41 protein-coding genes (1 of these 41 running past the window's edge) are annotated in these 57,671 nt (G+C 39.6%); 22 read left to right on the forward strand and 19 right to left on the reverse strand.

Annotation, left to right across the window (positions count from 1 at the left end; translation table 11 throughout):
* Window positions 1-381: 381 nt before the first annotated feature.
* Entirely contained in the window at window positions 382-1,323 is a 942-nt protein-coding gene (locus tag H5200_RS04425) for a DUF4238 domain-containing protein (protein ID WP_182761021.1), read from the forward strand.
* Window positions 1,324-1,456: 133 nt separating this feature from the next.
* On the opposite strand, the gene H5200_RS04430 is transcribed toward H5200_RS04425, so the two are convergent.
* Window positions 1,457-2,503, reverse strand: coding sequence for a patatin-like phospholipase family protein (locus tag H5200_RS04430; RefSeq protein ID WP_182761022.1), 1,047 nt, complete (start codon window positions 2,501-2,503; stop codon window positions 1,457-1,459).
* Between the two features lie 73 nt (window positions 2,504-2,576).
* On the reverse strand, window positions 2,577-3,983 hold the full coding sequence (locus H5200_RS04435) for a sodium:alanine symporter family protein (RefSeq protein WP_182717275.1): 1,407 nt from the start codon (window positions 3,981-3,983) through the stop codon (window positions 2,577-2,579).
* A gap of 193 nt (window positions 3,984-4,176) precedes the next feature.
* On the opposite strand from H5200_RS04435, the gene H5200_RS04440 reads away from it, so the two are divergent.
* Both H5200_RS04440 and H5200_RS04445 read left to right on the forward strand, forming a co-directional pair.
* Entirely contained in the window at window positions 4,177-4,887 is a 711-nt protein-coding gene (locus H5200_RS04440; protein WP_145239052.1) for an AraC family transcriptional regulator, read from the forward strand.
* Between the two features lie 88 nt (window positions 4,888-4,975).
* The gene (locus tag H5200_RS04445; protein ID WP_182757804.1) at window positions 4,976-5,842 is read left to right on the forward strand and encodes a DMT family transporter; all 867 of its coding nucleotides are present in this window, start codon (window positions 4,976-4,978) and stop codon (window positions 5,840-5,842) included.
* An 83-nt stretch (window positions 5,843-5,925) separates the two neighbouring features.
* On the opposite strand, the gene H5200_RS04450 is transcribed toward H5200_RS04445, so the two are convergent.
* The 3 genes from H5200_RS04450 to H5200_RS04460 form a co-directional block, all read right to left on the reverse strand.
* Window positions 5,926-6,906: a patatin family protein gene (locus tag H5200_RS04450; RefSeq protein ID WP_145239058.1), complete on the reverse strand. Its 981-nt coding sequence runs from the start codon at window positions 6,904-6,906 to the stop codon at window positions 5,926-5,928.
* 239 nt (window positions 6,907-7,145) lie between these two features.
* Window positions 7,146-8,141: an LLM class flavin-dependent oxidoreductase gene (locus H5200_RS04455; protein WP_182761023.1), complete on the reverse strand. Its 996-nt coding sequence runs from the start codon at window positions 8,139-8,141 to the stop codon at window positions 7,146-7,148.
* Window positions 8,142-8,398: 257 nt separating this feature from the next.
* Entirely contained in the window at window positions 8,399-9,157 is a 759-nt protein-coding gene (locus H5200_RS04460) for a rhamnogalacturonan acetylesterase (RefSeq protein ID WP_182761024.1), read from the reverse strand.
* A 423-nt stretch (window positions 9,158-9,580) separates the two neighbouring features.
* Here H5200_RS04460 and H5200_RS04465 point away from each other — a divergent pair, with 423 nt between their 5' ends.
* From H5200_RS04465 to H5200_RS04505, 9 genes are all read left to right on the forward strand, one after another.
* Window positions 9,581-12,295, forward strand: a complete 2,715-nt coding sequence (locus tag H5200_RS04465) for a TonB-dependent receptor (RefSeq protein ID WP_182761025.1) — start codon at window positions 9,581-9,583, stop codon at window positions 12,293-12,295.
* 533 nt (window positions 12,296-12,828) lie between these two features.
* A complete protein-coding gene (locus H5200_RS04470; RefSeq protein ID WP_182761026.1) occupies window positions 12,829-15,852 on the forward strand; it encodes a TonB-dependent receptor in 3,024 nt (1,007 codons plus the stop codon).
* 241 nt (window positions 15,853-16,093) lie between these two features.
* A complete protein-coding gene (locus H5200_RS04475) occupies window positions 16,094-17,563 on the forward strand; it encodes a glycoside hydrolase family 28 protein (RefSeq protein WP_182731219.1) in 1,470 nt (489 codons plus the stop codon).
* Window positions 17,564-17,585: 22 nt separating this feature from the next.
* Window positions 17,586-18,209 carry a bifunctional 4-hydroxy-2-oxoglutarate aldolase/2-dehydro-3-deoxy-phosphogluconate aldolase gene (gene eda / locus H5200_RS04480; protein ID WP_145239081.1) on the forward strand — a complete coding sequence of 208 codons (624 nt, stop codon included), beginning with the start codon at window positions 17,586-17,588 and terminating at the stop codon, window positions 18,207-18,209.
* 91 nt (window positions 18,210-18,300) lie between these two features.
* Window positions 18,301-19,749 (forward strand): glucuronate isomerase, encoded by a 1,449-nt coding sequence (gene uxaC / locus H5200_RS04485; RefSeq protein ID WP_182761027.1) that lies wholly within the window; start codon window positions 18,301-18,303, stop codon window positions 19,747-19,749.
* Window positions 19,750-19,798: 49 nt separating this feature from the next.
* Window positions 19,799-22,348: a glycoside hydrolase family 88 protein gene (locus tag H5200_RS04490; RefSeq protein ID WP_182761028.1), complete on the forward strand. Its 2,550-nt coding sequence runs from the start codon at window positions 19,799-19,801 to the stop codon at window positions 22,346-22,348.
* A 107-nt stretch (window positions 22,349-22,455) separates the two neighbouring features.
* Window positions 22,456-23,670, forward strand: coding sequence for a glycoside hydrolase family 105 protein (locus tag H5200_RS04495; RefSeq protein ID WP_259398740.1), 1,215 nt, complete (start codon window positions 22,456-22,458; stop codon window positions 23,668-23,670).
* Window positions 23,671-23,673: 3 nt separating this feature from the next.
* Complete coding sequence (locus H5200_RS04500) at window positions 23,674-25,341, forward strand: glycoside hydrolase 43 family protein (protein ID WP_182761029.1); 1,668 nt, start codon at window positions 23,674-23,676, stop codon at window positions 25,339-25,341.
* Between the two features lie 6 nt (window positions 25,342-25,347).
* A complete protein-coding gene (locus H5200_RS04505; RefSeq protein WP_182761030.1) occupies window positions 25,348-26,304 on the forward strand; it encodes an alpha/beta hydrolase in 957 nt (318 codons plus the stop codon).
* 69 nt (window positions 26,305-26,373) lie between these two features.
* Here H5200_RS04505 and H5200_RS04510 read toward each other — a convergent pair whose 3' ends face one another.
* Window positions 26,374-27,801, reverse strand: a complete 1,428-nt coding sequence (locus tag H5200_RS04510; RefSeq protein WP_182761031.1) for a polysaccharide lyase family 1 protein — start codon at window positions 27,799-27,801, stop codon at window positions 26,374-26,376.
* A 190-nt stretch (window positions 27,802-27,991) separates the two neighbouring features.
* On the opposite strand from H5200_RS04510, the gene H5200_RS04515 reads away from it, so the two are divergent.
* Entirely contained in the window at window positions 27,992-30,955 is a 2,964-nt protein-coding gene (locus H5200_RS04515) for a TonB-dependent receptor (protein ID WP_182761032.1), read from the forward strand.
* Window positions 30,956-31,033: 78 nt separating this feature from the next.
* Window positions 31,034-37,204: a pectinesterase family protein gene (locus tag H5200_RS04520; protein ID WP_182761033.1), complete on the forward strand. Its 6,171-nt coding sequence runs from the start codon at window positions 31,034-31,036 to the stop codon at window positions 37,202-37,204.
* 640 nt (window positions 37,205-37,844) lie between these two features.
* Here H5200_RS04520 and H5200_RS04525 read toward each other — a convergent pair.
* The 6 genes from H5200_RS04525 to H5200_RS04550 form a co-directional block, all read right to left on the reverse strand.
* Window positions 37,845-38,864, reverse strand: a complete 1,020-nt coding sequence (locus tag H5200_RS04525; protein ID WP_145239108.1) for a LacI family DNA-binding transcriptional regulator — start codon at window positions 38,862-38,864, stop codon at window positions 37,845-37,847.
* 190 nt (window positions 38,865-39,054) lie between these two features.
* On the reverse strand, window positions 39,055-40,356 hold the full coding sequence (locus H5200_RS04530; RefSeq protein ID WP_182761034.1) for a TRAP transporter large permease: 1,302 nt from the start codon (window positions 40,354-40,356) through the stop codon (window positions 39,055-39,057).
* The gene (locus H5200_RS04535) at window positions 40,356-40,844 is read right to left on the reverse strand and encodes a TRAP transporter small permease (protein WP_145239113.1); all 489 of its coding nucleotides are present in this window, start codon (window positions 40,842-40,844) and stop codon (window positions 40,356-40,358) included. Before H5200_RS04535 ends, H5200_RS04530 begins: the two co-directional genes overlap by 1 nt.
* A gap of 9 nt (window positions 40,845-40,853) precedes the next feature.
* Window positions 40,854-41,831, reverse strand: a complete 978-nt coding sequence (locus H5200_RS04540; protein ID WP_259397119.1) for a TRAP transporter substrate-binding protein — start codon at window positions 41,829-41,831, stop codon at window positions 40,854-40,856.
* A 41-nt stretch (window positions 41,832-41,872) separates the two neighbouring features.
* Complete coding sequence (kduI, locus tag H5200_RS04545; RefSeq protein ID WP_182761035.1) at window positions 41,873-42,715, reverse strand: 5-dehydro-4-deoxy-D-glucuronate isomerase; 843 nt, start codon at window positions 42,713-42,715, stop codon at window positions 41,873-41,875.
* A 23-nt stretch (window positions 42,716-42,738) separates the two neighbouring features.
* Window positions 42,739-43,503 carry an SDR family oxidoreductase gene (locus H5200_RS04550; protein WP_145239119.1) on the reverse strand — a complete coding sequence of 255 codons (765 nt, stop codon included), beginning with the start codon at window positions 43,501-43,503 and terminating at the stop codon, window positions 42,739-42,741.
* 185 nt (window positions 43,504-43,688) lie between these two features.
* Between H5200_RS04550 and H5200_RS04555 the strand changes: the two genes are divergently transcribed.
* The 3 genes from H5200_RS04555 to H5200_RS04565 are packed head-to-tail and all read left to right on the forward strand — an operon-like array spanning window position 43,689 to window position 47,592.
* Window positions 43,689-45,146 (forward strand): tagaturonate reductase, encoded by a 1,458-nt coding sequence (locus H5200_RS04555; RefSeq protein WP_149980267.1) that lies wholly within the window; start codon window positions 43,689-43,691, stop codon window positions 45,144-45,146.
* A gap of 1 nt (window position 45,147) precedes the next feature.
* Complete coding sequence (locus H5200_RS04560) at window positions 45,148-46,635, forward strand: UxaA family hydrolase (protein WP_182761036.1); 1,488 nt, start codon at window positions 45,148-45,150, stop codon at window positions 46,633-46,635.
* Window positions 46,636-47,592 (forward strand): sugar kinase, encoded by a 957-nt coding sequence (locus tag H5200_RS04565; RefSeq protein ID WP_182761037.1) that lies wholly within the window; start codon window positions 46,636-46,638, stop codon window positions 47,590-47,592.
* Window positions 47,593-47,832: 240 nt separating this feature from the next.
* On the opposite strand, the gene H5200_RS04570 is transcribed toward H5200_RS04565, so the two are convergent.
* Window positions 47,833-48,585, reverse strand: coding sequence for a siderophore-interacting protein (locus tag H5200_RS04570; protein WP_182761038.1), 753 nt, complete (start codon window positions 48,583-48,585; stop codon window positions 47,833-47,835).
* 110 nt (window positions 48,586-48,695) lie between these two features.
* Here H5200_RS04570 and H5200_RS04575 point away from each other — a divergent pair, with 110 nt between their 5' ends.
* The 3 genes from H5200_RS04575 to H5200_RS04585 all read left to right on the forward strand — a co-directional run bounded on the left by H5200_RS04575 (window position 48,696) and on the right by H5200_RS04585 (window position 50,861).
* Window positions 48,696-49,115: a MarR family winged helix-turn-helix transcriptional regulator gene (locus H5200_RS04575; RefSeq protein ID WP_182717256.1), complete on the forward strand. Its 420-nt coding sequence runs from the start codon at window positions 48,696-48,698 to the stop codon at window positions 49,113-49,115.
* 82 nt (window positions 49,116-49,197) lie between these two features.
* Window positions 49,198-49,611: a LexA family transcriptional regulator gene (locus H5200_RS04580; protein WP_145239137.1), complete on the forward strand. Its 414-nt coding sequence runs from the start codon at window positions 49,198-49,200 to the stop codon at window positions 49,609-49,611.
* Window positions 49,599-50,861: a Y-family DNA polymerase gene (locus H5200_RS04585; RefSeq protein WP_182717255.1), complete on the forward strand. Its 1,263-nt coding sequence runs from the start codon at window positions 49,599-49,601 to the stop codon at window positions 50,859-50,861. The genes H5200_RS04580 and H5200_RS04585 overlap by 13 nt, the downstream gene beginning before the upstream one ends.
* A 22-nt stretch (window positions 50,862-50,883) precedes the next feature.
* Here H5200_RS04585 and H5200_RS04590 read toward each other — a convergent pair whose 3' ends face one another.
* The 6 genes from H5200_RS04590 to H5200_RS04615 all read right to left on the reverse strand — a co-directional run bounded on the left by H5200_RS04590 (window position 50,884) and on the right by H5200_RS04615 (window position 55,013).
* Window positions 50,884-51,348, reverse strand: a complete 465-nt coding sequence (locus H5200_RS04590; RefSeq protein ID WP_145239144.1) for a hypothetical protein — start codon at window positions 51,346-51,348, stop codon at window positions 50,884-50,886.
* Between the two features lie 106 nt (window positions 51,349-51,454).
* Window positions 51,455-51,973, reverse strand: coding sequence for a DUF4240 domain-containing protein (locus H5200_RS04595; RefSeq protein ID WP_145239146.1), 519 nt, complete (start codon window positions 51,971-51,973; stop codon window positions 51,455-51,457).
* On the reverse strand, window positions 51,970-52,164 hold the full coding sequence (locus H5200_RS04600) for a YwbE family protein (RefSeq protein WP_145239148.1): 195 nt from the start codon (window positions 52,162-52,164) through the stop codon (window positions 51,970-51,972). Before H5200_RS04600 ends, H5200_RS04595 begins: the two co-directional genes overlap by 4 nt.
* 155 nt (window positions 52,165-52,319) lie before the next feature.
* Window positions 52,320-54,209 (reverse strand): bifunctional diguanylate cyclase/phosphodiesterase, encoded by a 1,890-nt coding sequence (locus H5200_RS04605; protein ID WP_182739294.1) that lies wholly within the window; start codon window positions 54,207-54,209, stop codon window positions 52,320-52,322.
* A gap of 287 nt (window positions 54,210-54,496) precedes the next feature.
* Window positions 54,497-54,775 carry a hypothetical protein gene (locus tag H5200_RS04610; RefSeq protein WP_182739293.1) on the reverse strand — a complete coding sequence of 93 codons (279 nt, stop codon included), beginning with the start codon at window positions 54,773-54,775 and terminating at the stop codon, window positions 54,497-54,499.
* Window positions 54,768-55,013 (reverse strand): hypothetical protein, encoded by a 246-nt coding sequence (locus H5200_RS04615; protein WP_182717251.1) that lies wholly within the window; start codon window positions 55,011-55,013, stop codon window positions 54,768-54,770. Before H5200_RS04615 ends, H5200_RS04610 begins: the two co-directional genes overlap by 8 nt.
* A 102-nt stretch (window positions 55,014-55,115) precedes the next feature.
* On the opposite strand from H5200_RS04615, the gene H5200_RS04620 reads away from it, so the two are divergent.
* Together H5200_RS04620 and H5200_RS04625 are read left to right on the forward strand one after the other, a co-directional pair.
* Window positions 55,116-55,922 (forward strand): ion transporter, encoded by an 807-nt coding sequence (locus H5200_RS04620; RefSeq protein ID WP_182717347.1) that lies wholly within the window; start codon window positions 55,116-55,118, stop codon window positions 55,920-55,922.
* Between the two features lie 186 nt (window positions 55,923-56,108).
* Window positions 56,109-57,671, forward strand: the 5' portion of a protein-coding gene (locus tag H5200_RS04625) for a bifunctional diguanylate cyclase/phosphodiesterase (protein ID WP_182761039.1). It continues 687 nt past the right edge of the window; only the first 1,563 of its 2,250 coding nucleotides appear in the window; its start codon is at window positions 56,109-56,111; its stop codon lies beyond the right edge, outside the window.

Below are 57,671 nucleotides of genomic sequence, written 5' to 3' on the forward strand. Positions count from 1 at the left end.
CAGCTATCAGCTATCAGCCAAAAATAACTTATAGCTTAAATTTTTCAATTAGTTTTAATTCAAATTTTTTATAGCTATACTTTTATCAAACGCGTCAGCTAAAGCAAATTTAAATAATTTATCTAGGCTATTTTCTCCTACTCGCCCATGGGCAGATTATAGAATTTGATATCACGACAACAAAATGACTACGCCTTGGGGTATAGTAAAACCATCTCATTTACAGTTAGTACACCGATATAAATGTTCTGCTAAGAAATCAGAGCAAATGTACCAAAACCTCAAAAGACAGACATCTACACAAGATAAGTATTTATTTGAATTACAGAACCAATTACTAGATATTGTTGGTGATATTTCAGAAAAGACAGGAAGTTAATTTTGCTAGAATCTAAAAAATTAGTACCCAAAAAAAATCATCATTTTGTTTGGCGGCGTTATCTAGAAAATTGGCAGGTTGATAATAAATTAGCTTACTTTGCTACTAAAAAACATATTGCAGCAACTGAAACCGCGCTTGGAGTAGCTAAGCAAGATTTTTTTTATAAATTGGAACATATTGAAAATTATGAAGATCTATATATTAAGATCATTCTTAAGTTTATATCTGATTCTAATTACGAGATAAACCTTCATTACTACAATTCGTTTAAAGCTGCTTTAAAACAATCCGATAGTGTTAATAACTGGAAAATTAACCTTTTAGAGAATTATCATTCTAAAATAGAGGGTAAAATGCTTAAAGTTTTGCCTCAACTAAGTAATGGTGATTTTAATATCCTTGAAAACTCAGATTACTTTAAAGATTTTATGAATTTTCTTGGTCATCAGGCAACTAGGACTAAGGATTTAAAAGATAGTATTTTTTCTAAGTTAAATTTGTGGCCTAGATTTTCTTTAAATGAGAATTTTAGAGATGAAAAAGATATTGACATTCTATTGAGTGTATTTAGAAAACACTGGTGGTTTTTTAGTTTTGTCTTTGGGCAAAATTACGCTCTTAATCTCTTAACAAATTGTAATATCGATATTCATATCCCATTAATTAACTCTTCAGACATTTCATTTATTACTTCTGATTCACCAGTAGTAAGTCTTAAAAGTATTACTGGTAATGGTAAAGATCTCTATTTTCCAATCTCACCAAAGTTTGGGTATGTAATCTTACGTGATATAAAAACTAAATTTTTTAATGAGTTATGTACAACAGAAGATGTAAAATTATTTAACTCATTAATTGTTCAAAATTCACATCAAACTTATTTTGCAGATTCAGAATCTTCTATAAATGAATACAGAAAGTTATTTATGAAAACTCACTAGTGTCATTATATCTTATTGCTAACATTGTAAATAATTGATAAAAAGGGCTTTCGCCCTTTCCTTTAATATTACGTACGATAATTTATGGATTATTAACTACGACTCATAAAACTACATTACTTGATAGATTAGATCATTCAATTATTTTCAGCTCAATATTTTCGCTATTGAGTTTTTTATCAAAATCATCGGCTAGTTTTTCAGTCTCGCTAAATACTGTTCGCCAATATTTTATACGTGTATCCGCATCGAGATCTGTAAAGTCGTTTCTGTCGGGGATTTTTCCGTAAGGTAAGCTGGCGATGAATTTTTTAGAGGGTGTGATCATAACCACGTTATCATAATTTTCAGCGGCGACTTTACGTTTTAAGCTTTTATCAAACCACCCTGCTTTTGGATCTGAATTGAAATGTGGATATAGAATAAGTCCAGGATTGTTAATTTTAAAATCAAAGTGGTAATCAACAATACCACCATCGCGATACATACCAGGCGGCGATCCAGCTATATTTTTAATGCCTTGCATAACAAGTGGTATTGAGCCCGATGCGAGTAACGCATCCTTTAAGTTATCCGTTGTTAAGTCTAGTTGGGTGGTTTTAAATTTATAATTATCTTCAAGTTGAAAGTTACTGTTTGGAGCTTGATATATAAACCGCTCATATTGCTTTGTCAAAAATCGACGGTTAACTCGATTACTTAAATAGCTTTTTGTCAGCCCAAGCAGTTGCAACGCTTTTTGCTCACTGGCTACTAAGCCATTTGATTTAGCAACAATAAAATGTGATTTGAAAACTGGATTATTAATTATTTCAGCAACACCATTGTCGCCAAATACATCTTCTAGTAACGCACGGGCTTTAGTGGTTATTTCTTGCGGTGTTGGTTTATTACTCGAGTAACGAGTTTCACTGTATGATTTTGCTAACCGCGTAATGGCGGCAACGGGATCATTTTGTGAAAAACACGCAGCGCGAAAAGCGCCAGCCGATGATCCAATTAAATTGAGTTGCGATGATCGGTTTTTAAAAAACTCACCAAAAATATACTTATCTAAACCAAATAAAGTAAACCATTTAGGGCCACCGGATGCACCTAAAAAGGCATTAAAAAGGTCGGGCTTAAAACCTTGTTCTGTAATTATTTTTGCCGCAGTTTTACCTGCATATATATCAATCATAAAAATACTTAATCATTTTCAACAACCAGCAAGGTGAATACTTATGCAAAAAACCTCGCGACAATAGTCATGTTTAGTGCCAAATACCCTGCTCGGTTTTACCTTGAATGAGCACATTTTTTGCATTAAATTCAGGCTCAATACCTTCAGCTCGTTGCCTATTATAATCGTCTGTGACATTTAAAATAGTCGGGGTGAGCAGTATTATGGCAATTACATTGACAACTGTCATCAAGCCAAGAGCAATATCGGCTAAATCCCATACTTCTTTTAATGTGGCAGACGCCCCCCACATCATCATTGATAGATATAAAAATGTGTAAATGCCGCGCCCTACTTTATTATCGAGCTTAAATAAATGTAGGTTACTTTCGGCGTAAGCGTAATTAGCCACTACCGAGGTAAAGGCAAATAAAGTAATGGCTGCTGCTACAAAGTACACGCCCCCTTGTGCTAAATGTGCGGTCATTGCCGCTTGTGTTAAGCGAATGCCTGCCATCTCACCACTGATATCAATATCAGCCAGTAAGATGATCACTGCGGTACAACTACACAACACAATAGTATCAAAAAACACCCCGAGCATTTGAATATACCCTTGCGTTACTGGGTGATTTGGAATAGGCGACGCACTTGCTGATGCATGCGGCACACTACCTGCACCGGCCTCATTAGAATATAAACCACGTTGAATACCGTTTTTGATTGCCGCGCCCATTGCGCCTGCACCGGCTTCTTGCAGCCCAAAAGCAGATAAGAATATATCCTTCAACATAGCAGGCACTTGGGTGAAGTTAATCAAGGTAATAATCACAGCTGCCAGTACAAATACAATGCCCATCACCGGCACTACTCGCTCAGCAAAGCGGGCAATAGCTTTAAAGCCACCGAGTATAATAGAGCCTGCAAGTAGGGTTATGACTATGCCTGAATATAAGGTTGGAATTTCAAAAGCGAAATTAAGCGCATCAGTAATGGTGTTGGTTTGCATCGCGCTAAAAGTAAAGCCATAACCTAAGAATAAACACAACGCAAACGCGATAGCGAGACTACGACTGCCTATTCCTTGTTGAATATAATAAGCGGGGCCACCTCTAAATTCGCCTTGGCTATCGCGTACTTTATACACTTGGCCAAGTACGCTTTCTGCAAAACCAGTCGCCATGCCCAGTATGGCAATCACCCACATCCAAAATATGGCGCCACTGCCACCTAATGATATCGCAACAGCAACACCGGCTAAATTACCAGTTCCAACCCGCGCACTTAATCCTGTGCACAGTGCTTGAAACGAACTAATGTCGTTTTTATTGCATTTGCTACTGCCTTTGAGAAGGCTGAACATGTGTTTAAATTTTAAAATTTGAATCAGTTTTAAGCGTACTGAAAACCAAATACCTGTAAACAGTAAAATGTAGATCAGTATTTGTCCTTCACCCCAAAGCAGGTTATTTATACTGCCTACGATTAAATCAAACATGTTTGCCCTTGTTATTATTTTTCAACCTGCAATAGAATACATATGCTGAATTCAAGAATATTTAGTTGGCAATACTTTATCTTGCTGATATAAATTAGCAAGTATTGAGTGTATTAAAATAACAAAAAGTTATTTACAACACCCTACAATTCCCTTCATGATTGTTTGTCATAGCAATTATTAAATTTAATAGATGAATAGCTTATCGATTCGATACTACACACGAAAAATCCACAGCCACCAGCATCACTATCACCAACTTGTTTTACCACTTAGTGGCTATATAGAACTTGAAATGAATAATTTCGCGGCGCCTGTTGGTGTTGGTCAATGTGTTGTGATCCCTAAAAATACTCTACATGCGTTTAAATCAGATGAAAATGCGCGTTTTATAGTGGCCGATTTATTAGAGCTCCCTAATAACTTAACGACGATGAATGCCCCCTGTTTTAGTATTGACGATAAATTAATGAGCTATCTAAGTTTTACCCAAAAGCAGTTGCAAGGTGTAACTAACATAGATGAAGCAGCGTTATGTTTTAATTTATTTTTGGTGTTACTCAGGCAACAAACTACCAATGCGACTATTGATCCGCGGATAAATAACGTACTGTTATTAATAAAAAAAGATTTATCGATAGACTATACATTGAATGATATGGCTGCGGTTGCATGTTTAAGTGTTACTCAATTCAAAGCGGTTTTTAAGCAATGTATGCACACCAGCCCGGTTAAACATCACACGCAATTAAGAATGGAACATGCGCGTTCCTTACTTTGTTACTCTGATTTACCTATAGCAGTAATTGGTGAACAGGTTGGTTATAACGACCCATCAGCTTTTAGTCGCGCCTTCACTTGCTACTTCAAACAATCCCCACGAGACTTAAAAAAGCAGCTTTAGCGTCAACAATATCGCCTTTTAAGCACAGTGTTAGATAGTAAAATTGATAAACTACCTTTATCAATTAATTTTTAATTAAATGTTTGCTATGTCTACAATTTTCGGCGTATTAGCTATTTTTTTATGGGGCGCATTAGCATTGTTAGGTAATTTAACTAAAGCATTACCGGCTTTTCAATTACTATTTATGTGCTTCTTTGTGTCGTTCTTATTGCTGTTTATTAAACGGCTTGTTACCAAGCAGCCTTTGTTAACTCTGCCTACACTTGGTAAGGCGCAAACAATTATTGGCATAGTTGGTTTATTTGGTTTTCATTTTTGTTATTTTATGGCACTTAAATATGCACCATTGATCGAAATTAGCCTGATTGTATATTTATGGCCATTGTTATTGGGTGTTTTTGTCGCGCGGTCTGAAAACAAAATAAATGCGATTATAGGCGGGCTGGTTGGTTTTATAGGGATCGTGTTTTTAATTAGTGATGGCAGTGGTTTTACTATCAATAGCCAGTACTTTTTAGGCTACCTATTTGCTGCGAGTTGTGCGCTATTATGGTCGAGTTATTCATTGTTCATGACTCGCTTTGATAATCACGTTGATGATATTGGTTGGCTTTCTCTTTATGTAGCTATTTTGGCCTTATTGGCACATATATATTTTGAACAAACAGTCACACGTTTTTCATTAACGCAGACTGTAGGTATTTTTTTGTTAGGGTTAGGACCTGTCGGTGGCGCATTTTACTTATGGGACATCGCTTTAAAAAGAGGTAATAAAACGTTACTCGCCTCTTTGAGTTTTTTAACACCGCTACTATCTACCGTGTTACTGGTTATGGCTCAACAAATACATTTTTCATGGTCAGTTTTAATTGCATTGGCATTTGTTTTAATTGGCGCAGCGATCAGTAATTATAAATGCAGGCCTCGGGTCGTTAATGCGAGCCATTTATGACTCGCTTATTAATTACAAACTAACAACACCGGATACTTATCCAACTCACACGCAACTGATCGGAATAAATTTATCAATACTAATTAGTTAGCTACAGCAACAGGATGGGTATTGTTTGCTGGGTATTGCTCAGTAAAATAGTTATTACCTGCCAATAAACCTAATTTATAATCACGACGTAGATCATTGGTTGAACTACCAAGTAATTTGCTCGAAAGCTTTTGGTTTGCAAAAATTTGTATTATTTCTACATCTTTAGGAGGATTGGCAATAAATGCTAACTCATCCTCATACGCTTGTTCGTGTTGTAATAAGTAATCTAAGGTTTTTGGGCAATATCCTGATGCACAAACAAACGCTTTTAACTTGTTTACCCATGCCGACTGCGCTTGAAAGTCTTGATCAACTGTGCGGATCACCACAATTTTACGTGCACCACGATTGTAGGCCTCGCGCACTGGTAGTGGCGCAGCAAGGCCACCATCTAGGTAAAAGTCTGACTCAGCGTGTACGTCGGTTTTATCTATTTCATTAGCAGCTAATGCATTTAACCATGGCGTGAGTTTTACACCTTGTTTATATAAAAATGGCAGTGCACTTGACGCTTTTAATAGATCTCGCCATTGCTGGCCTTCACCGGTTGGTGATAAAAAATAAGGTTTTCGATCACGGGCATTAGTGGCGGTAATAAGTAACTCCCGTTCACCCAAACTGGCTTTTGCAGTTTTAAAATCAAGTGCTCTGTTAACTTCGGTAGTTTTATCAAAGTACCAGTCTAAGTCGACTATATGTTTACCTACTAAACCACGGCCTAATTGAAAAAATCGTTTGTGACGCGAAAGCCCTCTTATTAAGCGTTTGGCATACCCTTTTTGGCGAGCTAAATAGCTAGTAAGATTTTGTGAACCTGCTGAAGTACCAATAAATAAATCGAATGGGTCATATTCATGTTCAAGCCATGCATCGAGTACACCTGCGGTGAAGATCCCTCGTTGCCCACCACCTTCCGCGATCAATGCTGTTTTATCGAAAGTATTTGTGATTTTGGGGTCTTGAGGTTTCAAAATATGCCTTCCTTTGTAATTACTTTACTGGTTTATACCTTCATTTTAATGTGTTTAAATCAAACGTTAAAATTGATTATATAAATCGAATTGATTATAAAAACAGAACGCAAGCTTAAATAAGATTAGTGCTGTGTTTTGCACTTTTAAGTAGAGTTCAGAAACTAGTAAACTTTGTGTATTAGCTAGTTTCTGTATTGTAACGGGAGTTAAGTGTACCTTAGCTTAATTTTCAGTGGTTATGCTTTTATTGACCGTAAAATCTCCAACGCGTGATGACGGTCGCTACTTTGGTAAAGATCATTGGTAAAAATGAATTCATCGACACCAAGCTCTTTGACTATCATATTTAGCTTATGAGCAATGGTCACAGGACTCCCTACCACAGATAATCCTAAAAAGTTTTCAACTTGAGCCTCCTCTTGCTCATTCCATAATCCAGCCATGCTTTTAACGGGAGCTTTTAGCCATAAAGGATCACCACGTAACAGTGCTAAGATACGCTGTTTTGACGTGGTTGCTAAAAACTGTGCATGTTCATCGCTATCTGCTGCAACAATCGGTAAGCCAAGCATTACATAAGGTTTGTCTAACACATCAGAAGGTTGAAATTCACGGCGGTATAAAGCGATTGCATCATAAACAAAACGCGGTGCAAAGTGGCCAGCAAACACATAAGGGAGGCCTTTTTTAGCTGCTAGTTGCGCACTATATAAACTGGAACCAAGTAACCAAATAGGTACATTGGTATTCTCGCCAGGAATAGCGCGAACAGGGTGACTACCATCGTAAGGGCCCAATAAAGTTTGCAGTTCAGTGACTTCATCGGCAAAGTTTTCAGCGCGTCGTTCATCTCGGCGCAGAGCACGACTGGTTATATGATCGCTACCTGGTGCGCGACCTAAACCTAAATCAATACGCCCAGGGTATAAACTCTCTAACGTGCCGTATTGCTCTGCAACAATCAGTGGCGGGTGATTTGGTAACATAACGCCACCAGCACCTACTCGTATAGTTTTAGTTTGCCCTGCTATGTGGCCAATTAATACAGAGGTTGCCGCGCAGACAATTCCCGGCATATTATGATGTTCAGCCATCCAAAATCGGTTAAAACCGAGTTCATCAGCTTTTTGTGCATAAGCGACACTATTTGCAAGAGTACTTGAGACGGTGGCATCTTCTTTCATTGGGCTAAGCTCAAGTAAAGAAAACGGTATTGCAGATAACCCAGACATGCGTACTCCTCATTGCCTTTAATAAGTGATAAAGATAGTCAAAATAATTTAACCATCATTACATTAATGGGTCTGCTGGGTGGTTAATTCAATCATTGATTTTAACTACTCAATTGATCCTGTCGATTAAGCTAAGTGCAGAGTGATTATTGCATTAAATGCACTTACACTCATTCAATGCAATTACAATACACTAAATAAACTACACACGTTATTAGCTGTATCAAACATAACAATATGATTTATAAATATTATTTTTATTTTAAATGTTTTGGATCAGGTATGCGTAATTGTTTAACGAGTGGGTGATTTATTTTTTTCATTTCTATTAATACTAATTGAGCAACTTCTCGAGCACCAAGTTCATTGAAATGGGTATTGTCTTCTACGCCCATAGGGTAATTTGGATGTAAGTTAGGTGCTATATGCATAAAACGTAGGCGTGAGTTGATCCCACCAAGCTTTTGAAAATACTGTTGGGTCACCCGTTCCATGTCAATAAAATCGACCCCTGTCTGTTTAGCTACATCTCTTACTATATCAGCGTAAATAGGATGGGTGTCCTTGATCTGACCTTTTTCATCAAAATAACGACGCGTTACCGGGGTCATCAGTAATGGCTGTGCCTGCTTTGCTCTTACTTCAGCAATAAAATTAACTAGGTTTTGCTTATATTGCTCTGGTGTAGTGTAGCGGTCTACTTTCTGTTTTGACTGATCGTTATGACCAAATTGAATGATCACAAAATCATCTTTATTAAGTTCATTTATAATGCCCGCCCACAAGCCTTCACTGATAAAGGTGCGTGTACTACGACCATTTTTAGCACGATTTTTAACGTCGATGCTGTCATTAAAAAAGATACTAAAGGGCATTCCCCAACCTGTTTCAGGGTAATCCTTCACTTCTTTAATTGACATGGTTGAATCCCCTGCCATAAAAAGCTGAACTTTAGTAGTTGCTGACATACTTGAAAAACTCACCATGATAAATATTGCTGCTATTAATTTTCCCATTCTACTCGCTCTTTATTGTTTTTAAAAAATCAGTTTAGCTCTTTATAAAATTATCTTTTGTAATTGAGTGAAAAAATAATTTTACTTAATTGTGGTTGTCGTTATAAACATACCATCAACTGCCACCGGTGGCAAATAACAAGTTAAATCATGGTGCTGAATAAAATTAAACCAAGACTTAATGTGCATTTACTGCCAAATAAATGTAAATAAAACATAAAAAATGTAATTTATTAGGTTTGACAATATGCTTTTTTAGATATAGCTTGATTCCTATGCCACCGGTAGCATTTGTATTTAGCTGATATTGCTATCGATTCAAATCATAGTTTTATGACATTTAATCATAGACTTATATTTGACTGGCTAAATAAAGTAATAAAAATAAAAACTCAAATCAACAGCATAAAAAAGGAACACACAATGAAGACTGCAAATAAGTTCGTTCTCAAGCCACTTAACTGCATTGTTAGTGCCTTACTACTGGGCACAACATCGTATGCAATCGCAGCCGATGAACAGCCACAAACAGATACTAAAGCCCAAAATGACATTGAGTTAATTCAAGTAACTGGATTTAGATCATCATTAAATAAATCGTTAGCAACTAAACGTTTTGAAGTAAATACCACTGAATCTATCGCGGCTGAAGATATTGGTAAATTCCCTGATCTGAATATCGCCGAATCATTACAACGTATTCCTGGGGTAGCTATTTCTCGTGAAGGTGGTGAAGGTAGGCAAATTACCTTACGTGGTTTAGGTCCTGCATTTACACGTACTACCTTAAACGGTATGGAAGTACCTGCTAGTACCGATGGCACCGACTCTGGTGGCGGCGTAAATGGTGGCCGTGCATTTGACTTTAATATATTTGCATCCGAACTATTTAATCGTGTTGATATCCAAAAAACGCCCACGGCCGCAACTGAAGAAGGTGGTATAGCGGGCACTGTTGATATGTATTCTGCACGTCCGTTTGACACAACAGGCTTTCATGTTGCAGCGTCTGCGCAAGCCGGTTATAACGACCTCACTGAAGAAGTCGACCCACGGATGGTATTTATGATCAGCAACACATTTGCTGATGATACAATCGGGGCTTTATTCTCTGTCGCAAAATCTGAACGCACCGTGCGCCAAGAAGGCTTTGGTACAGTACGCTGGACCACCCCCGTACTTGATGGTGGCGGTATATACGCAGATACTTCTAATACTGAAGTAATTGGCACACCCAACACCGGTAATTGTGAATTTGAAGGGCAAAGCGTTGATCCAGTAAACTGTTTATATACCCCTCGCCTGCCTCGTCCTGATTTTTTTGGTAATGAACAAGACCGCTTAGGTTTTACCGGATCTTTACAATATGCCCCAAATGATGATCTCGTTCTTACCTTAGATACATTACATTCGACACTCGATAATGACCGTACTATGTACAACTTTTTCGAGATGTTTAGAAACACATTCAGCGAAATTACTCCTGAATCGATTACCATTGCTGACAATGGCAAACAGATCCAAGCAGCGACATTTAACGGCGTTAAATCTCGAGTAGAAAGCCGTCAGCAGATTTCAAAAACAAAATTTCAACAATACGTATTCTCAGCTAAATATCACTTATCTGATTACCTTCGATTAGACGCTATGGTGGGCACTGCTGAATCGGATGCTCGCTCTGAGCAGTATCGTTATAACATGACTAATAACACACCTCATAGAGTATCGATGGATTTTGGCACCAGCAATAATACCGCTGTGATGAATTACGATTACGATACTCTAGATGCCAACTCTTTTGATTTAGCCGATGGGCGCTTACGTGCAACAGATGTACTGCGCGAAAATGACACCGCTAAAATTGATTTATCATACGAGATGGATATGATGAATATCAAAGGCGGTATAGCCTATAACGACAGAACGGTTAGTTACGATGAATCACAAATAAACGGTTTTCCTGATCAAGATTCTGCAGCTGGATTTTCTCAGTTAATGCCCTACGATGATTTTGGCAGCGGTTATGACGGCACGTTATCACCCTTTATAGTGGCTGATTTTGATGCAATAAATTCACAGCTTTTAGTTAAAGAGTGGGTGCCACGCAGTGCACAAAGCTGGAAAGTTGAAGAAGAAACAATGGCTGCCTATGTGGAAACTAATTTTGAATATGAAATTTCCGATATGCTACTACGCACAAATGCAGGTGTTCGCTATGTAAAAACTGAAACCACATCAACAGGTTTTATTCAAACTGATGCGGTATCAATCGACAATAGCTATGACAATGTTTTACCGGTGCTAAATTTAGCCCTTGATGCAACCGATGATGTGATTGTAAGGCTGGGTTTATCTAAAACCATGACCCGCCCGAGTTTGAGTTCACTCAATCCTGGTAATCCATCGTTTTCTTATTTAAACGGCACTGTTAGTGCGGGTAACCCATTCTTAGACCCTTTCACCTCTACCAATACAGACGTTGGTGTTGAATGGTACTTTGCAGAAGAGTCGCTATTAGCAGCAACAGCGTTTTACAAAGACATTGGCTCTTTTATAAAAAGTGATAGTGAAGAAAAACTCGTCGATCCTGCTTATTTACCCTTTATTGATAATGATCCGCAATATGATCCATCAAGTGCGCTCGATCCTAGAACTACCCCTTACACACATTTCGTCCCTGTAAATGGACAAGGTACTGTGATCAAAGGGCTTGAACTTATTTATCAGCAACCTTTTTCATTCCTACCTGGGTTGTTAAAAAATATGGGGTTAGTGTCTAACTATACGTATGTCTCTGCAGGTGAAATTACCGGCCTTTCTAAAAATTCTTATAACTTTACCCTGTATTATGAAGAAGAAAACTATGGCGCTCGTGCCTCAGTAAATAAACGCGACAATTACATCACAGATTACACGGGTAACAATGGTAATGCCGAAGAAGCGACATCTGGTCCAACACATTTTGACCTATCTGCTTTTTATAATATTAATGAAAATGTCACTGTAACATTTGAAGCTATTAACCTTACCGATGAGTATGAACGCCTATATACAACAGGTGATGGCAGTTTAGATTTACCGCGTGAATATAATCATACCGGCCGACAGTTCTTTTTAGGAATACGCTACAACTTGTAAAACAGTATTTAAATTTTAAACTCCCCTAAGGAAAACAGCTTAATTAACATTTTAATTAAGCTGTTTTTTTACGCACAATACCAACAACTCAATGTTAATTGCCTTTCTTAATTGATAATCAAAAATTACTCACATACTAACAAAAATATTCTTATATTGTTTTTATACGACTAAAGTAGCGCATCCATTATTTATAATTAAAATACAATGCCACCGGTGGCAAATAATCAGTTAAATCATAGTACTTATAGATAATGTTGCACTTGAATAGTATTCGTATGCTGTTCTAAATGTAAATTAATGATGAATAATGTTATGTTTTTCATTTGACTTCGCATCAATAACGCTATATTTTTCATTTTGTGCCACCGGTAGCAAGCCATTTCATAAAACACTTTGCTACTTGCTTTCTCGTTGTTTTTCCCATTATGGATTATGAGGTTAGGTGCAATAAAAATCAGAACAAGGACATGACAAACACTCTCTTTTAAGTCATGTTAACTTAATAACAATAAGTAGAACGTGGAACCACTATGACAACCAGCACACACAATTTTAAACTTAGTAAGTTAATGACCAATTTAATACTCAGTGGCGCATTGACCAGTGGCTTAGCATATGCAGCCCCTCAAGATGAAGCTGTTGCTGATGATCAACTTGAAGTGATCGAAGTAAAAGGTTTTCGCGGTAGTATCAATGCCGCTTTAATGTCTAAGCGTGAAGCCGTAGGCACCCGTGAAACCATCATTGCAGAAGATATTGGTAAATTTCCTGACTTAAATGTGGCAGATTCTCTTTCACGCGTACCTGGTATCTCTATTGAGGAGGATGCGGGTGAAGGTCGTCAAATTACCATTCGCGGTTTAGGTTCTCGTTACGTTAAAACCACAATTAATGGCATGGAATCAGCATCTGCTGGTGCTGCTACTGATGCGGCTGGTGGTTCTAATACCTCTCGTGCTTTTGATTTTAACGTATTCGCATCTGAACTGTTTACCCAAATAGATATTAATAAAACCGTTTCTGCTGAACTTGAAGACGGTGGCATCTCAGGCAATGTTAACTTACAAACGGCGCGTCCATTTCAATATGATGGCTTTAAAGGCGCTTACAATGTCAATGCTCGTTATAGTGATGTTGATGAGGATGTATCGCCTCGTGCTTCTTTTATGCTCAGTAATAACTGGGATAATAAGTTTGGTGTACTTGCCTCTATTGCATACTCTGATGGCACAGTACAAAGTGAAGGCTCTTCAACTGGACGTTGGACTGTAAACAATCCAAGCTTTGTCGAAGATGGTTTACCTGTTGGTCAAGGCGGCTCAAATTATCTTACCGTAGCACCGAAAACATTACTAATGCCAAACGGGAATTACACCAATGAAAATTTAGATGGATTATATTTACCGCGTATTCCTCGCTATTCATTGTATTCAAAACAACAAAAACGTCTTGGTGCAACAATTGCTTTTCAATATGCGCCTACTGATGATCTCTCATTCAACTTAGATGTGTTGCATGCAAGCTTGGATAATGATTCTGAAGAATATCACTACGAAGTATTATTACGAGATCAAAAAGATATCGTCCCTGAAAACATTTATGTCGATGCCAACAACACCATAGTCGCAGGTGCATATTCAAACGCCATTATCCGTTCAGAAACACGCAAAGATACATCTGAATCAACTTTTGATCAAGTTAGCTTTACTGGAAATTGGTTTATTAACGATCGTTTTAAAATGAACTTCCTAATAGGCCAAGGTAAATCAGATTTAGACATTCCGAATATGACCACCTTTGCCCTAGATAGTAATCAATCTACCGTGGCCTATAGTTTTAATAGTAATATAGACCCATTATCATTAATTAATAACCCGGGCGGACAAGCGATTGGTAGCGGTGAGTTAAACACTAATATGCCATCATTTGCATTTGCCGCAGGTCAGGCACCTGGCGGGAATTATAGTAAAGATGAAATAGCGTCGGTGATGACAGATCCAACTAATTACACCGCTGGTTTAGTACGTAATCGCTCGCAAACAATTGAAAGTGAAAACAAAACTATTAGAGTTGATTTTACATACGAGATTAACGATGAATATACGGTTAAGTTTGGTGTTGGTCAGCGTAGTTTTGAAACAGAACAACACTATAATTTAAATAACTGGAAAGACATCAATAGAGAAACAAACAAAACATCAGGCGCAATAGCAGAAGAGCGTGTTATATCGCTAGATGCAGCCCAAATTGATGGCAGCTTGTTTAATACCACTTTAGATAAACAAGGTGTAAGTTTTGGTAACAACGCTTCAATTCCTGGTTCATCAACGCTTAACAGTAGTACTTGGTTAGCACCTGATTATAATGCCATGTACAACGCCTTTGCTGGGGCAGACTTTTTTCAAGCCAAAGAAGATTTTAGACGCACTTATTATATTAAAGAAGAAGTTGCTACAGCATTTGTCCAGTTAGATTTCAGAAACTACATATTTGATAAAGAGCTACGTGGTAATGTTGGTGTGCGTTATGTTGATAACAAAAACACCAGTCGTATCGTAAATTTAGATCATATTTACAAAGATGGTTTCACTGCGGGACGTGGCGACGGTGCAAACTATGCTGCAGGTTATGGTTGGCGTGAGTCTGTGAGTGAAGGAGATGAATGGCTGCCATCATTAAACCTTGCTTACGATATCACTGAGGACTTAGTCGGTCGCTTTAGTTATTCACACGCAATTACTCGCCCAAAATTATCTGATTTACGTTCTTCAATCAGTATTAATACGCCGAGTATTGATGATCCATCAGCGACAATTAAGATGGGTGCAGGCCCGTCACTCAAGCCTTATAAAGCGAAACAATATGATGTTGGTTTAGAGTGGTACTTTGCTGAAGAATCGCTGCTTGCAACATCACTGTTTTATAAAAATATTTCGGGTTTAACAAAAGCAAGTTCTGAGCAAGTTTTATCACAAGCCGATCTTGATAGACTTGGTATCGACCTTGGCGACACAGATCCTAGCACTGTGACTTGGCAAGTATCGCAACTTGTCAATACCGATGCTGAAGGCATGTGGGGCGCAGAATTTATTTATCAACAGCCTTTTACCTTCTTGCCTGAACCATTTAATGCCTTAGGTTTACAAACTAACTACACCTATATTGATTATACACGTGATATAGAAGACCCATTTTATGGCACGCAACTTAACTTAGTAGAAGAAGAAACATCAAAGAACACATACAACATAACCTTGTACTATCAAGTAGACGATTGGTCGGCTCGTTTTTCTTATAACTACCGAAGTGGCTATAACAAACAATATTTAGACGAATATAAAGATGAATCAACCTTTGTGCGTGGTTATGATGCAAAGGCGAAGCTTAATTTCTCTGCCCGCTACAAGTTAACAGAGAAAATGAGTGTTTCATTTGAAGCCGTTAATTTAACAGATGAAAAACAAGATATGTGGAATGATATTTACACGCCACGCCCTTACGAAAACCTTTCATCAGGTCGCCAGTTTTTAGTGGGTGTAAGGGGCACTTTCTAAACTTAATCAACACATAGCCTCGTTAACTGAGGCTATGTCTGCAATATAATACTCTCCCCCGTGCATAATCGATGATTTTTACTATCGATTATTTTATTAGTCACTAATTTTAAATAACTTTTTCAAAAACAATAAGTCTTTGAAAATTTAAACTTTGTAGTAAAATCACATTGCCACCGGTGGCAATAACTGCTAATGTTAACCTATTATAATAATTCCAATTACAGCAGCAGGATACAAGATGAATAATCAACGACGCTATTTTCTTAAAGCATTAGCTTCTAGCACTTTGGTAACAGCAACTTTAATGGGCTGTCAGTCAGCGCCTTTGCTCAATGTTTTTGAAGCGCCTATTAGCGCAGACGATTGGCAAATGGCTGAACATATAAAAGCTAAGATAGTCGTCCCAACCTTCCCTGCTAAGCAATTTAATATTAAAGACTTTGGTGCAAAAGAAAATGGTCAACATGATTGTACACAGGCCATTAAAAACGCCATTGAAGCCTGCCACGCACAAGGAGGTGGTCAGGTCTACATTCCAAATGGCACCTACTTGACCGGTGCCATTCATTTACTTTCTAACGTAAATTTACACTTGGCTGATAAGGCAATATTAAGTTTCAGCACTGATCCTAATCATTACTTACCAGAGGTATTTACTCGCTGGGAAGGCTTAGAAATGATGGGCTACTCACCACTGATTTATGCTTATGAACAAGAAAACATTGCCATCACAGGTAAAGGAACACTGCAAGGAAATGGTGATAACCAAACATGGTGGCCTTGGAAGGGACCACACAAGGAAGGTCATTGGGATTTAATTAAAGATAGCCAAGGTAAAGTATTGCACCAGCGTGAAGCACGTGATCAGTTAATGGTTGATGCCGAAGCTGGTGTGCCTGTCAGCCAACGTATATACAGTACTGGTGCCTATTTACGCCCTCCTTTTATTCAACCGTATAAATGTAAAAATATTTTAATCGAAGGCGTAACAATTAAAAACTCACCTTTTTGGTTAGTGAACCCGGTTTTATGCCAAAGTGTTACGGTTGATAACGTCAATTTTTCAAGCCATGGTCCTAATTCAGACGGCTGTGATCCAGAAAGTTGTGACCACGTGCACATTAAAAACTGTGTCTTTGATACCGGTGATGATTGTATCGCGATCAAATCGGGCCGAAATGCTGATGGTCGCCGTGTTGGGGTAGCATCGCAAAACATTGTTATTGAAAACTGCCATATGAAAGAAGGCCATGGTGGTGTTGTGATCGGCAGTGAGATATCTGGCGGTGTAAATAATGTCTTTGTGCAAAACTGCACCATGGACAGCCCCCACCTAGAGCGCGCTATTCGTATCAAAACTAACTCAGTACGTGGCGGTTTGATCGAGCATATTCGCATACGTAACATCGAAGTTGGCACGGTTAAAAATGCTGTTGTGATCAACTTTTTTTATGAAGAAGGCGATGCGGGACAGTTCGACCCAACAGTTCGTGATATTCAAATTGAAAACCTACATTGTAAAAATGTGTTGAGTAAGGCTTTTTACCTCAATGGCTTTGCACGCGCACCAATGAACGATATCCATTTTATCGACTGTCATTTTGACCAAGTGGGTGATGATTCTATTGTTGCTAATGTGAATAACATGAGCTTAACCAATGTCACTTTAAACAAACAGCCGTTAACTATGGCTCAATTACAAAAATAATAAGTATTAATAGGAAAATTGTATGACCGTGTTTTCAACATTATTAGGCAACCAACCTATATTGCCTATCATCCAAGCAAACAGTAGTGAAGAAGGTGTGGCTATTGCCACTGCAATGCACAAGGCTGGCATTCATTTAGTGGAAGTTGTGCTGCGAACGCCAGCTTCCCTTGACGCATTAATCGCGATTAAAAAAGCACTACCCGATTTATGCGTTGGTGCCGGCACGATTACTGATCAAGCATTACTTGCAAAAAGTCTTGCCGCCGGCAGTGATTTTATTGTTACTCCTGCGGTATCACCACGATTACTCGATGCCCTTAGTCAATCTTCTGTGCCCGTTGTGCCGGGTGTTTCAAACACCGCCGATATTTTACTTGCTAAAGAATATGGCTTTACTGAGCAAAAATTATTTCCTGCCTCTTTGTGTGGTGGCGAGCAGTTTTTAAAAGCAGTCAGCAGCGTATTTGCTGATATTCGCTTTTGCCCAACAGGTGGCATTAATGAACAAAACTTTAAAGACTATTTAGCACTTAATAATGTGATGGCCGTGGGGGGTACTTGGGTTGCACAACCACAATGGGTACAAAGTAAAGACTATGACAAAATCACGCAAGCCTGCCTTCAGGTACTAAACAACAACTAATTAACATATTGACTGCCATACGTTGTCAGTGTAATTTACCTTTACATGCCACCGGTGGCAATAAACAAGCAGAACAGTTAAGGAATCTTCAATGCCGAGCAATATCGAACCTTTAGAATTGCACCCAGATCGTTTATTTTCAAGCGATCCTAGCGTCGTTGCTATCGCTAGAAAGTTATATGAATCAATTAAAGACTTACCGATAGTTAGTCCGCACGGTCACACTGATCCACGTTGGTTTAATGAAAATGAAAACTTTGGCAATGCTACTGAGCTATTTATAAAACCCGATCACTACGTGTTTAGAATGCTCTACAGTCAAGGTATCCCAATGACTGATTTAGGAGTACCTGAGCATGGGCTGCAAGGCGATATGGCTCGTTCAAAAGCAGCTGATCCTGAAAAAGTATGGCAAATCTTTGCTGATAACTATCACCTGTATGCCGGAACGCCAAGTGGCTATTGGTTAGATGCGGTATTTAGTGATGTGTTTGGGTTTACTGAAAAACTTTGCTCGGAAAATGGTCAGCACTATTATCAAAAAATTACAGCTGCGTTAGCAACACCCGAGTTCAAGCCTCATGCACTGATGGACCGCTTTAATATTGAACTAATTGCCACAACAGAAGGTGCACTTGATCAGCTCCCGCACCACCGCGCAATTGCAGGCTCTGCAATGGAAAAACGTGTGATCACCACCTTTAGACCTGATGATGTGGTTGATGCTAGCCGTGAAGATTTTATCGACAACGTAATTAAACTTGGTGAGATAACCGACCAAGATACAACAACTTGGCAAGGTTATTTAGCGGCAATTCAAATACGTCGTGATTACTTTCGTATTGAAGGACGTGCAACAGCAACCGATCATGGCCACCCTACTGCATTAACTGCTGACTTACCTACCGCAGAATGTGAAGCATTATTTGAAAAATGTCGAACAGGCCATTCAACAGAGCAAGAGCAAGAATTATTCCGTGGCCAAATGCTCACTGAGCTTGCCGGTATGAGCATTAAAGATGGTTTAGTGATGCAAATTCACCCTGGCGCGCATCGTAATCATAACCAAGCGTTATTTGATCAATTTGGCCGTGATAAAGGCTGTGATATTCCAAGCCAAACTGAATACGTTAATGCACTCAAACCACTATTGAGTAAATACGGAAATCACCCGGATCTTAAAATCATCCTATTCACATTAGATGAAACGACCTATAGTCGAGAACTTGCGCCACTAGCGGGTCACTACCCTAGCCTCAAGTTAGGTCCTGCTTGGTGGTTCCATGACAGCCCCGCCGGTATGCTTCGTTTTAGACAGCAAACAACTGAAACAGCTGGTTTTTATAACACGGTTGGCTTTAATGATGACACCCGCGCATTTTTATCAATTCCAGCTCGTCATGATGTTGCACGCCGCGTTGATTGTCGCTATTTAGCAGAGCTTGTAGCAAATCATCAAATTAGCGAAAGTACTGCCCAGACTCTGGCTTATCAACTAACCTATGGGCTAGTGAAAAAAGCATACAATCTCGATAAATAACAATAATAGAGCCACTTAATTTAAGTGGCTCAACCATTGAGGACACACAATGACTTTAAAAACATCACTGTTATCAAAGCGCATTTTGATGGGAACAGCTCTAAGCTCTAGCCTATTATTGATTGCATGCCAAGAACATGCAGATCTTAAAACACCACTGCAAGCGAGCGAAACTAACTCCCTTGGAAGCGCATTAGTTGCTAAAGTGGACATTGTTAATCCATCTTCGTTTAAACGCCCTGACGAGCCAATCTATCTTAGCTATTACGATTTAGGTCTTAGCCAAACTGCTGCTTTAACTGTAAAAACAGCGCAGCAAGTGTTACCTAGCCAAGCAGTAGATATTAACTCGGACGGTGAACTTGATGGTGTGTATTTTATTGTCGATTTAAATGATAAACCGATTGAAGTCACCATTACACAGCAAAGTAGCCCATCAATCACAGCACAAACAAAACGTGTTCAAGCTGATCTTGCACATAAACAAGGTGGTCAATGGCAGCCTCATTCTCGTCCGCCAAAACACCAAGTTGGCACAGGTAAAAAAGAGTATGTAGGCGGTGAATTTAAAAATGTTGATGAGTTAACACCACCAGATTATTACACAGATCATTCAAATTGGATCCGTTATGAAGGCCCAGGTATTGAGTCGGATAAAGTCGGTTACCGCTTTTATCTAGATTGGCGTAATGGTTTTGATATTTTCGGCAAATTAACAACACAACCTGTGCTACATACTGTCGGCCTTGATGGTTATTCTTCGTATCATGACAAACAAGACTGGGGCATGGATATCCTTAAAGTGGGTAAGTCTTTAGGTGCTGGCGGATTTGGTTTGATGGGTAATAATGATGAGCTGGAACATGTATCTGATGTTAGCAAACGTACAGCGCGGATTATTGAAAATGGCGATTTACGCGCCAGTATACAAATTGAGTATCAAGGCTGGCAAAACAGCTATCAACAGCAAGATTTAATAGCCAATATTAGTATTCACGGCGGCTCACGTTTGGCACATGTAGAACTGAACACTGATAAAGATTTGCCTAATTTAGTAGCCGGTGTGGTCAAACACCCAGATACTGAGTTTATTCAAGGTGATCTGGATGCAATGAGTAATTATGGCTATAGCTATATTGCCAGTTGGGGCAATCAGAGTTTAGATAAATCAGCTTTAGGTATGGCGGTATTTTTTAAAAAAGGTGATGTTATTGATGTACGCCAAGACAAAAATAACTACCTTGCAGTGCTTAAACCTAAAGGGCAAAATACACTGCATGCTGATTACTATTTTGCCTCTGTTTGGCAACCTGAAAGTGGTATCAACGATAAAGAAAGCTTTATTGAGTACCTTGATCAACAAGCTGAAAGATTGACAATTAAACCACGCATTACTTTGCATACCACAGTTACAGCAAAAAAAACGACGCAACCGCTTAATGATAAATTAGCCCTTGAATGGGCCCGCGCCCTTGCCGATTCAGAGCTGAAAAGAAAAACACTAGGCTATCATGCCAATGGCTGGGATGTGAACCGTAAGCGCAGCCCAAAGTTTGAATACGATATTATTGGCTTACAACCGTATGCTTACTACCAATTAGGACTGGCAACGGATGAGCAAACTTATAAGAATGTGATTGCCCAAGTTACTGGTAGCTTTATTGATCAACAAGGCAAAATCACCGCCTATAAACAAAGCAATTTTAACATTGATAACATTCCGCCTGGGCGTAATCTTATCCAGCTATACCAAGATACCCAGCAGCAACAATATTTATCTGCCGCAAAAGCTTTACGTGCACAATTACAGTTACAGCCACGTACATCACAAGGCGCATTTTGGCACAAAAACAAATATCAACATCAAGTGTGGCTAGATGGCGTTTATATGGGTATGCCGTTTTTAGCCCAGTACGGTAGCTTATTTGAAACGGGCCACCAGCAACAAGAAACTTTTGCTGAAGTGGTAAATGAATTTAAGCTTACGCGTGAAGCACTTCGCGATCCAAAAACTGGACTGTACTATCACGGATGGGATGAATCAAAACATCAAGCATGGGCTGATAAACAAACCGGCGTTTCGGCAGAGTTTTGGGGCCGTGGTATGGGGTGGCTCGCTATGGCAGTGGTTGATGTACTCGATTACATCCCAGCAAAAAACACAGAGCAACGCGATACCTTACTCGCCATAGTAAAAGAGTTAGCCACGGATATAGCCAAAGTTCAAAATACTGATACCGGCACATGGTGGCAAGTTTTAGACAAACCAACGGCTTTGGGCAACTACCAAGAATCTACTGCAACAGCAATGTTCGCTTATTTTTATGCCAAAGCGCTTAATAACGGTTATATCGATGCTGATTATCAAGACACTGCCCTTGCAGCGTATCAAGGTTTACTTAACCAATTTACATTAGTACATAGCGATGGCACGGTAAGTATGACAAACCAATGCTATGTTGCAGGCCTTGGCTTTGGTCGTGATGGTAGTTATCACTATTATATGAGCGAGCCGGTCAGCAAAAATGATCCTAAAGGAAATGGTCCCTTCATTCTAGCAAGCCTTGAAGTAGCTAAGCTTCTAGCTGGTAACAACTAAACAGCCATAGATTATTCAGCCGGAAAGCAAAGTCCATCGCATTTTTGCTTACCGGCCAAAACTCACTTCCCTTCAACAACATCAGCACACTAAGCTCATAAGGATTTATGATGCGTATAATCAAAATCAATAAAAACAGCGTAAATAAAAATATTTTTTCATTTTTGCTCTGCTGCTTATTCTGCTCAATAATGAATGTGTCTGCGCAAAATAATAACAACTCACTGAGCTATGCCGTGCAAATGGCTAACTCTGAGATGATCCGTAATCCACAGGCCTACACCATTGATTGGCGCAGTGAACCGCGCTGGGATTACACCCATGGATTAGTGTTACTGTCATTTGCCAAGCTCTATCAGCATCAACCAGAACAACGCTATTTCAATTACATTAAAGAATATGTAGACGCGTTAGTAATGGAAGATGGCAGTATTAAAACCTACGTAATGAGCAAATATAATCTCGACATGCTCAATGCCGGCAAGTTACTGTTTTTTATGTTTGATGAAACAAAAGATCGTAAATATCGTCTTGCCCTCGATACTTTATATGCACAGTTCAAATTACAACCTCGCACAATTGATGGTGGCTTTTGGCATAAAAAACGCTATACCTCGCAAATGTGGCTTGATGGTTTATATATGGCAGCGCCCTTTTATGCCGAATATATCCGCCGCTTTGGAACAGTAGATCAATATGATGATGTTATAAAACAGTTTGAATTAATTGAACAACATACTTATCGCAGTGACACCTCTCTACCTGTACATGGCTGGGATGAATCTAAACAACAGCGTTGGGCTGATAAAAAAACCGGACAATCACCTAATCATTGGTCGCGCTCTATCGGTTGGTACGCCATGGCAATGGTTGATGTATTAGATCAACTACCGAATGATCACCCTAAAAAAGCGTGGCTATCACAGCGCTTTAATACATTGATAGATAACATGTTAAAGCTGCGTTCTGACTCCGGTGTATGGTATCAAGTTACAGATAAAGGTGAATTAGACGGTAATTATTTAGAATCCTCTGGCAGTGCTATGCTCAGCTATGCGATTGCAAGAGGTGTTAATCAAGGTTACTTGTCTGATAGCTACCAAGTGATTGCAAAAAATACCTTTAATGCTGTAGTTAGCAACTTTATCAAACGTGAAGCAGATAACACCTTATCAATCCAACAAGTATGTGAAGTAGCAGGACTTGGCGGTAAACCATATCGAGATGGCAGCTTTGCTTATTACATCAGTGAAAATGTACGCGCGAACGATCCTAAAGCAGTCGGCCCTTTTATTCTTGCTAGTTTAGAAATGGAGAAATAACCGATGCTAAGCAACAAATACTATTTCTATTTAGCACTTTTTCTCGTTTGCTTAAGTAGCAGCCTAGGTTATGCAAAAGAGTCGCAATTACTATCGTCAACACACACTCAAAGCCCGTGGCAAGCAGATCTAGGTAATGGCGAATATAAAAACCCAATCTTGCATGCCGATTATTCCGACCCGGATGTAGTAGCTGTTAATGGCGATTATTACATGACAGCATCTAGCTTCAACTCTGCACCTGGCTTGCCTATTTTACACTCTACCGATTTAGTCAATTGGCAGTTAATAAATTATGCGCTGCCAATACAGCTGCCACAAGCCCACTTTGCAAAAGTACAACATGGCAACGGCGTATGGGCACCAACAATCCGTTTTCATGATAATAAATTTTGGATTTTTTACCCTGATCCTGATTTTGGTATTTATGTAACCACAACAGATGATCCTGCTGGAACTTGGTCAACCCCACAGCTTATTTTAGCGGGTAAAGGATTAATCGACCCGGCACCTTTATGGGACGACAATGGTAAAACCTACTTAATACATGCATGGGCAAAAAGTCGTGCTGGCTTTAATAATGTACTAACGCTGCGTGAAATGAAAGATGACGCAAGTTGGGTCAGTGATAAATTTACACACATTGTCGATGGTAAAAATCACCCTGGATATCGCACCATTGAAGGTCCTAAATTTTATAAACGTAACGGTTACTACTATATTTTTGCGCCTGCAGGTGGGGTAGATTTAGGTTGGCAATCGGTATTTAGAGCAAAAAAAATTACCGGTCCCTATGAAGCCAAAGTAGTAATGGCGCAAGGTAATTCAGTGATCAACGGTCCTCATCAAGGTGCGTGGGTTCACACCCAATTTGATGAGGACTGGTTTATTCACTTTCAAAGCAAACAAGCGTATGGTCGAATCACCCATTTACAACCTATGCGCTGGGACAATGATTGGCCAATCATAGGCATAGATAAAAATGGTAATGGAACTGGGCAACCGGTTTTACAGCACACTAAACCTAGAAGCAAAATTAACCCACAACCCACCAGCATAGTGAACAATGATGAATTCAACAGCGCTGAGCTAAGCTTATTATGGCAATGGAATGCAAATCCAAGTAACAGCTGGTATTCACTGACAGACAACCCCGGCTTTTTACGCTTACACTCGCAGCAAATTACAGCACAAAACAATACTAATTTATGGTCAACGCCTTCATTGTTACTACAAAAAATTCCCGCAGAGCAATTTGCTTTTACGACCACATTGCAGGTCAACCAAACAACCTCTGCTAGTTCCTCAGGACTAATTTTATTTGGTGAAGACTATGCATGGATTGGTATCAAAACATCTTCTACTGGCGAACAACAGCTAGTCTATGTGCACTGTTTTAATGCGAGAAAAGGCTGTAAAGAAAGTATCGTAGAGCAACAACCACTGACACAACCCTATCTTGAACTAAAAGTCGTTCTACAACCAGGCGCCACAGCCATTTTTAGTTATAGAACCGCTGCAAGTGCTGAGTTTCAAATTATTGGTGAACACTTCCAAGCTAAAAAAGGCCGCTGGGTAGGTGCTAAGTTAGGCTTATTTAGCCTGTCGCAAACTCCCGGCGCTAGCAGCTATGCCGATTTTGACTATGCCCGTTACGACACTTTGGATTAAATGAATATGCTAAAACATCAAACGTTGAACTTTTTTGCCGTATTATTGCTCTGTGTTCAGCCATGCATAGCAGCTGATTACACCGTTGAAAATACTTATAAAAAACTAATCAAACACTATCCTCACATGCAGGTGCCCGCAACGACACTTCCTGACTCTGTAATCGCTCATAAAGCACTGGTTTACAAACAAACTAAAACCAGTGCACAGACTTTAGATATTTATCAGCAAACACAGCAAACACAAACGGCGCCTTTGATTATGTTGATCCACGGTGGTGGCTGGCAATCAGGTACCCCCGCATTAATGACAGCACTTGCAATTGCGCTGGTAGAACGTGGTTATGTTGTTGCCGCGCCCAGTTACCGTCTCAGCAAGGAAGCGCCTTATCCTGCAGCAGTTGAGGATTTAGTTGATGCGTTTCATTGGCTTAAAAATAATGCTGCTCAGTATAATATAGACAGCACTAAGATTGCTTTATCGGGCGGCTCTGCAGGTGGCCAATTAGCCGCGCTGTTAGCCTACAGAGGCGGAATTGTTGATAGCAGCGACACTAACTCCAAGCGATTTAAGGTCCAAGCGCTGATCAATATAGATGGCTTAAGTGACTTCACGTCCCCTGAAGCACTGCCTTTTGAAAACAACCCAGCCAAGGCCGTCACATCAGCCAGCAAGTGGTTGGGGGGTAGGTATGAAACTATCCCACAGCGTTGGCACGACGCATCGCCTATTTTCTATATTGATAAAAAAGCGCCTGCAACACTTTTCATTAATAGCTCAGTGCCACGCTTTCGTGCAGGTAGAGACAGCGCAATACAAAAGTTGCAACAGTTGCATATACCCAGTGAAGTTTACCAGTTTGATGATGCGCCGCATTCATTTTGGTTATTCCAGCCGTGGTTAACGCCTACAACCAGTGTTATTGATGACTTTTTAACAGCACAATTTGCTAAAACTCGTTGATCATTATTGTTGTTAAAATTAAAGCCTTGATGAGTTAATGGTTATTTTAAGTCATCAAGGCTTTCTTTGTTAGTCGCTAAGCGAATTTAAGTACTGCTGCAAAACCTGCGCTGTAGTTGCATTTTTTAATTGCAGCTGATGCTGTTTGAACCAATCATCCGCAACACCATCTTCATTAGCATCAACGATTGCAGGAACCCCTGTAAATTCCTGTTTATATGCATCCCAATTACCAATTAGCTCAAACTCATGATCAATCAAACCATTTTTCTTTATCGCGACACTATCAGCGAGCTGTTGATAAACAAGCGTATCAATACTGTCATGGAAATAGCCATGTGCATTACGACTTGCTCCTATATGTTGCCCTTTAATGGCATCACTAAATGCTTGCTTTGCACTAACATAAACCATGGTTGTTTGCATGGGTGATGTAATGATTGGTTTATCACTTAACCACTGGCTATTTTCATCACTGATAGTGCGTTTTGCTTTGACTGCTTTGCGATAATTTACACCTAAATAATTATGCTCAGTCAGTTGTGGGTTATTCTCAAGTACATTTCCCATAATATATGCCTGATTTTCTTTGATCTCTGGGGAATACCAAATATCAGCAAACTGCATGATCTTACTTGCTTTACCTGGTTTATAATAATTGTTGATCAAGTTAAAACGACCATTTTCTGATCCATAAACATTATTATGTCCCCAGTTAAAAATAATATTATTGATAAGCTCAACAAACTCTTCATCTTGTGCATACGGTGATTTAAGTCTATGACCATTGAGCCTAGGCGTTCTACTGGCATGATTGGCAATTATATTATTAATAAAGCTCGCATTTGCCCCGCCCCAAATGCCACCATAGCCATGATCGCCTTTAGGGTGAATTGAATGGCTTAAACTATGTGAAATAATGGAATTTTGTAATGTAAAGTTACGGTTATTATAGAAACTCGCAGTTTCATCCACTGACCAACTCAATGAACAATGATCAATAATGACATTCTCACTGTTACGCACCGTTAATGAATCATCAGCATAGCCAAATGTACCTAAGCGAAAGCGCATATAGCGGATAATCACATTATCTGCGGATGAGACCGTCACAGGAGCACCAACAATGGCAATCCCACCTGGCGAAGTTTGCCCCGCGATGGTTATATTACCATGTGATATTTTAAGTTCCCCTGCCAATTTGATCACACCTGATACCGCAAATACGACAGTGCGAGGATGTTTTTGCACAATTGCATAGCGAAGGCTGCCTGGTTGCGGTTTATCTAAATTATCTTCCAATGTAGTCACTCTATAAAGCGTGCCATTAACTCCCCCTGTTGCGTATTTACCAAATCCTTTTGCCGTTGGAAAAGCCAATGTTGTATTGACTTGTGCAGCGTATAAATTAGTCGAAACAAAAACCGTCAACACAGTAATGATGCTTAGTATTACGATATTGAGATAGTTTAAATTATTATTCTTCAGAACTTGCATAATGTTCCTTGGCTATTTCGTTTTTAATGCTGGTTAAAATAAAAAATTGTCAATATGTAAATTGACAGTTTCATTAATACAGTGTTAACTTCATGTTATTCCATTTTGCCACCGGTGGCAAGTTGGGATTTGAATCAACGGGAATCGCATATCTTGCACACACAATTATAAGCCTGAAAAAGGAACAAAGATGAAGAGCATGAGATTAAGCACGATCGCAGCAGCATTAATGGTAGCTATGCCACTTTATGCGCAAACAGCTGATCCTGTACAGCCAAAGGTAGAAAGTGACAAACCAACAACAAACGCCGAAATAACAGCAGCTAAAAAAACCGTAGAAGCTGAAGATGATATTGAAATCATTGCTGTAACAGGCGTTTATCAAGCAGATTTAAAAGCACGTGCCATGGAGCGCGATGCTAAAGCGTTTAGCTCAGTGATTGCTACGGATGATATGGGTAACTTTGTTGATCAAAATGTCGCAGAGTCATTACGCCGTATTCCTGGTGTCACTTTAGAGCGCAGTGAAGGTGAAGGAAAATACATTGCAGTACGGGGGTTAGGTCCTAAATTCGTATCGGTGAGCATGAATGGTGCAGAACTATCTGGTGCGGGTGATGAACGTAAAATTGGCCTTGATGGTATCACTAGTGATTCATTAGGAGCCATTGAAGTATTTAAAACCCTTACCCCTGATATGAATCTAAATTCGATAGGTGGCGCAGTAAACGTCAAAGCTATCTCAGCATATGACCGTGGCAAAAACACCCTAAAAATGAAGCTGCAAGATTCATACAGTGAACTCAGAGAAGAACACTCGCCAAAGTTTAGCCTTGATGGCACACAGCTATTCTTAGACGAAAAAATAGGCGTTGGTTTTGCACTTTCTTATGAAGATAGGAAAACTCAAGTAGATGAGGTACGCCATCATAGCACTCGAGAATTAAACTTTTTACAAGGTGGCATTGGCCTCAGTGAAGAGCAATTAGGTGTTGCACCAGAAATATTGATCCCCGCGCAACTCGAAAACCGCCGTGAAATTGCTGATCGAACACGTACCACCGCAACTTTAAATGTTGAGTTTAAGCCAACCGCAGACAGTTTTTATTACATACGAGGTAACTACTCTAATTACACTGATGATGACGTTGCACAAAGAGAGTTTTATAACTTTTATAATGGCGACCAAGCCGATGAAATTATTTATGTAAATGCTGATACAAAAGAGTTTGCGCTGTCTGATATCGATATTTATAACCAATTTTTCATTCAGGAAGGTGAAACGACTACAACCAATTACAGTATCGGTGGTGAAAACTATATTACCGACACTTTACGCGTAGATTATGAATATGCGTATTCAAAAACAGATGATAAATCAGTGGGGGATCGCCGAGTTCAGTTTCGTGAGCGTGAGAATATCGTTTACGGTCAAGCAACTAAAAACAATATTGTTGCACAGGTGCTAACTCCTGAAGAAGCTGCTGCCCTAGGTGGTTTTGCGTTAGATCCAGATAATGATGTTTTTGCCGGTGAAGCCGATGGTGATATCAGCGATTTATCAAATATGGAATACGACAACTTATTTATGGAAGACAGTGTCCGAACAGACGAAGTCACCAGTATCAAGCTAAACTTACAAAAAGACTTTGATTTTGAGTACCTGAATTTCATTAAAATTGGTGGCACTTATAACGAACGCGAACACTTCCGTGATAAAGATCGCTGGAGCTATGCAATAAATCCACTGGACTGTGGCACAGATGAAACCTGTATTACCGTCGCCAACTCAAATGTTACAGATTATAACTTCGCTGTGCCTGAGGGTGGCTTATTTACCTATCCTTTTGTTAGCAACGAAGACCTTGAGTACATAGTTGACTCAACTAAAATTACGCGCGACAGTGCCACCGGTGGCGAGGTATCAATTGACAGCACCAAAGAAGACTATACCTTATACGAAGATACCTACGCAGCTTATATTATGACTGAGCTGCAGCTATCAGAGCAGGTCAGTGTTATTACCGGTGTACGCTATGCACATACCGAATTTTCATCAACCGGTTATATGTCATTATCAAATGATGATTGGAATTTTGGCGGTGATCACACCTTAGATATTTCGGTACCTTTACCTGAGGCATCCATTACCTACAGTGAATTTTTCCCAAGTATGCATATACGCTACGAACCAAATCCTGAAATGTTGGTTCGTACATCACTGTGGACTAGTTATACCCGCCCTTCGTTTAAGCAAGCGCGTGGTTATGCGCGTTTTGATAGTGATATTAGTTTATGTGATCCAACGACTAATGAATGCTACAACTCACCAGATGGACAAAGCGCAATTGATTTACAAGGCTATATTTTAGGGCCAGACAATGCGTTACAAGTAGGTAACCCAAATTTGGTGGCAATGACTTCGGATAACTTTGACGCTTCGTTTGGCTGGTATCCATCAAAAGAGTTATTTATGGAAGCTGCAGTATTTTACAAAAATATTGATAACTTCATCGTCGATGTCACCGGTATTCAAATGAGCATAGATGAGCTCCCGCTTACTTTACCTGTAAACCAAGTATCTGATTTTGCAATTCCTCAAGATCTTGCTCTAAATCAGGTTGATATCACCCTCAATGGTGATAAAGCCACAGTCTACGGGATTGAGCTTAGTTACAATCAGTTCTTCGAAAATGGCTTGTTTTGGCAAAGTAATATGACCTTTGTAAAAAGTGAAGCCGAACTCGACGCCACTATTCGTCAAGACAAAATGCAGCTACCAGGCCAAGCAGATATCACCGGTAACATTGCTGTTGGTTGGGAAGATGAGACTTTCTCGTTACGCCTAATTAGTAATTACCGCTCAGATATCCTTGAAGAGGTTGGCTCTTGTCCCGTATCAGCTTCTGTATCAGACCCACATACCTGTAAGTCATGGGCTGATATATACCAAGACGATATCTTAACCTTTGATATGAAAGTGAAATATGATTTTACGAAAAGCCTCAGCGTGTATTTTGACGCGATTAACTTAACCGATGAAGCAGATTTACGTTATTTCAAAGGTAATGATTTATCCGGTGGTGAAATCCTCTATCAACGTGAAGATTATGGTCGTACGTTCCAGTTAGGTATGAATTATAAATTTTATTAACAGCTACTAATAATGAAAAACGTTAATTTCACACACAATTAACGCGTTAATGACGCGCTTTCATCCTTGGAGGGATGCATGAATAATACAATAAAAATACCATCGTGTTTGCTGATCACCGCGATCTTAGCAGGCTGCGGTGAAGATAGTTCTATCAATGTCAAAGAAGCCCCGTTACCACCAGTGCAAGGGGTATTTGTTGACAGCCCTGTTGCTGGTTTAACCTACAACAGCCCATCAATAAGCAATGGTGTAACAAACGCAAATGGACAATTCGATTACTTTAGAGGTGAAGCTATCGATTTCTCAATTGGTGCACTTACCTTCCCTACGGTCTCTGCCGCCAATGTATTAACTCCACTTGCTTTATTTTCGACAGATACCGTGTTTCATCCTGCTGTTATTAATAGTTTGCGTTTATTACAGTCACTAGATGTTGATGGTGATCCTAGCAATGGCATCACCATCAGCGAGCAAGCAGCACAAGCAGCCGTTATGACTTTAGCCGAAGGACAAACGATTACGGACTATTTTAGTAGCGATGAGTTTGAGGCAAACGTTAATGCGTGGCTCGCTGATGCAGGCTCAGCTAATAATACCTTAATTCCAGCTGATCAAGCGATTGTGCACTTTGTTGATTTTATTTTTAAGCAATACAACAGCACACAACCTTTAGCATTTAATACTGCCGATTTTAGCGGAACATTGTATAACCCGTTAGTACAAGGCAGTGAGGCAAGTATTGCACAGTTGATATTAACGCCCGTTGATGAAGCAAACCTTAGTGGAACATTCAGCCAAGTAGTGGATGGTAACGAAACAGTAATAGGCAATTATTCGTTTTTATTCGGTAACCGTGTACTTGCACTGACCTCAGTTGAGGGCGAGTCTGCTACCACTGAGTATATAATCTCTCGTTCGCATAATACGGTTAATAACACCTACAGTGTTTGTGCCACCAGCGATGCAAGCGCACTGGCAACACTGGTGCTTACTTGTGATAGTAATGATGATACTAAAAACAATATTTTAGTGTTCTCCGAACAACAAGCTCAAGAAGAGTTAATCAAACTCAACGATTTAGCTCAGCAAGCTGGTTTAGCCTTAATTGAAGAGTTTGATACTGACACTGAAACATTTTTCTCATCGAGCTATAAAAGCTTATCGGATGAGCAAGGCAGCGGCCCGTTATATTTTAAAAGTGGCGGTAGTGCAAAAATTGACGATGTAGCAGGCCAACTAATTCTTGAAGGCGACCGTATTACCATCGGTAATACCCTGCCCGGCAAAGAATCAACAGCGACTGATAGCTCAGGTGTGGGGATTTATAATTTAAGCGAAGGGTTTACCATTAGCTTTGATGTTGTTTCTCATAATAGTGCTGGTGGATTATCGCTTTATGTTGATAATAATACTGCCAGTCAAAGTAATTCAGTGCATGGCGGTGCTTCAAAGTTTTATGGTAAAGACATAAACGAAACCAACACCCCTGCAGGTCAACGGTTTTCATATACCTACATTCCAGGCGAAGATGTAAATACTGGCCCTGATCTGACTCATGTCGATGCCCGCGGTATTTTAAATCCTGAGATTAAAAATTCATATTTCCAAATACGCACTGATTCAGCGGCAATGATTGTCATTGATAACTTAACCATTGAAACAGTGGCAACCGACGTACCAGATGTTGAACCACCGGTTGAACCACCGATTGATCCTCCTGTGGAAGGTGAGATCCCAACAGTAGAATTACCAATTACCACTGACTTTACCGCACTTACTGCGGATATTTTCTCTGTTGATCATCAAAAAATTATTGATGCAAACGGCGATGAAATCCCCATGTTTAGCAAAACAGGCGGCTCAGTCACTGTGATTGATACTGGATTAGAACTCAATGGAGGTCGTTTCACATTAGGTAACACCACCCCAGGTATTGAAACAGCAGCAACGGATACCACCACCAGTGGAGCGCTGGATTTGTCTCGTCCTTATCAAGTGGTGATGGATATTGTCAGTATAAGTGACCCTGAAGGTGATAATAAATTCCAAATTTATGTGGATAACAACTCATCAAGCAGTTCTAAATCAATCCATGGTAATGACTCACGTTTTTATAATGAATTGATCAACTCGCTTACTGCTGGTCAAACTTTAACAGTACCCGGAAAGCTTGCGACTAAAAACTCATTTTTACAGTTACGTACCGAAACAGGCGGCACTGTGGTTATCAATAACCTCAGAGTTGAGTATGTTAAAGATCCATCTGTATTTAGCTGCACGGATGCACCTGAACTGTATTTTTGTGATGACTTTGCCAATGGTGATTTAAATAATTGGCAAATTTTAGCCAAGCCAGATAACACTGAAGCCCCAATGGGTGAGTTTGATGTACTTGATATCATGGGTAATAACATGATGCGATACACCGCAGGCGGTGCTGGGGGCGAGCTAATTTTAGCCACTGAAGAAGCTATGGCAAACGTGCCTTCGACAGGTAACTACTTTGTTGAAGCGAAAATTCGCCCGCGCCAGAACTCTACCACGGCCAATAAGCAGATCTTTTTGATGGCACGCTATTTAAATTCCGGTAATTGGTACGCCGGTGGCTTAAATGTGCAAAACTCATCAAGCAGTACGCAAGTGGAGGTTGCCGTTAGTAGCGAAGGGTCGATTGCGCGTCCAGTGCAAACAAAATCACCAATCTTACTCGGTGAAAAAGGCGCTACAGAAGACGGCGTTTGGTACACCACTCGATTTGAGATGATTGATGATCAACTTACCGTATACTTAGATGGTGAGAAAATGGGCTCTGCGACTGATACCAGCTATACAGCGCGTGGCTTAATTGGTGTGTTTACGAATAATCGTTCGTTTGAAATTGATGATGTAAAAGTGGGCGACCCTAGTATCAAGCCAATTCAGTTAACCCTTGATTACAAAGAGCCTAATTGGGACACAAGTACCAGTATGGATCCATTGTTGATCAACGTTACAGCGATTAAAAACGACGGTATCACAGCCGACACCTACACGGTCACTTCAAGCAATGAAGCAGTGGTGAGCGTTACAATCGATGCAAATACGATCACCCTTACACCGATTGCTGCAGGCGATGCAACGATCACATTTGTATCGGATTCAGACCCAAGTATTACCCGTACTATTAAAGTCTCTGTTGCAGAAGGCTTTGTTATGCCAACTGCTGACTATGGTGATTTAACAGCTAAAGTAATGCCAGCGATTGCTAGCGATAACCAATTTGTTGATACCCAATTATCGCTTACTTTTGATAACGCCCCTACCTTTGGTAGTTTAGGTGAAGTTCGTATTTATAAGCAAAACGACAACACCCTAGTTGATACCCTCAAAGTGGGTAAAAATGTCGATGTGATAGGCTACACCGGCCAGGATAAAGTCCGCTCTGTGTACTACTACCCGCTCACAATTGAAGGCAATACCTTAACCATTAAACCGCATAATAATGTGCTTGAATATGGCCATACTTATCGTGTTGTCATTGGTGATGGTGTGGTATTAGGCGCACAACTCAACGGTACTGATTTTATTGGCCTCGGTGATAATAGCCAATGGACGTTCACCACTAAAGTGACAACGCCGGCAAGCAATCAACTATTGGTTGATGATGACGGTGTAGCTGACTTTAGAACCGTGCAAGGTGCACTTAACTTTGCAATGGCAAATCTTGCTAAAGATGAGCAAACCACCATTTCAGTCAAAGATGGTGTATATAATGAACTGCTATTCTTACGTAATAAAAATAACGTAACTATACAAGGGCAAAGCCAAGACAATACTATTATTCAGTACGAAAACTTCGAAACACTCAATGGTGGCTCAGGTGGCAGTGCGCCTGTAGGTTCTGGCACACCGGGTGGCGGTCGTGGTGTATTCTTAGTTGAAGGTGCGGATATGTTAGTGATCAACAACCTAACATTGAAAAACACGCATTTGCGTAACAAGGTTGATTCAAACCAAGCTGAAACAATTTACTTTAATAGTAATGGTCGTTTAGTGGCTAATAATGCCAGCTTTATTAGCGAACAAGATACCCTATTACTGAAAGGTTATAGCTGGTTCTACAACAGCTTAGTTGCTGGTAATGTTGACTTTATTTGGGGCTACCCAGTTACCGCATTATTTGAAAGCAGTGAAATACGCACTATAGGTGACTCTAAAGACAATGACCCAACGCAAGACACCTCTGGAGGCTATGTATTACAAGCACGCGTACCTGTGCAAACAGATCCTGGCTTTATCTTTTTAAACAGTAGTTTTACTCATGGCCCAGGACCAATTGGCAATGATGTGTTAGATAATTCAACCTATATTGCACGCAGTGGTGGCAGTGACACATATTTCGATAACATAACGCTTATCAATAATAAGTTTGATACCCACATTGCAACCTCAGGTTGGGCTGTGCAAGGTGTTAACAGTCAACCTGCACCAAATCCAGAAATTGCAACGGCTACCAGTGGCTGGCGCGAGTATGGCAGCATGGATTTAGCAGGTAATGCCCTTGATTTAAGTGCCCGTGTTGGCGGTTACATTATGCAAGACAGCGACGTGGTTAACTTACTTGAGCGTAATGCTATTTTTGCAAGCTTTAATGATGGCCAAGGTTGGACACCTGAACCACTAGCAATCCCAATCTTGCCAGATGAGCCAATTGCAATTACACCGGTGAATAATAGTCTGGGTTTTGCTGGTTACAATTTTAACCTAACCGCTGGCGAAGGTGGAACAGTCGTGACCGTTGATAATGGCACAGCGCTTAAATCGGCTTTAGCACAAGCAAAATCATCAGGTGTTCCAGTGACTATTTATGTCGACGGTGTCATTACTGATGCAAACAGTGGCGGCGATAATTCTTCTATCGAAATTAAAGATATGGATAATATCTCAATCATTGGTGTGGCAGATCGTGGTGAGCTAAGTGGTATCGGCATTGCTATTCGTCGTGCTAATAACATCATTATCCAAAACTTAAAAATCCATGAAGTACTTACCGGCGGTAAAGATGGTATTTCGATTGAAGGTGATGAAAATAAACCTACCGCGAATATCTGGATTGATCATAACGAACTCTATTCATCGTTAAATGTTGATCAAGATTATTATGATGGTTTAATCGATTCTAAATCGGGTGCTGAAAACATTACCATTTCATATAACTATATTCACGATAGCTGGAAAACGTCACTCCATGGTCACAGTGATGATGACTCGAGCAGCAACAAGAATCGTCATATTACCTTTCACCATAACCGCTTTGAAAACATCATATCGCGTGTTCCGTTGTTTAGATTTGGTCTAGGCCATATATTCAACAACTATTATAACAATATCACCTCTAGCGCGATTAACTCACGAATGGGCGCAGAGCTACATATTGAGAATAACTACTTTGAGCATACTAAAAATCCTGTGGTCTCTTTTTACTCAAAAGTAATTGGTTATTGGAATACCTCTGGTAACTACCTAGGTGAAGGCGTTACTTGGGGTGATGTGGCTGACGGCGATGTGGCAGCAGAGGTTACTGCTACAGGTATGACACCCACCAGCTCATACCAAGCACCTTACGAGTATAAGTTAACTCCAGTAATGGACGTTAAAGCGCATGTTATTGCCCATGCCGGTATTGGTAAAATAGATCAAAGCGATTTAGACATCCCAGACATTGCAGCGCCAAGTGAGCCACCTGTGCAACAGCCGCTTGGTTTACCATTTACTGAAAATTTTGCCGCAGCAAATGCTGACGAATTTTTTAGTAATAGCTACCGCGACCTATCAGGTTTAGCGGGTACGGGGACCCCGCTGTTTCATCGTGTCACTGGCACAATCGATGTATCCGCTGGGCAACTAACCATGACAGGTGCACGTATTAGCATTGCCAATACCACCCCTGCGGTGAATACCACCTCAGCGGATGCAAGCACAACGGGTCTACTTGATTTAAGTAACAACTATCAAGTGAGCTTTAAAGTCGCGGCTGTAGCAGGTAACACCGCAAAAAGCTTCCAAATATATGTAGATAACAATACCTCAGGTAGCGCTAATTCGATCCATGGCGGCTCTTCAAAGTTTTATTCAGTAAAACTTGAAGAGCTCGTCCCTGGTCAAACGTACACCGTCGATGGGTTGGTAGCCACAGCAACCTCATTCATCACTCTCAGAACGGAAAGTGAAGCAACTATCACATTGGATGAGATAACCATTCAGTAGTTGTAATGAGAGCAGCCAAGCGCTGCTTTAAGACAATTTGATAGTTACCAATACCCTTGCCCCGCACAGCAAGGGTATTTTTTTATCCATATCATTCCTTTCTCTTTGCGCAACAAAATCTTCAAGTTAATAATTCACAAAGAGATTAACAGGCGCTGCGGTTAAAGAGCTAGCCTCCATTAAAAATGGGGGGATTACCCTAGGGCATGAAGTTAACGTTATTAAATTGAGTTAGTAATTTTTCAAGTACGACTGCATAGATGCAGGAGGTAGAGCAATGCAGGAGTAATTGCCAAGAACTCCCTATCAAAATTTCTGCCTTGTTATCACTGTATTTATCTGTCGCTATAAATGGTCAGTAACTTAATACAATTGATATCAGCCGGGGCTTACAGCGCTCAAAATGTTCCAGATATTAAAAACGAGCGCTATGCATTTTATCCTTTAGGCAGCATATCGGCCGTTTCGTTTAACAGCGATATTTCATGCTATTTTATCAAAGGTGCTCCTCAAATTTAATTAACTCATTAATTAAATCAAAAAAGTATATTGGATTACGGATAGAAGTAAGCGCCCTACTGTCAGTTAGGCGCTTTATATGTCTGTAACAAAAAGGTTATTATGAGGGGGGTAATCGGTACTATTTAGCGCATCTGTTAGTAGATTCACGCTTCACTAAATAAGGAGTGACTACGTCATCTAATTTAATTTTTTCACTTTGTGTCGATTGGCTTTTATTGATGAGTTTTTGCACCGCTAAACATGCCATATTTTGTACAGGTCTTCGAATAGTCGTTAGCGATGGAATGATCCGTGAAGCCAAAATATTATCATCAAAACCTGCTACTGATAGCTGTTCTGGTACTTTGATGTTTAAATTACTGGCAACCCGTAACACCCCAGCCGCCATTTCGTCGTTGTTAGCAACAATGGCCGTTGGTCTTGGTTCAGTGCTTAACAATGTCATAGCGCACTCAATACCACTTTCGTAACTATTTTTGCCTTCAATAATACGATTTCCAGGCAGTTGCACATTACATTGTTGCAGTTCAGCTAAAAATCCAGCTAAGCGTTCGATTGAAGAACGATAAACTTGCGGTCCAGAAATAAAACCAATGTCTTTATGACCAAGTTCAACCAAGTAGCTGGCCATTTCTTTCATTGCTGCGCGTTCGTCTGAGACCACAATATTATCAGCATCATCTAAATCTACCGATGCTAAGCGCACATAAGGACAACCTGCTTCACGAATTGCTGCAGCCAACTCTTTGTTTTCAGATACTGGCGGTAAAATAATCACGCCATCAAGCTTAGAGCGAGAGATAAATGACAGGCAATCGTCAATAAATTCAGCACTTTTAGAGTAACTAGGATGAACAACCAATTCATAGCCAAGTTCAGAGCAGACGCTTAATGCACCTCGTTGCACCTGATCAATATACAATGCATCGGGGTTATCATAAATTAAACCTAATAAGTAAGAACGACTTGATGCCAGCCCCCGAGCTTGTTTGTCAGGAGAAAAACCAACTTCGCTGATAATTTTAAGCACTCGCTCTCGCGTCGCTTCACCCACAGCGGGAGAGCGGTTGATCACACGTGAAACTGTGCGCTTTGAAACACCACACAGCTTAGCTACATCATTAATCGTTACTGACATAAAAGTTCCTATTTAGGATGATTGCAAAGTTTAACACTAACCGTAGATCCATAGAAGTAGTTAGTCAGCTCTTGTTATACATTGACTACTTTGATTTAAAAGAAAAATGGAGCTGTTGAGCTCCATCACAGATTTGTTTGATTAAGTTGGCCTAAACGCTGGCAAATAAATTATCCCAAGTTCAGGTTAGTTACTCGATTAAACCAAATAAACGCGGTAACGTTTCACTGATCGCCGGTACATATGTAACCAACATCAATACCAGAAACATCACAGCATACAGCGGCATCATTGGCTTAATTATTTTATGTAACGATGTTTTCGCCACCGCACAACTGACAAACAGCACACTCCCAACTGGCGGAGACACCAAGCCAATTGATAAGTTTAATACAATCATAATCCCAAATTGAATCGGCGACATACCAAATTGCTCAGCTACCGGTAAAAAGATCGGTGTAAAAATCAATACCGCAGGCGTCATATCAATAAACGCGCCAACCAAAATTAAAATCAGATTGATTAACAACAAGATTAAAATCGGATTATCACTGAGTGTTAAAAAGAACTCACTGACCAGCTGTGGAATATGTGTGTATGACAATAACCACGACATGCCCGAAGACGCGGCAATGATCAGCATTACAATAGCCGTTGTTTCACAAGCTTTTAGTAATATAGCAGGCATTTCAGCTATATTGATTTCTTTGTAGATAAATACCGACAGTATTAAAGCATAAATAACGGCAATAGCGCCGGCTTCAGTTGCGGTAAATACACCGCCAATAATGCCGCCAATAACAATAAAAATAAGCAACAAGCTTGGCAAAGCTGCGAGTATTTTTTTCATCACAATGTTAAATGACAGTCTTGCTGTTACTGGGTAGTTGTTTTTAATCGAGTAAATAGCGCAAACAATCATCAATGCCAGCCCTACTAAAATACCCGGTAAGTAGCCGGCAATAAATAATGCCGCAATCGACACCCCACCACTAGCGATGGCATAGATAATTAAAATATTACTCGGTGGTATTAACATGCCCGTAGTGGCTGCACTTGCGGTAACCGCCGCAGCAAAACTGGCACTGTAACCATGTTTTTTCATTTCTGGCACCATAAAACTACCAATCGCCGATGTGGCTGCAACGGCAGAGCCTGATATTGCACCAAATAACATGCACGACATTACATTTACGAGTGCCAGGCCGCCGGGTAAAAAGCCTATCATCGCCATAGCACATTCAATCAACCGTTTAGCAATGCCGCCTTGACCCATTATCAATCCAGACAAGATAAAAAATGGGATTGCCAATAATGCGAAACTATCAATGCCACCGGCCATTTGTTGGGCTATGGTCGTGGTGGCAGGCGTAAAATCAATGTGCATTAATAGCGCTGCTAATGTTGATAGCGCAATACACAAAGAAATAGGTACATTAATAAATAACAATACAAAAAAACAAACGATTAAAACAATTGCTGTTAAGTCCATTACGCTTCCTCCGTGAATTTTTGCTGTGCATAATTGATCAGGTTTTCAATGCAATTAATCACAATCAACACCCCGCTCAGCGGTAAAACGATATACACATAACCCATGTTGATTTCAAGCGCCGCTGACGTTTGCTTTAATTCAAAGCTCAGCATCATCAATTGGCTGCCGCCATACACTAAAATACTTAATGCTGTGATCAGCACGCAGATTTCGATTACAAATGAACATTTATACCTAAGTGACGGGATCATTTTTTGATAAAACAGATCAAGCCCTAAATGTGCTTTGGTGCGATACGCATACGAAGCGCCCAAGACCCCAATCCAAATCAGGATAAAACGTGCTAACTCTTCGGTGTATGAGCTCGGTGCACGTAAAATAAATCGTGAAAATACTTGCCAACAAACAACGGTTACAATTGCTATCATGGCCAAAATCAGTAATCGCTCGATGATGCGATTTAAGTGTGTGTTGAGTTGTCGCATTGTTTGCTCCTACATGCTTTTTATTTTTTTAATGTGAGCTGCAACCGCTGTATCAGCGAACGAAGCATGAAAATCAGCCACTTTATCTTGAAACGCTTGTTTGTCAGGGTAGGTCACTTGTACGCCTTCTGCGATAACTGCTTTAAGCGCCTCATCAGATGCGTTTTGCCACAATGAACGTTGGTACTCAACAGAGTCGGCCATCGCTTGGGTTAACCACTGTTGTTGTTCGTTGTTAAGTGAGTTCCAAACTTCTAAGCTGGCTAAAATTACATCTGGAACAAAGGTATGTTCGTCCAGCGAATAATATTTAGCGATTTCGTAATGACGAGATAAGTAATAGCTTGGCGGATTGTTCTCTGCGCCATCAACTACACCTTGTTGCAGTGCGGCATATAATTCGCCCCATGCAATCGGTGCTGCAGCGCCGCCTAAAGCCTGCACTGTTGCTACTGCTGTAGGGCTATTTAACACGCGAATTTTTTTACCTATTAAATCATCTGGGGTATTAATCGCGCCATTGGTGGTGTAAAAGCTGCGGCTGCCTGCATCGTAATAGCCCAAACCTTTAAGCCTTGCAGTGCTTACTTTATTAAGTAGATCGGTGCCTAAGTCACTTTTAAGTACACGCCAAAAATGTTCACTATCGCGAAACAAATACGGAATGCCAAACACTTTCATCTCAGGTACAAAGCCTTCCAGCGGGCTTGCCGATACTTTAGTGATTGATAAACTTCCAATTTGTAACAACTCAATGAGTTCACGTTCAGACCCCAACTGACCACCTGGATAGATAACAATTTCCATTGTGCCATTTGAATAAAATGCCAAACGTTCAGCCATATATTCCATTGCTTGATGCACCACATGGCGGGTGTCTAATGTATGTGCCAAAGTTAATCGCACTGTTTTTTTGTCATCAGTGCAACTAGTTAGCAAAAATAACGACAAAACTAGCATTATCTTTATGAGAAGATTTCTATTCATTATTATTTCTTCTTATCGCTATATGATCATTAAAGAGCTGATTATCTCAGCTCGCTTGGTTGATATTTATCCATATCATCATAATCGAGGTTTTCACCAGCCATGCCCCAAATAAAACTGTAGTTTTGTGTGCCAGCACCTGAGTGAATTGACCATGGTGGCGATACCACTGCTTGCTCGTTATGTACCCAAATATGGCGAGTTTCAGTCGGCTCGCCCATAAAGTGACACACCGCTTGCTGCTCTGGCACTTCAAAATAAAAATACACTTCGTTGCGACGATCATGCTGATGAGCTGGCATGGTATTCCAGACGCTGCCTGGTTTTAATTCCGTTAGCCCCATTTGTAGTTGGCATGTTTGTACTAGGGTATTGATCAGCATCTGATTAATATCGCGCTCATTGGAGGTTTCAAGCGCACCTAAATGCAATACATTGGCATCATTACGTGTCACTAACTTATTTGGATATTTGTGGTGAGCTGGTGCAGAATTAAGATAAAATTTTGCCGGATTGCCACTGTCATGACTAGTAAACAGCACCTCATTGGTATCTTTACCTAAATACAAGGCATCTTTATAGCCAAGCTGAAAATCTTCTCCATCAGCAGTCACCGTGCCGCTGCCGCCAACATTGATCACACCAAGCTCTCTACCCGTTAAAAAGTTTGCTGCTTTTAAGTTGTCTACCGTTTCTAACCTAAGCGGTGCGCTGGTTGGCACCGCACTGCCCACCATAAAACGCTCGTAGTGAGTGTATAACCAATAAATGGTGTTCTCTTGCATGAGTTTGTCGACCAAAAACTCATCTCTTAACTGTTGGGTGTCATAGCCTTTAACTTCATTTGGACCAACGGCATAACGTGACTCTATTTGTGTGCTCATAACATGCTACCTAAAATTAAAAATTATCGTGCTAACCAGCCACCATCAACCGCGAGAATATGGCCATTGACATAGTCACTGGCTGTTGATGATAAAAATATGGCTGAACCAATTAAGTCTTCTGCTTCACCCCAACGCCCCGCAGGGATACGCTTTTCAATTTCACTATTACGAGCGGCATCATCTTGTAATGCTTGGGTGTTATCGGTTCTAAAATAACCTGGCGCAATAGCATTAACCTGAATATTGTGTTGCGCCCATTCGTTTGCCAGCGCTTTAGTAAGACCCGCTACCGCATGTTTGCTCGCGGTATATGCTGGGACTGTCATACCGCCGCTGTATGACAGCATTGAGGCAATATTAATTATTTTGCCAAACCCTTGTTTGATCATGTTTGGCGCAACCGCTTGGGCCAATAAAAAACTGGCATCAAGGTTTACTTTCATCACGTTCTGCCATTGCTCATACGGGTAATCCACCGCAGGGCTGCGAAATATTGTGCCGCCAACATTAACCAAAATATCAATACCGCCATGATTAGCTAAGGCTGTAGCTGCTAAGGCATTCACTGAATCCGTATTACTCAAATCAGCTGCATAATCATACGCCTCACCACCGCGCTCTTTGATCATCTGACACGTTGCTTGGCAGCCGTGCTCTTTACTACTACTGCAAATAACCTTGGCGCCAGCAGCTGCTAAACCCAGTGCAATTTGTTGACCCAGTCCGCGGCTTGCACCGGTGACGAGTGCCGTTTTTGAAGTTAGATCAAACAAAGTGGCTGTCATTTTAAATTCCTGTATAAAGTGTTTATTACGTAATTACTAATTCAATGTAAATTGAATTGACTAAACTTGTTAATACCCATTCTTCGCTACCGGTGGCAATTTGTCAAATATTATTTGCCACCGGTGGCAAATATAGCTAAGATGTAAATATCAATCAGCCCATATAACGTTTATAGGTTCATATTATGCAAGCACTGAATAGAAAAAACTTTAATAAAAACAAATACCCAACAAAAATAATGCAATACGGTGAGGGGAATTTCTTGCGTGCATTTATCGATTGGCAAATTGATAAACTCAATGAAACAAGTGATCTAAACGCCGGCGTTGCGGTGATCCGCCCTATTGATTATGACGCAATTCCTTTACTTAATGTTCAAGATGGTTTGTATACCACTATTATTCGTGGCTTAAACGAGCAAGGTGAAACCGTCGCCGATCACCGTATTATTAGTTCAATCAATGAAGAAATTCCTGTCTATAAAGATTTTCCGCGTTATATGGCATTAGCTGAGAATCCGGATCTGAAAATTATTTTTTCAAATACCACTGAAGCTGGTATTGAATATATTGATACTGATAGACTCGATGACGCTCCCGCTAAAGCATTCCCAGCTAAATTAACGCAGTGGTTGTTCCATCGCTTTAATCACTTTAACGGCTCAGCTGACAGCGGCATGGTGATCATCCCTTGTGAGTTAATTGACTACAACGGCGAGAAACTCAAAGAAATCGTGTTTCAATACTGCCAACTTTGGCAACTACCTGAGGCGTTTTCAAGCTGGTTGAATGAAGCTAACCACTTTTGCTCAAGCTTAGTTGACCGTATTGTCACTGGCTTCCCCCGTGATGAGCATCAACAACTACAAGAATCGTTAGGTTATTTAGATAACTTTATGGTGACCGCTGAGTACTTTCACTTGTTTGTTATTCAAGGACCGCAGCATCTAGCTGAATTATTATGCTTGCAAGACAGTGATCTAAATATAAAAATTGTTGATGATATTTCACCTTACAAACAACAAAAAGTCGGTATTTTAAATGGTGCTCATACGGCTTTAGTGCCACTAGCTTACATGGCGAACATTGATTCTGTGGGCGATGCGCTGGCCGACCCTTTGTTTGAAAAATACTTAACCCAGTTAATCTTTGCTGAAATTATTCCCACTCTTGATTTACCTGAAGATGAATTAAAGCGCTTTGCCAATGATGTACTGAACCGCTTCAGAAATCCGTATATTTGCCATTTATTACTGGCTATTTCACTCAACAGTATGACTAAATTTAAGACCCGTATTTTGCCGCAGTTGCACACCTATGTGAAAACAAATAACGCCGTACCGAATATGATGGCATTGGCTATTGCAGGGCAAATTTTGATGTATAAAGGCCTACGTAATGAGCAGCAAATTGAATTGAGCGATGCCCCACAATGGTTAGAACTATTTAATACCCTGTGGCATGACTTTGATAACAACACCCTATCCTTAAACACGCTTGTTGAACAAGTACTAGGGGCACAATGGCATTGGGAAAGTGATTTAAATGAACTTCCTGAATTAACTGCCACCGTTACAGCTCACCTACGTAATATGCTCACTGAAGGTGTAGCTACTACGCTTACTAACCAGTTAGGCCAATAATATGAAACCATTAATTAAACTACACCCAACTGATGATGTTGCCATTGCAATGCGTAATATCACCGCTGGTGAAATATTGCCCGTTGATGGCGAAGAGATCTTAGTCAATGAGAACATTGATAAAGGCCATAAAGTGGCGCTGCGCGATATTAATAAACAAGAGAATGTTATTAAATACGGTGCCCCCATTGGCTTTGCCCTAGAGAATATTCAAAAAGGCGGTTGGGTGCATACCCATTGCGTTAAAACCACCCTCAATGATGAACTGTATTATCAGTATGTTCCAGAGTTTATTGAACAAAGTGAAGCGACCCCTTCGCCTGAAGTAAATATTTATCGTAGACAAAACGGTGAAATTGGCATTCGTAATGAAATCTGGCTGATCCCTACGGTAGGCTGCGTCAATGGCATGATCAACCAAATGATCAAAGAGTTTAAACTGCGTCATCCACAATTAGAAATTGATGGCATTTATGCGTTTCCTCACCAGTTTGGCTGCTCTCAGCTCGGTGATGATTTAGATACAACACGGATACTGCTACAAAACATGGCACTGCATCCAAATGCGGGTGGCGCTTTAGTCGTTGGCTTAGGCTGTGAAAATAATCAATTACCGGCATTTCGTGATGGCTTAGGGGATTACGATGAAGGCCGCATTAAGTTTTTAATCACCCAACAAGCCGATGACGAAATTGAAGAAGGCGTTGCGCTACTTGAACAAATTTATGCCCAAGTAAAACAAGATAAACGTCAACCAGGTACTTTATCTGAAGTAAAGTTTGGCCTTGAATGTGGTGGCAGCGATGGTTTGTCTGGTATCACGGCGAATCCGATGCTGGGTTATTTTTCAGATTATTTAATTGCTCAAGGTGGCACAACGGTATTAACCGAAGTACCTGAAATGTTTGGCGCTGAAACTTTATTAATGTCGCGCTGTAAAGACGAGGAAACCTTTAACAAGCTCGTTAACATGGTTAATAACTTTAAAGGTTATTACAAAGCTCATAATCAACCGATTTATGAAAATCCGTCGCCAGGTAATAAAAAAGGCGGGATCACTACCTTAGAAGATAAATCGTTAGGGTGTACGCAAAAAGCCGGCACCAGCAAAGTACAAGCGGTTTTGCACTATGGTGAGCGCCTGCAAATACCTGGATTAAATCTATTGGATGCACCAGGTAACGACCCTATTGCCACCAGCGCACTTGGTGCTGCAGGTTGTCATATGGTGTTATTTACCACTGGTCGCGGTACGCCTTATGGTGGATTTGTGCCAACGTTAAAAATTGCTACTAATTCAGAACTTGCCAATAAGAAAAAACGCTGGATAGATTTTGACGCTGGCGTTTTAATTAACGATGTCTCAATGGAGCAAGTCCACGGGGAGTTTGTTGAACTGCTAGTCAACATCGTAAACGGCCAGCCAACTTGCAATGAAATAAACGACATTCGTGAAGTCGCTATTTGGAAAAAAGGAGTGACGTTATAAATGACAGCTAAGTCCATCGCAATTATTGGCGAATGTATGGTTGAGCTTAGCGGCCAACCATTTACTGCCATGCAACAAAATTATGGCGGCGATAGCATGAATACCACCATTTACTTAAAAAAACTCGCAGGCAATGAAGTAAACGTCAATTACGTCAGTGCCATGGGCACTGATCCACTAAGTCGTGCACTGATTGAAAAATGGCAAGCTCACCATATTAATACTGACAATGTGCTGCTCAGTCATAACAAACAACCGGGTTTGTATATGATTCAAAACGATGTGTCAGGGGAGCGTACTTTTCAGTATTGGCGTAGCGACTCAGCCGCTAAATATTTATTGCAACATGCTGATTTTAAAAAAGTACTAACCAGTCTTGCCGAAGTTGATGCTATTTATTTATCGGGGATCTCCCTGGCAATTTTAGCAGAGCAAGATTGCCATACTTTACTCAGCCATTTAGCGTTACTAAAACAGCAAGGGATAAAAATTATTTATGATAGCAACTATCGCCCTGCATTATGGTCAAGCAAAATGCACTGCCACCTTGCCAATAATAAAGCATACGCACTAGCCGATTTAGCATTAGTGACTTTTGACGATGAAGCACAATTATGGGGAGATAGTAATGTTGCGCAATGTACCGAGCGTTTGCACCAACAAGGCGCTCACGAGGTCGTTGTAAAACTCGGCGCAGATGGCTGCCAATACAGTAAAAAACACCTTGACAATTCAATTTCAGTCGAGCTGTTTAGCACTGTAAAAATAGCAAACGTCGTTGATACCACCGCTGCGGGTGATTCATTTAATGCTGGTTTTTTAGCGCAGTGGCTCACAGAGCAACCTATAAAACAATGTGCACAAGCGGGTAATTTACTGGCCGCCCAAGTGATCCAAAAGCGTGGAGCAATTGTCGAGATAGACATTGCGACAATCAAACACACAATAAAGGCTTAGCTATTTTTTCTTGCTCTACATCAAAAACTACTAATACAGTGAGCGCTTTATTTAGCCCGCTAGAATGGTTAAATATTTAAATCGATTGGCTAACACTCTTTAACGTCTCGACACCGAACCTGAGTGCATACCTAAGTTTACTTATTCTAAAGTAAGTGCTGTGAGACGCTTATTTTGTTTAAGTAAACTTCCTCTCACGGGTATGCACTCTAATTCCCTTACTTGCTGCTAATAATGTGATTAAACCGTTAGCTTGCCATCTGCATCAACACCTTGCTTCCAATACGCTGAGCAGACAATCTTCTCACGCGGTATTGCATATTTATCAATCGCTAAATCTTTAATGGTGCGCACAATAGCAGCTTCTAGCGCCATGAAAATCAATGGTTTTTGCGTATATTGATTCAATAGCACTGAAGCCTGATCAACCACATCTATTTGCGGCTGCATTGTAATTAACCAATTTATAGTGTGCTTGCTGTGTGCTTTGATTGTATCGAGCTCGATAACATCCTGCGAGTCAGTAACATGAATGATCACATCAACATCAGCTGTTTCAGGTAGTTGCTGTAAATACCCGTTAATAGCATTAACTGAGGTTAAATCAGCAATCATCAAATACTGCGAGTGACTAAAATCATCTAGCTTTTTAGGGCCAGGGCCTGCAATTGCGAGTTTATCACCAGGCTTTGCTTGTTTAGCCCAATCAGTTGCGATACCACGATGCTGATTGACGACAAAATCAAGCGTAATTGTATGGTTAATAGTATCTATAGCTCTGATTGTATATGAGCGCTTAGGTGCAGGGTTAGCGGCTTTGAGGTCAATTTCAACCTCATCTTGTCCAGCATGTGGTAATAGTACTTTTACGTACGCACCTTGTTGATCCGCAGGAAAATCATGAAACTCATCTGAGCCAACAACCAGACGCTTTAAATGCGGAGCTATCGCTGTTGTGCTTATTACGGTTGCACGACGTACTTTTCTACTCATTTTGATCTCCTCAGAAGATTTATTTACGTGTTTAATTGCACAACGCCCCATTGGTTGATAAAATCAACTATAGCAATTTAATTGACATTGTCAACCATTATGGATTTATTATGAACTCTTCATTGGCCAATACATTATTTGCTTTAATGCAAAATTATCGCGTTACCATACGCGAAGCCATTAATGCAGGTGAGCTTGGGTTAAACGCAATGCATGTGCGTTGTCTACATATTATTGCAGCGACAACTCACTGCACTGCTAACGATATTGTGAATCAAACCCAGCGCGATAAAGCGCAAATTGCACGCTTAGTTAAAGAATTAATTACATTAAATCTGATTGACAAAGATGCCAGTGAGCACGATAAGCGTTGCTTTATCTTATCGTTTACCTCTGAAGGTCATGCTCTTTATGACAAACTATTAAACGCCGAACAGCATGTTAATGAGCAAATGTGCAAAAACTTAAACTCTCAACAAATCAATGACTTTTTAGATACTGCTCAAAAAATGATTAAAAATATGCAGTGATCGCAACTTCATTACTTGGCATAAGTTAACTAAAACACATATACTGTACACTTATACAGTGAATGTGTTTGGTTAATTATTTATGTTTGTTATTCCTATTTATATCGAAGCGGGCGTATGCGGGTTTGAATCACCTGCTGCTCAGTATAAAGAACTTGGTTTATCACTGGATCAGCTATTGATCAAACACCCCGATGCGACGTTTATTGGTGTGGCATCCGGCTGCTCAATGCAAGAGGTCGGTATTTTTGACGGCGATTTATTATTGGTTGATCGCGCCGAAGAAGCTAAAAATGGTGATGTCATTGTAGCTAACTTAAATGGTTTATTTGTTTGTAAATTATTAGATAAAACTAATGCACGGCTACTCTCTGCATCGGACTTATATCCCCCAGTGCAACTGACTGATAGTGATGAATTTCAATTAGAAGGTGTGGTTACTCGTTCGATTCGATTACATCGCTCTAGTGCTGAGCTGCGCCAATGTATTGCTTAGTGGATGCAGTGGCGTTTTACGCCAGCGCTGAAAAAGTATTTGATCCAGCGATCCGCTCAAAACCTGTTGTGGTATTAACCAATAACGATGGCTGCATTTGTGCGATATGTCCTATCGCACGGCGCTTAAATATCCCTAAGTTTCAGCCCTACTTTAAAGTTAAACATTTACTGGCCAAACATAAGGTGGTTATTCGCTCATCTAATTATGAGTTGTACGCGGATCTAAGCGATAAAATGATGAATGTGATCAGCCGTTTTTGCGACACCCAACACGTATATTCGATTGATGAAGCATTTTTGCAGTTTAACGGCTTTACCCCACTCATTAATGACTGGCATCAGTATGGCCAGTTAATTCGTCGCACAGTTTGGCGCGAAACAAAACTCCCTGTTGGAGTTGGCTTTGGCCCTACACCAACATTGGCAAAAGCCGCAAATCATGCTGCTAAAAAGCTCAACGGTTTTAATGGAATTGCAGTGATTGATAGCGAACAAGCACGACAACATATTTTAGCCGCGATGGATGTAGCTGATGTATGGGGCGTTGGCAGACGTTTAGCTAAAAAACTCAAACTACTTAACATTAACAGCGCGCTTGATTTAGCCAAACAAACACCACAACGTATGAAACGTTTATTTAGCGTCGTGCTTGAGCGTACAGTTAATGAGCTAAATGGCATTGTGTGTTTAAATTGGGATGATGTACGCCAAGATAAGCGTGAAATTTTTTCGACCCGTAGTTTTGGTGAACGTTTAACTGATCCGGTTGCATTAAAAACAGCGTTGATCAATCACAGTATTATTGTCGCTCGCAAACTACGTCAGCAACGCTCCTTAACTAAACGCCTGTTACTATTTGTGGCAAGCTCGCCCCATGAGTCACATTACTATAAAAAATCATTAGTGTATGAGTTACCCGTATCTAGCGCAGATAGCCGTGTATTTGCTAAAGCAATTAGCGAAATATTTACGCAGCTATATCAACACAACGTCCGTTTTTATAAATGTGGTGTGGGTGCACTCGAGCTTAGTTCACAACAGTTTCAACAACCCGACCTATTTGCTCCTAGCCAAGACAACATAAAACTAATGGAGTGTTTAGATTCAATTAATAAGCGATACGGCTGCGATACGCTAACTCTGGCAAGTCAACAACAAAGCCAAGCATGGCATATGAAGCGTGCATTTTTATCGCCTCAGTACACAACGCGTTGGCAGCATTTACCGAAAATAAGTTGTGATTTATAAAAAACTCACATTATCGTTAAATTTAAAGTTGTAGTTCAAACTGACAACGAACATTACTGCTCTCTACACTGTACGCAAGCGTTGTAGGCGAAATAAAACGCAGCGTTTGGCTCGTGTCTAAATTATCTGTCTCGTTTTCACAGCGAGTATGGCGTAGTGACATGGTAATGCTTTGCGTGGTGTATTTATACTTAGTAGTGACCAAACAAAAGTTAGCGACTTTATTCGTTTGTGTGCCATGGTGTAAGTTATTAAAAATAATTTCATCACCGAGCTTAAAGCCAAGATCAGGCTCATTTGCATCAAGCCATGCTAACTGTCCACCAGCACACATTTTAGCCTCACCTGATACCAATTGATAACTACCAACCTTAGTATTGAATAAATTAATAAACTGACTTTTATTACTTGGCAGCTCAGTTTTAGCACTGACAACTGTAGTTAAACAAACCGACACTAAACACAGTAATACTTTACGATAGCGCATTAAATACCTGACATTTATTGATTTATATACTCAGCATAGCATAGCTACGGTGATTAAAATAAAAACCAGCCAGTATACTGAGTCATGGTTGGTTTTTAATATTATGTTACTGCCAATATTTAGCAAATAGTTGCGGATATGCCAACTTTAAAAATTTAGGCTTATCTTTAAAGCGCTTACCTTTGGGTTGATCAAGGCCTGAAGGAGCAAAGGGTAATTCGTCTTCATTACGCTGTTCATATAATAAACCAGCGATCAAGTCATACTCATCTAAGTAAGGATAAGGCTGCTCGTTTAAATGATAAACAGGTGTGCAATCAGCCAAAGAATCAGCATTTTCAAGCGCAGCATTAAAAGCTGCTTCACCACGAGAAATTAACCAACAACGAAATTCTGAGAAACCGTATTCATCATTGCAACCGGCCATTACAAACGCAGCACCGAATAGCTCCCAAGTATAACTTTGGCGCATACAAATGCTAAATTGCTTATCAAATTCAATGAGCTGTGCATCGCTTAAATCTGTAAGTAAACCTTTTAAACGTTCACTGACTGATTCTGGCTCTGCGGTTCTATCTGCAACGGTAACTAATTGCCAGAATTCGCTTAAAGTAAGTGCACTCATGACAAAATCTCTTTCACTCGCCCTACTTGACCATCCTCTAAGCGCACTTTAATACCATGCGGATGATTGGGTGATTTAGTCAAAAGGCGCTCAACAACACCTTGCGTTAATGTGCCGCTACGCTGATCTTGTTTTAAAACGATATTAACTTCGGTGCCAGGGGTGATTTGTGAACGAGTAGGAACTGCCATAATGGATCTCTTTTACTATTTTTGTTGGATTATAGCTGTATGTCATCTTGATACCAAACTAAAGCACCGTAATCATCATTTTTTCAGGTTTAGTTGCACTGATAATAACCGCAAAATCATGCTGGTAAATTTATAGGTATCACTTAAGCCTAAGTTCATCTAAGCAGTTCAAGCGCCTGTTCAAATTTAACTGGTTTACTAAATAAATAACCTTGATAGCTATCAACTTCTAAACCTTTTAATAAAGCTAACTGATCGTTACGCTCCACACCTTCCGCTATCACTTTACAACCAATCATATGCGACATTTTAGTCACTGCTGAAACAATACTTTTATCTTTTGAGTGCTCACAAATATTATCAACATAAGATTTATCTATCTTTATATAATCAACAGAAAGTTCTTTTAAAACAGAAATCGAGGAAAACCCAGTGCCAAAGTCATCAATAGAAATACGTACGCCAATGCTTTTTAATTGTGTGATAACTTTAGATAAATAGACTAAATTTTTAATCATTATAGTTTCTGTAATTTCTAAATGTATGTTATTTGTGTTAACACAATACCGATTTAATAAATTCTTTAAAAATATAATAAAATCATGACTTTCAAGTTGCAGTACAGATACGTTGATTGATAGTGCAATCGTATTGTCGAGTTTGTTTAACTTACTCAAACTTGCAATCGCTTGCTCTAAAACAAACTCCCCTAAAAAGTTAATTTGGCCATAGCGTTCTGCTATGTCGATAAATTCTGAAGGGGGAATAAATTCATCATTTAAATGCCAACGTAACAGCACTTCGAAAGTAATTATTTTATTATCGATTATATCAACAATAGGCTGATAACAAAGATGAAAGCCTCCTTGTTCAACACTCTCTTTAATTGATCTACGTAACATCTCTTCTCTATTAAGAGCTTGCATCATACGTTCATCAAATATTGAAATTTCATTGCGATTTTTTTTACCTTCGTACATTGCAACATCAGCATATTTGATAGCTTGAGTAAGGTCAAAGTTTGTGCGAGTGTAAAACAAGCCCACTTTAAAGGAGGGTCTAATATTCAGGTTATCTTTAACGACAGGCTGGGTTAAATTATCAACAAGCTTTGTCGTGTTACTTATCAGCTCAGCTTTACTCGCGTGACACGAATAAAGAATAAATTCGTCCCCTCCCCACCTACAAGCAATCATTTCCCGTTTTTTTTCTATCGATAATAAACGTTTTCCAGTTTCAGCAAGAACAAAATCTCCAAACTCATGACCATATTTATCATTAAGTATTTTAAAGTCATCCATATCTAAAAATAGAACAGCTTTAATGTTATTGATATTTTGAGCTAAATCGAGATCGACATTAGAGAAAAAGCTCCCCCGGTTAAATAATTGAGTTAAATTATCACGTTGCTCTAAATTAATTATTTTCTCAGTACGAACTTGCACTTCTTTTTCTAGATTATGGATAAATAAATCGAGCTTAATTTCATTATTAATTGAGGTTTTTACATCTTTAGCTGCGCGTATTGCACTGACAAAACACAAAATAAACCACAATACAATTCCCAATATGCCTAAAACATTTTCATTATCGTCTGGTTGAAATAAAAGCAATATACTAAATGGGATAAGCAAAAAAGTAATATAGCTGAAGGCTGAGCGAATATCGGAGGACAGAACATTGACAGCTCCCCCTGCTAATGAGCTAAAAACAACCAGCGTGACAAATTTCTCTGACATCTGCATATCTTCAAAAAATAATATTGGGAACACAGCCCAAGTCAAACCAGTTAAAAATACACCAATAAAGTAACAATGGTACTTTATATTATTGTCATTACTTAAAAAAACATGATTTAAAATGCGCAGTGAAAATACGAAAATAAGAACACAAAACCAATACAACTTTCCTACAGAGTCACTTTGATTAATGCCACTAAAAATAACAAAAACAGCAACTATAAGATTTATAATAATAGCTGAATTGAAATAGGAACTAACGAAACTAAGTCGTTTAGCTATAAAATTTTTTGAATAAGTAGCCATTACACTAAATCACATACCCTGTCTAAACTGAGCATTCTACTTAAAATAACCAATCAATACAGTATTAATAAATCAATCGAGAGCGAAAAATACGCGCCGAGTTATTGCCTTTTTTGCAAATATTGACATGTCATTTCACATCATCGCTTAGCTCCTAAGTGAACTCTGTTAATGATCAAATAGTTACACAAATGAAAAGCCTGAATTTCAAGTGCGTCATCACTACTATCGGTTATTTCTTAACGCAAAGCAGTGTTTAAAAAACTTATTTTACCTTAAAAACGAAACTATGCTGAAAAATTAATTGCTTGTGGCTTGATGTTTATAAGCACAAGCTGCTGCTTAATTTGCGCTTCAATTAAAGGCAATTGTTGCTCATTGTTTGCCTCTAATAGTGCTAATTCATCAATAAAAAAACAACTTATATGCAAGCTATTACTTGGTTTTTTTAAATTGACTGTATGCGTTAAGTAACTAAAACCAGCGTGCTTGTCTTTTATATTTTCACAAGCGATGGTTAGAGTATTACGAAGTGCTTTATCTAACAATTTTTCTGTTTTAGTCATTTTTACTGGTGTGCTCTTGGCTTGAGTCGTTTTCTGGAACTATGTCTTGCTGCTTTTTAAATTTTTTGTAACCGTCTTCTTGGCGCTTTATACATTCATGATATTCTTTATCTGCCATGTAGCTGCATTCACCTAAACGGGCAGCTTGAATTTCGTGATAGCGTGCATCTGAACTACAGCCGGTTAAAAACAGTACCGCTGAGGCACTTACAACCCATTTTAGCCTATTGAAAAGCATTAAAAATTCCTTACATTTTAAGCTGGAAAAGTAATTCATCCATGACGATTTTGCTGTATATTGCAAACGTTTTATATCTATAACCGTTAAGGGCTAATTATGATGTTGTCGCAGTTACAAAAGCTGTTCCAGCGTATCGATAAAAGTAAAATATTTCAATCATTTGTTATCGCCGTTATTGTTGTATCAGCGCTCACCGTTGGTGCACACACCTATTCGTTACACCCCACTGTTGAATTTGCTTTACATTGGATGGACGTGGGCATCACGGTGTTTTTCTTAATAGAACTAATTATCCGCTATGTTGCAAGTAAAGGCTTAAAAGACTTTTTTAGCAAAGGCTGGAATATCTTTGACTTTATAATCGTCATTGGCAGTTTATATCCTGCTGCAGGTTCGACCATTTTTATAGCCCGTTTACTACGAATATTCCGCGTACTACGTTTAGTCTCTATGGTGCCAGAACTACGTTTGTTGGTTAATTCACTATTAAAAGCCATACCGCAAATGGGCTATATTGCGCTGTTAATGTTTGTTATTTTCTATATTTATGCCGCAACTGGCAGCATGTTATTTTCTGAGATAAATCCATTTCTGTGGGGAGATGTATCAATCTCAATGTTGACTCTGTTCAGAATAGCAACCTTTGAAGATTGGACCGACGTCATGTACGAAACTATGGCTGTCTATAAACTAAGTTGGATTTACTACCTTACTTTTATATTCTTAACTGCTTTCGTATTTTTAAACATGATGGTAGGCGCTATTCTAGAAGTTATGTCACAGGAGCATCGCAATGCCCGTGAAGAGCAAGCCGATGTAGATTCCTTGCCGGCAACCCAAGGACAAATCAATGAGCTGAAGGCACAAATAGCAGAACTAAAAACACTATTAAAGCCCAAAAACTAAGTATTGATAAACTAGCACCTAAGAATATAAAAGCTTAGGTGCTAGTGCAATTATAACTAAGTTCATCTGTAGTCAGCCGATAAACCAAGCATTTATTCCTAGTGTAAAATCTAAAACTAATAAATTATTGCTTTTAGCTATTTATCAATGGTCTAATAAAAATATGATAAATTTACACCAATTATAATGCATTACTTAAGTCGCTACTTTTTACTATCAGATCACGTTAATTCAAACGTTCTAGTACCTAACTGGCGTATCAGTGCACTACGCATTATTTTAACCGCTGGTGTAATTTTATGTTTCTCAGTATTTTGCCATACTTTAAACGCCGCAATTGAGTTCAACTTAATCCATGTAATTGTGCTTTGCGCGAGCTTTTTTGTCACAATGGCTATCTTACTTCTAGCTAGCCGTAAATGCTTTACTTTATGTGCCCATGCGCTGCTACTCAGTATTGTTGCTGCAACAATCTCAATTAATCTCTTTTTAACAGATATCAACCTTGCAAAAATAGGCTCTATGTATATGTATGCCTGTCCTATCATTGCGTTGATGCTATTAGGTGTGAGGACCGCGCTAGGTTATGCAATTTTAAATATCGTGCCTTTTTACTTTATAATAAACAACGTTGATATTTCATCTCTTACCTCCATAAATACGCAACTACCAAATTCAGACTGGTATATATCAGGGCTATTATTTTTATTCTTTAATATCTGTATTCCGCTCGCAGTTGCGCGAACCATTGTTGCTGCAAAACGCTTAAATCAAACCATGGCAGAATCAAATAGTCATCTAGCAGCAAAAAATGAGCTTTATAGAACATTTTTTACTGAATCAAGTATTGCAAAAATAATTATCGATAGTGAAAACACCGTTATAGATTTTAACAGTCAAGCGAAAATGTTATTTGATTTCAAAGCAACAGTTAAACTCGATAAATTATTACCTAATCTTGTGATTGCAGCTAACCCACAAAAGAACCAAGTATTTAAATATAAAAACACCTATAAAACTGTACATTACCAGCAAGTTACTGACTCTGATTATTGTGTGCTGCGCTTTGATGACTGCACTGAACAACATCAAATAAAACAAAACTTATTAGCAATGGAGCAAGAAAACAAACGTTTACGTTACAGCGATGGTCAAACACACCTTCCCAATAGAGAATGGTTTGAGCTTCAGTGTGAAAGATTTGTAGCAAAGTACCAAGGTGATTTCTATATTGTGATCACCCAGAGTGCAAATAATGAATATTTAAATCTCAAATACAGTAAAGCTGATGCAAAAGCACATTTAGTATCAGCTTATAAGCGCTTAAAAGACTCTAATGAAGACCTCGTTCTGTGCGCTCATGTAGGTAATAATAAATTAGCATTTATAATAACTACAAGCTCAGCTAACAAAATAGAGTATAAGCTTTTAAACGAAGTTAAACATGCGCTTGATGAACCTTATATAATGCGGGGCAGAAAATACCAACAGTCGTTTTTATTTGGTTTTTCTAACTTTCCAAGACAAGGAAAAAGCAGTGCTACTGTATTGAACAACGCAATAGAGGCATTAAAACTTGCTGATAATCATCGCCCTATTAATGGTTATGATGAGAAACGCTCACAAGCATTTTTAGAAAAACATGAAATATCAATGTTATTAGACGAAGCACTTCATAACGCCGAGTTAGAGTTACACTATCAACCTAAAGTAACACATGACGGCAAGTGCATTGGACTTGAAGCATTA

The sequence above is a fragment of the Pseudoalteromonas sp. SG43-7 genome, assembly GCF_014164295.1.
GTDB lineage: Bacteria > Pseudomonadota > Gammaproteobacteria > Enterobacterales > Alteromonadaceae > Pseudoalteromonas > Pseudoalteromonas rhizosphaerae.

Excerpts from the sequence above, each read along its gene's own strand:
- H5200_RS04490 (WP_182761028.1), top strand. The coding sequence starts at position 19,799 with ATGACTTTAAAAACATCACTGTTATCAAAGCGCATTTTGATGGGAACA.
- H5200_RS04520 (WP_182761033.1), top strand. The coding sequence starts at position 31,034 with ATGAATAATACAATAAAAATACCATCGTGTTTGCTGATCACCGCGATC.
- H5200_RS04550 (WP_145239119.1), bottom strand. The coding sequence starts at position 43,503 with ATGACAGCCACTTTGTTTGATCTAACTTCAAAAACGGCACTCGTCACC.
- H5200_RS04460 (WP_182761024.1), bottom strand. The coding sequence starts at position 9,157 with ATGGGAAAATTAATAGCAGCAATATTTATCATGGTGAGTTTTTCAAGT.
- H5200_RS04610 (WP_182739293.1), bottom strand. The coding sequence starts at position 54,775 with ATGACTAAAACAGAAAAATTGTTAGATAAAGCACTTCGTAATACTCTA.
- H5200_RS04585 (WP_182717255.1), top strand. The coding sequence starts at position 49,599 with ATGTATTGCTTAGTGGATGCAGTGGCGTTTTACGCCAGCGCTGAAAAA.
- H5200_RS04435 (WP_182717275.1), bottom strand. The coding sequence starts at position 3,983 with ATGTTTGATTTAATCGTAGGCAGTATAAATAACCTGCTTTGGGGTGAA.
- H5200_RS04445 (WP_182757804.1), top strand. The coding sequence starts at position 4,976 with ATGTCTACAATTTTCGGCGTATTAGCTATTTTTTTATGGGGCGCATTA.
- H5200_RS04565 (WP_182761037.1), top strand. The coding sequence starts at position 46,636 with ATGACAGCTAAGTCCATCGCAATTATTGGCGAATGTATGGTTGAGCTT.
- H5200_RS04455 (WP_182761023.1), bottom strand. The coding sequence starts at position 8,141 with ATGTCTGGGTTATCTGCAATACCGTTTTCTTTACTTGAGCTTAGCCCA.
- H5200_RS04560 (WP_182761036.1), top strand. The coding sequence starts at position 45,148 with ATGAAACCATTAATTAAACTACACCCAACTGATGATGTTGCCATTGCA.
- H5200_RS04470 (WP_182761026.1), top strand. The coding sequence starts at position 12,829 with ATGACAACCAGCACACACAATTTTAAACTTAGTAAGTTAATGACCAAT.
- H5200_RS04475 (WP_182731219.1), top strand. The coding sequence starts at position 16,094 with ATGAATAATCAACGACGCTATTTTCTTAAAGCATTAGCTTCTAGCACT.
- H5200_RS04570 (WP_182761038.1), bottom strand. The coding sequence starts at position 48,585 with ATGAGTAGAAAAGTACGTCGTGCAACCGTAATAAGCACAACAGCGATA.
- H5200_RS04465 (WP_182761025.1), top strand. The coding sequence starts at position 9,581 with ATGAAGACTGCAAATAAGTTCGTTCTCAAGCCACTTAACTGCATTGTT.
- H5200_RS04575 (WP_182717256.1), top strand. The coding sequence starts at position 48,696 with ATGAACTCTTCATTGGCCAATACATTATTTGCTTTAATGCAAAATTAT.
- H5200_RS04540 (WP_259397119.1), bottom strand. The coding sequence starts at position 41,831 with ATGAATAGAAATCTTCTCATAAAGATAATGCTAGTTTTGTCGTTATTT.
- H5200_RS04500 (WP_182761029.1), top strand. The coding sequence starts at position 23,674 with ATGCTAAGCAACAAATACTATTTCTATTTAGCACTTTTTCTCGTTTGC.
- H5200_RS04525 (WP_145239108.1), bottom strand. The coding sequence starts at position 38,864 with ATGTCAGTAACGATTAATGATGTAGCTAAGCTGTGTGGTGTTTCAAAG.
- H5200_RS04605 (WP_182739294.1), bottom strand. The coding sequence starts at position 54,209 with ATGGCTACTTATTCAAAAAATTTTATAGCTAAACGACTTAGTTTCGTT.
- H5200_RS04515 (WP_182761032.1), top strand. The coding sequence starts at position 27,992 with ATGAAGAGCATGAGATTAAGCACGATCGCAGCAGCATTAATGGTAGCT.
- H5200_RS04535 (WP_145239113.1), bottom strand. The coding sequence starts at position 40,844 with ATGCGACAACTCAACACACACTTAAATCGCATCATCGAGCGATTACTG.
- eda (WP_145239081.1), top strand. The coding sequence starts at position 17,586 with ATGACCGTGTTTTCAACATTATTAGGCAACCAACCTATATTGCCTATC.
- H5200_RS04580 (WP_145239137.1), top strand. The coding sequence starts at position 49,198 with ATGTTTGTTATTCCTATTTATATCGAAGCGGGCGTATGCGGGTTTGAA.
- H5200_RS04495 (WP_259398740.1), top strand. The coding sequence starts at position 22,456 with ATGATGCGTATAATCAAAATCAATAAAAACAGCGTAAATAAAAATATT.
- H5200_RS04430 (WP_182761022.1), bottom strand. The coding sequence starts at position 2,503 with ATGATTGATATATATGCAGGTAAAACTGCGGCAAAAATAATTACAGAA.
- uxaC (WP_182761027.1), top strand. The coding sequence starts at position 18,301 with ATGCCGAGCAATATCGAACCTTTAGAATTGCACCCAGATCGTTTATTT.
- H5200_RS04530 (WP_182761034.1), bottom strand. The coding sequence starts at position 40,356 with ATGGACTTAACAGCAATTGTTTTAATCGTTTGTTTTTTTGTATTGTTA.
- H5200_RS04620 (WP_182717347.1), top strand. The coding sequence starts at position 55,116 with ATGTTGTCGCAGTTACAAAAGCTGTTCCAGCGTATCGATAAAAGTAAA.
- H5200_RS04510 (WP_182761031.1), bottom strand. The coding sequence starts at position 27,801 with ATGCAAGTTCTGAAGAATAATAATTTAAACTATCTCAATATCGTAATA.
- H5200_RS04600 (WP_145239148.1), bottom strand. The coding sequence starts at position 52,164 with ATGGCAGTTCCTACTCGTTCACAAATCACCCCTGGCACCGAAGTTAAT.
- kduI (WP_182761035.1), bottom strand. The coding sequence starts at position 42,715 with ATGAGCACACAAATAGAGTCACGTTATGCCGTTGGTCCAAATGAAGTT.
- H5200_RS04615 (WP_182717251.1), bottom strand. The coding sequence starts at position 55,013 with ATGCTTTTCAATAGGCTAAAATGGGTTGTAAGTGCCTCAGCGGTACTG.
- H5200_RS04555 (WP_149980267.1), top strand. The coding sequence starts at position 43,689 with ATGCAAGCACTGAATAGAAAAAACTTTAATAAAAACAAATACCCAACA.
- H5200_RS04440 (WP_145239052.1), top strand. The coding sequence starts at position 4,177 with ATGAATAGCTTATCGATTCGATACTACACACGAAAAATCCACAGCCAC.
- H5200_RS04595 (WP_145239146.1), bottom strand. The coding sequence starts at position 51,973 with ATGAGTGCACTTACTTTAAGCGAATTCTGGCAATTAGTTACCGTTGCA.
- H5200_RS04590 (WP_145239144.1), bottom strand. The coding sequence starts at position 51,348 with ATGCGCTATCGTAAAGTATTACTGTGTTTAGTGTCGGTTTGTTTAACT.
- H5200_RS04505 (WP_182761030.1), top strand. The coding sequence starts at position 25,348 with ATGCTAAAACATCAAACGTTGAACTTTTTTGCCGTATTATTGCTCTGT.